The organism is Aeromonas sp. Lyrl_2, from assembly GCF_051948815.1.
GTDB lineage: Bacteria > Pseudomonadota > Gammaproteobacteria > Enterobacterales > Aeromonadaceae > Aeromonas > Aeromonas veronii.
The window spans coordinates 1-56,964 of sequence record NZ_JAYJLJ010000012.1 but is presented as its reverse complement, the minus strand read 5'-3'; the positions used below and the strand labels follow the sequence as shown (position 1 = coordinate 56,964).

General features: G+C 61.1%; 52 protein-coding genes (1 of these 52 only partly in view). 30 read left to right on the top strand and 22 right to left on the bottom strand.

All coding sequences use genetic code 11. The features are described 5' to 3' along the window. The 3 genes from VF684_RS12250 to VF684_RS12240 form a co-directional block, all read left to right on the top strand. Positions 1-357, top strand: partial view of a cation:proton antiporter gene (locus VF684_RS12250; RefSeq protein ID WP_201998084.1) — the 3' portion only. 1,431 nt of this gene lie to the left of the window's left edge; 357 of the gene's 1,788 nt are visible here — the last part of the coding sequence; its start codon lies off the left edge, out of view; it ends in the stop codon at positions 355-357. Next, a complete protein-coding gene (locus VF684_RS12245) occupies positions 354-926 on the top strand; it encodes a DNA-J related domain-containing protein (RefSeq protein WP_139730627.1) in 573 nt (190 codons plus the stop codon). Before VF684_RS12250 ends, VF684_RS12245 begins: the two co-directional genes overlap by 4 nt. A 64-nt stretch (positions 927-990) precedes the next feature. Further along, the gene (locus VF684_RS12240) at positions 991-1,239 is read left to right on the top strand and encodes a hypothetical protein (protein ID WP_139730626.1); all 249 of its coding nucleotides are present in this window, start codon (positions 991-993) and stop codon (positions 1,237-1,239) included. Positions 1,240-1,300: 61 nt separating this feature from the next. Here VF684_RS12240 and VF684_RS12235 read toward each other — a convergent pair whose 3' ends face one another. Continuing rightward, positions 1,301-1,813: a mechanosensitive ion channel domain-containing protein gene (locus tag VF684_RS12235; RefSeq protein WP_005354921.1), complete on the bottom strand. Its 513-nt coding sequence runs from the start codon at positions 1,811-1,813 to the stop codon at positions 1,301-1,303. 13 nt (positions 1,814-1,826) lie between these two features. Beyond that, positions 1,827-2,792: a zinc transporter ZntB gene (gene zntB, locus VF684_RS12230; protein ID WP_005341467.1), complete on the bottom strand. Its 966-nt coding sequence runs from the start codon at positions 2,790-2,792 to the stop codon at positions 1,827-1,829. A 140-nt stretch (positions 2,793-2,932) separates the two neighbouring features. Here zntB and VF684_RS12225 point away from each other — a divergent pair, with 140 nt between their 5' ends. Then, complete coding sequence (locus VF684_RS12225) at positions 2,933-3,382, top strand: YaiI/YqxD family protein (RefSeq protein ID WP_005335916.1); 450 nt, start codon at positions 2,933-2,935, stop codon at positions 3,380-3,382. A 125-nt stretch (positions 3,383-3,507) separates the two neighbouring features. Further along, entirely contained in the window at positions 3,508-4,008 is a 501-nt protein-coding gene (locus VF684_RS12220) for a metal-dependent hydrolase (protein ID WP_139730676.1), read from the top strand. A gap of 64 nt (positions 4,009-4,072) precedes the next feature. On the opposite strand, the gene VF684_RS12215 is transcribed toward VF684_RS12220, so the two are convergent. After that, a complete protein-coding gene (locus VF684_RS12215) occupies positions 4,073-5,278 on the bottom strand; it encodes a NupC/NupG family nucleoside CNT transporter (protein ID WP_005363118.1) in 1,206 nt (401 codons plus the stop codon). A 542-nt stretch (positions 5,279-5,820) separates the two neighbouring features. On the opposite strand from VF684_RS12215, the gene dbpA reads away from it, so the two are divergent. Together dbpA and VF684_RS12205 are read left to right on the top strand one after the other, a co-directional pair. Next, positions 5,821-7,200: an ATP-dependent RNA helicase DbpA gene (gene dbpA, locus VF684_RS12210; RefSeq protein WP_040067082.1), complete on the top strand. Its 1,380-nt coding sequence runs from the start codon at positions 5,821-5,823 to the stop codon at positions 7,198-7,200. Between the two features lie 89 nt (positions 7,201-7,289). Further along, positions 7,290-7,580 (top strand): YkgJ family cysteine cluster protein, encoded by a 291-nt coding sequence (locus VF684_RS12205; RefSeq protein WP_005341481.1) that lies wholly within the window; start codon positions 7,290-7,292, stop codon positions 7,578-7,580. Between the two features lie 21 nt (positions 7,581-7,601). Here the strand turns inward: VF684_RS12205 and VF684_RS12200 are convergent, their stop codons facing one another. After that, positions 7,602-8,009: a hypothetical protein gene (locus VF684_RS12200; RefSeq protein ID WP_159144399.1), complete on the bottom strand. Its 408-nt coding sequence runs from the start codon at positions 8,007-8,009 to the stop codon at positions 7,602-7,604. Between the two features lie 268 nt (positions 8,010-8,277). Between VF684_RS12200 and VF684_RS12195 the strand changes: the two genes are divergently transcribed. Continuing rightward, complete coding sequence (locus VF684_RS12195) at positions 8,278-9,672, top strand: PepSY-associated TM helix domain-containing protein (protein WP_201998083.1); 1,395 nt, start codon at positions 8,278-8,280, stop codon at positions 9,670-9,672. A gap of 75 nt (positions 9,673-9,747) precedes the next feature. On the opposite strand, the gene VF684_RS12190 is transcribed toward VF684_RS12195, so the two are convergent. Next, positions 9,748-10,653 carry a 1,4-dihydroxy-2-naphthoate polyprenyltransferase gene (locus VF684_RS12190; protein ID WP_201998082.1) on the bottom strand — a complete coding sequence of 302 codons (906 nt, stop codon included), beginning with the start codon at positions 10,651-10,653 and terminating at the stop codon, positions 9,748-9,750. A 208-nt stretch (positions 10,654-10,861) separates the two neighbouring features. Between VF684_RS12190 and VF684_RS12185 the strand changes: the two genes are divergently transcribed. From VF684_RS12185 to VF684_RS12150, 8 genes are all read left to right on the top strand, one after another. Next, positions 10,862-12,184 carry an isochorismate synthase gene (locus VF684_RS12185; protein ID WP_201998081.1) on the top strand — a complete coding sequence of 441 codons (1,323 nt, stop codon included), beginning with the start codon at positions 10,862-10,864 and terminating at the stop codon, positions 12,182-12,184. 32 nt (positions 12,185-12,216) lie between these two features. Continuing rightward, a complete protein-coding gene (gene menD, locus VF684_RS12180; RefSeq protein WP_201998080.1) occupies positions 12,217-13,977 on the top strand; it encodes a 2-succinyl-5-enolpyruvyl-6-hydroxy-3-cyclohexene-1-carboxylic-acid synthase in 1,761 nt (586 codons plus the stop codon). Continuing rightward, positions 13,937-14,734 carry a 2-succinyl-6-hydroxy-2,4-cyclohexadiene-1-carboxylate synthase gene (gene menH, locus VF684_RS12175; RefSeq protein ID WP_139440912.1) on the top strand — a complete coding sequence of 266 codons (798 nt, stop codon included), beginning with the start codon at positions 13,937-13,939 and terminating at the stop codon, positions 14,732-14,734. The genes menD and menH overlap by 41 nt, the downstream gene beginning before the upstream one ends. A gap of 110 nt (positions 14,735-14,844) precedes the next feature. After that, positions 14,845-15,705 (top strand): 1,4-dihydroxy-2-naphthoyl-CoA synthase, encoded by an 861-nt coding sequence (menB, locus tag VF684_RS12170; protein ID WP_005354934.1) that lies wholly within the window; start codon positions 14,845-14,847, stop codon positions 15,703-15,705. Continuing rightward, complete coding sequence (gene menC, locus VF684_RS12165) at positions 15,705-16,634, top strand: o-succinylbenzoate synthase (protein WP_139440911.1); 930 nt, start codon at positions 15,705-15,707, stop codon at positions 16,632-16,634. Before menB ends, menC begins: the two co-directional genes overlap by 1 nt. After that, positions 16,627-18,054, top strand: coding sequence for an o-succinylbenzoate--CoA ligase (gene menE / locus VF684_RS12160; RefSeq protein ID WP_139440910.1), 1,428 nt, complete (start codon positions 16,627-16,629; stop codon positions 18,052-18,054). The genes menC and menE overlap by 8 nt, the downstream gene beginning before the upstream one ends. 218 nt (positions 18,055-18,272) lie before the next feature. Beyond that, entirely contained in the window at positions 18,273-21,032 is a 2,760-nt protein-coding gene (locus tag VF684_RS12155; protein WP_139440909.1) for a collagenase, read from the top strand. Positions 21,033-21,217: 185 nt separating this feature from the next. Next, entirely contained in the window at positions 21,218-22,165 is a 948-nt protein-coding gene (locus tag VF684_RS12150; RefSeq protein WP_139440908.1) for a SanA/YdcF family protein, read from the top strand. An 84-nt stretch (positions 22,166-22,249) separates the two neighbouring features. On the opposite strand, the gene VF684_RS12145 is transcribed toward VF684_RS12150, so the two are convergent. The 3 genes from VF684_RS12145 to VF684_RS12135 all read right to left on the bottom strand — a co-directional run bounded on the left by VF684_RS12145 (position 22,250) and on the right by VF684_RS12135 (position 24,553). After that, positions 22,250-22,864, bottom strand: a complete 615-nt coding sequence (locus VF684_RS12145; RefSeq protein ID WP_139440907.1) for a superoxide dismutase — start codon at positions 22,862-22,864, stop codon at positions 22,250-22,252. A gap of 17 nt (positions 22,865-22,881) precedes the next feature. Continuing rightward, positions 22,882-23,361, bottom strand: coding sequence for a hypothetical protein (locus VF684_RS12140; protein WP_005354955.1), 480 nt, complete (start codon positions 23,359-23,361; stop codon positions 22,882-22,884). Positions 23,362-23,536: 175 nt separating this feature from the next. Next, entirely contained in the window at positions 23,537-24,553 is a 1,017-nt protein-coding gene (locus tag VF684_RS12135; protein WP_005335957.1) for a chemotaxis protein, read from the bottom strand. A gap of 201 nt (positions 24,554-24,754) precedes the next feature. Between VF684_RS12135 and VF684_RS12130 the strand changes: the two genes are divergently transcribed. Further along, positions 24,755-25,474, top strand: a complete 720-nt coding sequence (locus tag VF684_RS12130) for an SDR family NAD(P)-dependent oxidoreductase (protein ID WP_440174275.1) — start codon at positions 24,755-24,757, stop codon at positions 25,472-25,474. On the opposite strand, the gene VF684_RS12125 is transcribed toward VF684_RS12130, so the two are convergent. Both VF684_RS12125 and VF684_RS12120 read right to left on the bottom strand, forming a co-directional pair. Further along, complete coding sequence (locus VF684_RS12125; protein ID WP_201998078.1) at positions 25,461-27,527, bottom strand: tRNA(Met) cytidine acetyltransferase TmcA; 2,067 nt, start codon at positions 27,525-27,527, stop codon at positions 25,461-25,463. The genes VF684_RS12130 and VF684_RS12125 overlap by 14 nt on opposite strands. Beyond that, positions 27,524-27,835 carry an HlyU family transcriptional regulator gene (locus VF684_RS12120; RefSeq protein ID WP_005335963.1) on the bottom strand — a complete coding sequence of 104 codons (312 nt, stop codon included), beginning with the start codon at positions 27,833-27,835 and terminating at the stop codon, positions 27,524-27,526. Before VF684_RS12120 ends, VF684_RS12125 begins: the two co-directional genes overlap by 4 nt. 136 nt (positions 27,836-27,971) lie before the next feature. Here VF684_RS12120 and VF684_RS12115 point away from each other — a divergent pair, with 136 nt between their 5' ends. From VF684_RS12115 to VF684_RS12100, 4 genes are all read left to right on the top strand, one after another. Further along, positions 27,972-28,178 carry a bacterioferritin-associated ferredoxin gene (locus tag VF684_RS12115; protein ID WP_139730616.1) on the top strand — a complete coding sequence of 69 codons (207 nt, stop codon included), beginning with the start codon at positions 27,972-27,974 and terminating at the stop codon, positions 28,176-28,178. Positions 28,179-28,322: 144 nt separating this feature from the next. Further along, the gene (gene bfr / locus VF684_RS12110) at positions 28,323-28,802 is read left to right on the top strand and encodes a bacterioferritin (RefSeq protein ID WP_440174272.1); all 480 of its coding nucleotides are present in this window, start codon (positions 28,323-28,325) and stop codon (positions 28,800-28,802) included. A 202-nt stretch (positions 28,803-29,004) separates the two neighbouring features. Continuing rightward, positions 29,005-31,116, top strand: a complete 2,112-nt coding sequence (locus VF684_RS12105) for a DUF885 domain-containing protein (RefSeq protein WP_139440903.1) — start codon at positions 29,005-29,007, stop codon at positions 31,114-31,116. Between the two features lie 88 nt (positions 31,117-31,204). Then, a complete protein-coding gene (locus tag VF684_RS12100) occupies positions 31,205-31,663 on the top strand; it encodes a methylglyoxal synthase (protein ID WP_005363178.1) in 459 nt (152 codons plus the stop codon). Positions 31,664-31,752: 89 nt separating this feature from the next. On the opposite strand, the gene VF684_RS12095 is transcribed toward VF684_RS12100, so the two are convergent. After that, complete coding sequence (locus VF684_RS12095) at positions 31,753-32,904, bottom strand: iron-containing alcohol dehydrogenase (RefSeq protein ID WP_440174271.1); 1,152 nt, start codon at positions 32,902-32,904, stop codon at positions 31,753-31,755. A gap of 143 nt (positions 32,905-33,047) precedes the next feature. After that, positions 33,048-33,503, bottom strand: a complete 456-nt coding sequence (locus tag VF684_RS12090) for a hypothetical protein (RefSeq protein ID WP_440174269.1) — start codon at positions 33,501-33,503, stop codon at positions 33,048-33,050. A 473-nt stretch (positions 33,504-33,976) separates the two neighbouring features. On the opposite strand from VF684_RS12090, the gene VF684_RS12085 reads away from it, so the two are divergent. Next, positions 33,977-35,449 carry a C69 family dipeptidase gene (locus tag VF684_RS12085; RefSeq protein ID WP_440174267.1) on the top strand — a complete coding sequence of 491 codons (1,473 nt, stop codon included), beginning with the start codon at positions 33,977-33,979 and terminating at the stop codon, positions 35,447-35,449. A gap of 60 nt (positions 35,450-35,509) precedes the next feature. Here the strand turns inward: VF684_RS12085 and VF684_RS12080 are convergent, their stop codons facing one another. The 3 genes from VF684_RS12080 to VF684_RS12070 are packed head-to-tail and all read right to left on the bottom strand — an operon-like array spanning position 35,510 to position 37,111. Beyond that, the gene (locus tag VF684_RS12080; RefSeq protein ID WP_440174265.1) at positions 35,510-36,256 is read right to left on the bottom strand and encodes an SDR family oxidoreductase; all 747 of its coding nucleotides are present in this window, start codon (positions 36,254-36,256) and stop codon (positions 35,510-35,512) included. A 56-nt stretch (positions 36,257-36,312) separates the two neighbouring features. Further along, a complete protein-coding gene (locus VF684_RS12075) occupies positions 36,313-36,558 on the bottom strand; it encodes a DUF3624 family protein (protein WP_040067114.1) in 246 nt (81 codons plus the stop codon). Between the two features lie 31 nt (positions 36,559-36,589). After that, positions 36,590-37,111 carry an N-acetyltransferase family protein gene (locus VF684_RS12070; RefSeq protein WP_440174264.1) on the bottom strand — a complete coding sequence of 174 codons (522 nt, stop codon included), beginning with the start codon at positions 37,109-37,111 and terminating at the stop codon, positions 36,590-36,592. A gap of 186 nt (positions 37,112-37,297) precedes the next feature. On the opposite strand from VF684_RS12070, the gene VF684_RS12065 reads away from it, so the two are divergent. Continuing rightward, positions 37,298-38,737 (top strand): RimK family protein, encoded by a 1,440-nt coding sequence (locus VF684_RS12065; RefSeq protein WP_064341595.1) that lies wholly within the window; start codon positions 37,298-37,300, stop codon positions 38,735-38,737. Positions 38,738-38,820: 83 nt separating this feature from the next. Here VF684_RS12065 and VF684_RS12060 read toward each other — a convergent pair whose 3' ends face one another. Beyond that, positions 38,821-40,449, bottom strand: a complete 1,629-nt coding sequence (locus VF684_RS12060; RefSeq protein ID WP_440174262.1) for an alpha-amylase family glycosyl hydrolase — start codon at positions 40,447-40,449, stop codon at positions 38,821-38,823. A 109-nt stretch (positions 40,450-40,558) separates the two neighbouring features. Further along, entirely contained in the window at positions 40,559-42,526 is a 1,968-nt protein-coding gene (locus tag VF684_RS12055) for a TonB-dependent copper receptor (RefSeq protein ID WP_201911872.1), read from the bottom strand. Between VF684_RS12055 and VF684_RS12050 the strand changes: the two genes are divergently transcribed. After that, positions 42,515-42,775 (top strand): hypothetical protein, encoded by a 261-nt coding sequence (locus VF684_RS12050; protein ID WP_124928440.1) that lies wholly within the window; start codon positions 42,515-42,517, stop codon positions 42,773-42,775. The genes VF684_RS12055 and VF684_RS12050 overlap by 12 nt on opposite strands. On the opposite strand, the gene VF684_RS12045 is transcribed toward VF684_RS12050, so the two are convergent. Continuing rightward, positions 42,772-43,029 (bottom strand): DUF2442 domain-containing protein, encoded by a 258-nt coding sequence (locus VF684_RS12045; protein ID WP_139730612.1) that lies wholly within the window; start codon positions 43,027-43,029, stop codon positions 42,772-42,774. The two genes, VF684_RS12050 and VF684_RS12045, sit on opposite strands and share 4 nt — an antisense overlap. A gap of 258 nt (positions 43,030-43,287) precedes the next feature. Between VF684_RS12045 and VF684_RS12040 the strand changes: the two genes are divergently transcribed. Continuing rightward, the gene (locus VF684_RS12040) at positions 43,288-45,252 is read left to right on the top strand and encodes an LTA synthase family protein (protein WP_139730611.1); all 1,965 of its coding nucleotides are present in this window, start codon (positions 43,288-43,290) and stop codon (positions 45,250-45,252) included. A 91-nt stretch (positions 45,253-45,343) separates the two neighbouring features. On the opposite strand, the gene VF684_RS12035 is transcribed toward VF684_RS12040, so the two are convergent. Further along, the gene (locus VF684_RS12035) at positions 45,344-45,814 is read right to left on the bottom strand and encodes an Lrp/AsnC family transcriptional regulator (RefSeq protein ID WP_005336001.1); all 471 of its coding nucleotides are present in this window, start codon (positions 45,812-45,814) and stop codon (positions 45,344-45,346) included. A gap of 143 nt (positions 45,815-45,957) precedes the next feature. Between VF684_RS12035 and VF684_RS12030 the strand changes: the two genes are divergently transcribed. Beyond that, positions 45,958-46,476 (top strand): cyclin-dependent kinase inhibitor 3 family protein, encoded by a 519-nt coding sequence (locus VF684_RS12030; protein ID WP_040067125.1) that lies wholly within the window; start codon positions 45,958-45,960, stop codon positions 46,474-46,476. Here the strand turns inward: VF684_RS12030 and metA are convergent, their stop codons facing one another. Continuing rightward, positions 46,477-47,424 (bottom strand): homoserine O-acetyltransferase MetA, encoded by a 948-nt coding sequence (metA, locus tag VF684_RS12025; RefSeq protein ID WP_042053667.1) that lies wholly within the window; start codon positions 47,422-47,424, stop codon positions 46,477-46,479. It abuts the gene before it with no gap. Between the two features lie 144 nt (positions 47,425-47,568). Between metA and VF684_RS12020 the strand changes: the two genes are divergently transcribed. The 4 genes from VF684_RS12020 to yidA all read left to right on the top strand — a co-directional run bounded on the left by VF684_RS12020 (position 47,569) and on the right by yidA (position 52,853). Continuing rightward, a complete protein-coding gene (locus tag VF684_RS12020; RefSeq protein WP_058057906.1) occupies positions 47,569-48,807 on the top strand; it encodes an HD-GYP domain-containing protein in 1,239 nt (412 codons plus the stop codon). Positions 48,808-48,860: 53 nt separating this feature from the next. Beyond that, positions 48,861-50,009 (top strand): CinA family nicotinamide mononucleotide deamidase-related protein, encoded by a 1,149-nt coding sequence (locus tag VF684_RS12015; RefSeq protein WP_139440894.1) that lies wholly within the window; start codon positions 48,861-48,863, stop codon positions 50,007-50,009. A gap of 252 nt (positions 50,010-50,261) precedes the next feature. Continuing rightward, positions 50,262-51,929 carry a DUF342 domain-containing protein gene (locus VF684_RS12010; protein ID WP_193558147.1) on the top strand — a complete coding sequence of 556 codons (1,668 nt, stop codon included), beginning with the start codon at positions 50,262-50,264 and terminating at the stop codon, positions 51,927-51,929. A 114-nt stretch (positions 51,930-52,043) separates the two neighbouring features. After that, positions 52,044-52,853 carry a sugar-phosphatase gene (gene yidA, locus VF684_RS12005; protein ID WP_440174259.1) on the top strand — a complete coding sequence of 270 codons (810 nt, stop codon included), beginning with the start codon at positions 52,044-52,046 and terminating at the stop codon, positions 52,851-52,853. A gap of 111 nt (positions 52,854-52,964) precedes the next feature. Here the strand turns inward: yidA and VF684_RS12000 are convergent, their stop codons facing one another. Then, positions 52,965-56,048, bottom strand: coding sequence for a transglycosylase domain-containing protein (locus tag VF684_RS12000; RefSeq protein WP_047436640.1), 3,084 nt, complete (start codon positions 56,046-56,048; stop codon positions 52,965-52,967). 208 nt (positions 56,049-56,256) lie between these two features. Beyond that, the gene (gene tmaR / locus VF684_RS11995) at positions 56,257-56,574 is read right to left on the bottom strand and encodes a PTS system regulator TmaR (RefSeq protein ID WP_005336024.1); all 318 of its coding nucleotides are present in this window, start codon (positions 56,572-56,574) and stop codon (positions 56,257-56,259) included. Positions 56,575-56,964 lie beyond the last annotated feature (390 nt).

Here is a 56,964-nt window from a genome sequence, read left to right as displayed (position 1 = left end):
GTGCTGCACTTTGCCCACCTCTACGGCGAGGAGCAGGTCTACTCCCTGCGCTCCAGCGAGCAGCACGGCAAGGCCAACCGGGAGAGCGCCACCTTTCGCGCTCGCCAGAACCTGTTCGGCCCCGACATCAACTATGCCCGGCTGAGCGGCCTGTTGAGCCGAGGTGGCCAGATCAAGGCGACCCGCCTGAGCGAGGCGTTCGACTGGGCCCAGTATCAGACCGCCAATCCCGGCGCCATCCCGCTCTTCATCATAGATGGCAAGGGCAAGCCCCAGATCGTTACCGGCCCCGTCACCCCGCAGGCGGGTGAGCTGCTGATCGCCCTGCAACCGCCCAGAGAACAGGGCGCCGAATGAGCGAAGCCAACCACAATCCGCTGATCGCCCCTCTGCTGGTGCTATTGCAACAGGCGGCGGGCAGCTACAAGGTGCATGAACTGATGGCTGATCTGCGCCAGCAGGGGGCAATTCCGGTACTGGCCGACGATGAGCAACTGCAGCTGTTTCGGGTCAACTTCCTGATCATGAACGCCCTCTACCAGTTGCAGGCCGAGCTCTGGCAAGAGGGATGGTGGCTGGTGATCAGCACCCTGGATATCCGGCTCGAACCGCTGGCCGGGAATCAGGAGGCCAACCACGGCTTTGCTGTTGGCGAAAATCTGCGTAGCTACTATCTCGACTGGCAGGTGTTCTGGCAGACCGACCGTGCTGAAGTTGAGGCCCTGCTCAACCGCTTCTGGCGCGCTTATGACGGGGAGGGGCACAAAGCCGAGGCGCTGGCCCTGTTCGAGTTGAATGAAGGAACGAGTCAGGAGGCGATCCGCCGCCGCTGGCGGGAGCTGGCATTACAGCACCATCCGGATCGGGGCGGCAATGCAGAGACCTTTATCCGCATCCGCTGGGCATGGGAGGTCCTGCGGGGATGATCCCGTTGCCGCATATAAAGGGCAGGCATAGACTGGAGCTGGATATTCCCCACAGGAGAGCATCATGACAGTCAGTGAACTTCGTAAGCTCTATCAGCAACAGATCCTGCACGAGGCCGAAATCCTCCACGACGTGGCCATTCCCGGCTGGCTCATCGAATTCAGAGGCAAGGATGGCGTCCTCTACGAGCTGACCGACACCCTCGGCTGCCCGGTCAGTTTCGGCACCGTCGAGCAGGCCCGCGAACATCTGCATCAGGTTGCCGACTGCCCTGTTCAGGTGGAGCACCTCTACCGATTCTTCGAACGCTAGCGCCATCCACAGCACACTAAAAAGGCTCCCGAGGGAGCCTTTTTGTTATTCCGGTTGCTTTCTATTCCGGTTGTAGCGGTTCCGCCACCTTGCCCTCCAGCTTTCTGACCGGCTTTTGCAGGATCAGGTTGGCCGGATAGGTGACCAGATCGCCGTTGTCATCACGCACCCGCACGTAGAAGAGGCCGATCTCGGTGATGACGCCGGTGACAGAATCATCCTTGTCGAGGATACGGATCCGGTCGCCAATCTTGTAGGGGAAGGCAAAGAAGATGGTGATGCTGGCGGTGATGTTGGAGAGGATCGACCACTGGGCCACCATGGCGACCCCCAGTACCGCAAAGAAGGAGGACGCGAGCACTACCAGTCGGGAGAAGTCGAGCCCCCACACCCCGGCCAGCACCAGCAAGGTGGCGCAGCCGAGCAGGAAGTGGAACACATGGGCCACGTAGAGCACCCGGTTCTCGCTCACCTGCCTGCTCTGGCCGAGCGCCAGCAGGCTCTTGTGAATAAGCCGCCGGATCAGGGTATGCCCCAGCAACAGCAGCAGGGTCAGGCCAATTGATTGCCACATGGGTTATGCCTCCTTACCACCAGCGCCGATGTTTGAGCCAGATAGCCAGCCCGCTGGCCAGCGCCACCAGCGAACCACAGAAGACCCAGAAGGCGGTCGGATTCTCGGCCCCGGGGATACCACCGAGGTTGATGCCAAACAGACCGGTCAGGAAGCTGGCAGGCAAAAAGAGTAGCGCCATCACCGACATCTGGTAGGCGCGGCGGTTGGTCGCCTCTGCCATCAGATTGTTGATCTCGTCTGCCAGCACGGCGGTGCGAGCCACCCCGGCATCGAGGTCATCGAGCCAGCGCCGCAGCCGGTCGGCGATATCGAGCAGACGACGGCGATCATCCTCATCCAGCCAGCTGATCTTCTCGTTGGCCAGCCGCGCCACCAGATCCCGCTGCGGCGAGAGGTAGCGGCGGATCATGATGAGCTGCTTGCGGATCAGCGCCAGCCGTCCATTGGCGGGCATATCGCGCATCAGCACCATCTCCTCCAGATCGAGGATCTTGTCGTGCAGCTCCTCGACAAACTCCCCCGCCCGATCGGTCAGGGCATCGCAGATCTCCACCAACCAGTCGGCCGGGGTATCGGCGCCGCCACCCAGCTTGAGCTGGTTGAAGACATCCTGCTCGGAGAGCAGCGGACGACGACGGCTGCTGATGATGAGATCCGGGGTGATGAAGATGCGCAGCGCCACCATCTCTTCGGGCCTGTGATCCTTGTTGTGGTTGATGCCGCGCAGGATCAGCAGCACCGTCTCCCCCATCCGCACCAGCTTGGGACGATTGCTCTGGCCGAGCAGCGACTCCCTGGCCGCCTCGCTGAGCAAGGGGGTCTGCAACAGCCAGCGTGCCGAATCGGGATTGCCGTAATCCAGATGCAGCCAGCCGGGATGTGCCGCCGGGACTTCGCTTCCCGCCGTCAGCGGCGCCATGCCACCCTTGCCATCCAGGGTCAGGGCATAAATCACTTCACCGGGCACCCGATCCATCTCGTCTCCTTCTCGTTTCATGTGCTGGCCCCAGCTTACACCAAAGGTTGGGCCGACTCAGCCCCGCGCCGGGAAGGGAAGGCCTGTGCTAACATGACCACTCTCGTTTTCCATCCGCTTTCACTACAGGAAACCATGCCATGCCCATCTGGGTTGATGCCGATGCCTGCCCCATTCCGGTCAAGGAGATCCTCTACCGCGCCGCCCACCGCGCCCAGGTCGTCACTACCCTGGTGGCCAATCAGGGATTGCGGGTGCCCCCCTCGCCCTTCATCAAAACCCAGCAGGTGGAGAAGGGATTCGATGTGGCAGATCATGTCATCGCCCAGCAGGTTCAGCCCGGCGATCTGGTGATCACCGGCGACATCCCCCTCGCCTCCTGGGTGATCGATGCCGGTGGCGAGGCGCTCAACCCCCGTGGCGAGATCTACACCCGCGAGACCATCAAGGCGCGGCTCGGCATGCGCAACTTTATGGAAGAGCTGCGCTCGGCTGGCGTGCAGACCGGCGGCCCGGCCCCCTTCAATGCCGCCGACAAGCAGCGCTTCGCCAATGCCCTCGACAAGTGGCTGGTCAAAGGCAAGCTGTAAAGAGACCCTAAAGGCGCCCAACATGGGCGCTTTTTCGCCGTAACATCCTGATTTTTAAAATAAGAGCTGACCACAACCGTCAGGCTGGTAAGATGCGCCGCCATCTTGTCCACGCCGTAATCATCATGACCGCCCAAGGGCACCTGCTCTTCTCCGTTACCTGCACCCTGATCGCCCACAAACTGCAGCTCACTCCGGCACTGGCCGATTCCAGCCTGTGGCAGACCATCCCTGCCGCGCTGGCCAGCGCCCTGTTGCCCGACCTCGACCACCCCAAATCGGTGCTGGGGCAGCGCCTGCCGTGGATCTCGAAACCTCTGTCGCGACTGTTCGGCCATCGCGGCTTCACCCACAGTCTGCTGGCAGTCGCCGCCGCTGTCTGGGGGCTGAACCAGAGCCTGCCGCCGGACACCCTGCCCATGGGGGTCAAGGATGCGCTTATCGTCGGCTACCTCAGCCATCTGCTGGGGGACTGGCTCACCCCGGCGGGCATTCCGCTCTTCTGGCCCATCAAACGCCGCTTCCGGCTGCCGGGCTGGCCGCTGCGCAGCGGCGGCGCCATCGAAACCGGCTTTTGCACTCTAACCTTGCTGGTCGCTGGCTGGTGGTGCGGCTGGCGGCTGTAAGCCAGAAATAAAAAAACCCCTGACAAGGTCAGGGGCCCAAGCAGTGGTGCGAACCACTAGAGGATCAGATCATGATGCCTGCGATAACAGCAGAGAGCAGGCTGACCAGGGTAGAACCGTAGACCAGCTTCAGACCGAAGCGGGAAACCATGTTGCCCTTCTCTTCGTTCAGCGCTTTTACCGCACCGGCGATGATGCCGATGGAGCTGAAGTTGGCGAAAGAGACCATGAAGATGGAGAGGATGCCGACGGTGCGCGGAGAGAGCTCGGCAGCCACCTTGCCCAGATCCATCATCGCCACGAACTCGTTGGTCACCAGCTTGGTCGCCATAATGGAGCCCGCTTGCAGCGCTTCACCACTCGGGATACCCAGGATCCAGGCGATCGGGTAGAAGAGGTAACCCATGACGAACTGGAAGTTCACGCCAAATGCCATCTCGAACAGGTAGTTGATCAGGGCAATCAGCGCGATGAAGCCCACCAGCATGGCACCCACGATAACGGCAACGGTGAAACCGGCCATGATGTACTCACCCAGCATCTCGAAGAAGTTCTCTTTCTTCGGGGTGTGGTGCTCGTCACCTTCGGCAATGGCCTTGATGTCGGTCACGGAGTTATCCGGCTCGTAGGGGTTAATCAGCGACAGCACCACGAAGGTACTGAACATGTTGAGCACCAGCGCGGCAACCACGTAGCGCGGCTCGATCAGCTGCATGTAGGCACCGACGATGGACATGGAGACGGTAGACATGGCCGTCGCAGCCAGGGTGTACATCTGCTTCTCGTTCAGGTGCGGCAGGATGTTCTTGAGGGCGATGAAGTTCTCGGACTGGCCGACGATCATCGAGCTGATGGCGTTGAAAGACTCCAGCTTGCCCATGCCGTTGATCTTGGCCAGCACGGTACCGATACCGCGGATCACCAGCGGCAGCAGGCGGATGTACTGCAGAATACCGATCAGCACGGAGATGAAGACGATGGGCATCAGCACCATCAGGAAGAAGGAGAAGGCCCCTTCGTTGACCAGGCCACCGAACACGAAGTCGGTACCCTGTTTGGCAAACTCCATCAACTTGGTGAAGCCAGCCGCGAAGCCACCCACCACCGCCAGACCCACTTCGGAGTTCAGCATGAACCAGGCCAGCGCCAGTTCGACCACCAGCAGTTGGCCGATATAACGCAGCTTGATTTGTTTCCAGTTGTGGCGGTTAGCCAGCAGAGAGAGAGCGAGGACCATCACCAGTCCGAGCACAAAGTGAACGTATTCCATACCTGTAGCACCTGAGTAAATTGTAATTTTTGACCGGCGCCATCATAGACATTTGCACATTTAAAAATCAGATAGCCATCACAATCCCGCGCAATATTATGGAGGCAGGATAATACAAACGTTTTTAAATTAATTGTGCAATGAACTGATATTAATCGCGCAACACAGATAACATAAATCCTTTTAAAACATAATCTTGAGTAGTTGTGGCGCCGTTTTCATATTCTTTGAAAATATTTAATCAGCATTTTCGCAACATTCCTTGTGGCGCAGTAACTACTCGCAGAATATTTTCCAACCATTATATTAAAATACTGAAAATAGAAAACGTTTATCCGCGATAAATAATTAGATGTGTGTTTGAAAAATAGTCCTTATTACATTGTCAGTGCTCGCCCGCGATCGGTTTGGCAACAAATGAACCTTTCATGGCCCCTCGTGACCAGCCGTTCAAAAATCCGCCACATCCGGTGCCACATTCTGGTATGATGCGCGGCCTTAGCGCTCGCGCATCCCCGTTTTCTCCGAAATAGAGTCCTTTTGTGAACAACAGCGAATTTAGCAGCCTCAATCTCTCCCCCGCCCTGCAAGAGAACCTCACCAGCCTGGGTTACCTGCAGATGACCCCGATCCAGGCCCAGAGCCTGCCCCTGGTACTCGATGGCAAAGACCTGATCGCCAAGGCAAAAACCGGCAGCGGCAAGACCGCCGCCTTCGGCCTCGGCCTGCTGGCCAAGCTCAACGTCAACCGCCTCGAAGTGCAGGCGCTGGTGCTCTGCCCGACCCGCGAACTGGCGGATCAGGTGGCTCAGGAGATCCGTCGTCTGGCGCGCGCCCTGCCCAACGTCAAGCTGGTGACCCTGTGCGGCGGCACCCCGACCGCACCGCAGTCCGCCACCCTGAGCTTTGGTGCCCACATTGCCGTCGGCACCCCGGGTCGTATTCTCAAGCATCTGGAGCAAGGCACGCTGGAGCTATCCGGCCTCAAGACGCTGGTGCTGGATGAAGCGGATCGCATGCTGGACATGGGCTTTGGCGAAGATATCAACCGGGTCATCAGCTATGCCCCCCAACAGCGCCAAACCCTGCTCTTCTCCGCGACCTATCCGGAAGGGATCGCCCAGATGAGCCGTGGCGTGCAGCGCAATCCGGTCGAGGTGAGCGTGGAGTCCCTGCACGAGGGGAGCGCCATCGAACAGAAGCTCTACGAAGTGCCTGCCGGTCAGCGCCTCGACGCCCTCACCTGGCTGCTGAGCTACTACCAGCCCAGCTCCTGCGTGGTGTTCTGCAACACCAAGCGCGCCTGTAACGACGTAGCCGACCATCTGGCCGCCAAGGGCTTCTCGGCGCTGGCGCTGAACGGCGATCTGGAACAGCGCGAGCGGGATCAGGTGCTGGTGCGCTTTGCCAACGGCAGTGCCACCATTCTGGTGGCCACCGATGTGGCGGCCCGCGGCCTCGACATCAAGGAGCTGGGCGCCGTCATCAACTACGAGCTGACCTATGATCCGGAAGTGCACGTGCACCGCATCGGTCGTACCGGTCGTGCCGGCCAGCAGGGTCTGGCTCTGAGTCTCTATCAGCCGAACGAGGCCCAGCGCGTCAACTTTATCGAAGAGTACCAGCAGGCTCCGATGCCGCTGGGTGATCTCGACAGCATCGGCCGCGACATCAAGCCGATCGCCCCGCAGATGGTGACCCTCTCCATCGATGCAGGTCGCAAGACCAAGGTGCGGGCCGGTGACATTCTGGGTGCCCTGACCGGTGAAGGCGGCATTGCCGGCGCCGACGTGGGCAAGATCCAGATCTCCGAGCAGTACTCCTACGTCGCCGTGAAGCGCAGCGTGGCGAGCGCCGCTCTCAAGCGGTTGCAGGAAGGCAAGATCAAGGGTCGCAGCTACCGCGCCCGCAAACTGGGCTAAGGTTCTTTGCAAGCCGTTAGCCAGACCACAGGCGCCTGACAGGCGCCTGTTTCATATCTCCGATGCCGCCATGCGGCAAGACAGGCACCATGACCCAAGCAATCCAAACCGATGTGAGCTGCCAGAACTGCGAAGCCTGCTGCTGCCGCCTCGAAGTGATGCTCTTTACCGATACCGGCGTGCCGGACCGTTATGTACTGGAACGGGATGGCGAGATACCGGTCATGCGCCGGCTCGACGATGGCTGGTGCGCCGCCCTCGACCGCAACACCATGATGTGCCGTATCTACGAGGTGCGGCCGCTGATCTGCCGCGAATTCGAGATGGGTGAACCCGACTGCGTTGACGAGCGGGACAAGTGGTTTATCAAGCTGGATTGAGCCAAGGCCAGATACGGGTGGTCAAGCGCTCGCAGGTTCACAGGGAGCGGTGCTGAGCTGCTCTCCCAGCCACTGTATAGCCTCTGCCTCTTGCTCGAAGTAACGTACCGCACGAAAGGGTAATCCCTTGAAGATGTTATCCGCCAGATAGCGCTTGAAGCCCCCCACGAAGACCACCGCCAGAAACTGACAGCCACTCTCGGCACACCAGCCAAACTGGCGACGAAAACGGGCCAGCACCTCGGGCCCGGCCGCTTCAAACTCGGTCGCGACCTCGACAATCCCCCAGGGGCCATCCATCAATCCGGCCAGTTCGTGACGAAAGCGCGCCTCATAGGCCATGGCACCTGCCAGATTGAAGGGGCCACTAGGGCGGCAGATCAGCATCTGGCCCCTGCGCTCCATGTCGAATTGCCCATGTGGCTGCATGACTGCTCCCATTCCGTTACCACCACCATCGCCTGCAAATTGTTACCACAAGGTAATAATTTATAAGGAAAAGTCCAGCAGCAAACAGGCTTTCCCCAAAGCGGGCTCATCCTATCCAGCAAGCCGTCGGCACCTTATGTTACCGACATCCCGCACTGAATCGATCTCAAGATGTGCGATTGCAGTTAACGAAACGTTACTGCTATTATCCGCGCCGCCACAAACATTCCACCTGCCGAAAGGTTTAGCGCCCCAACAAGGATGTGCAATGAAAAACAGGGACTCGAGTCATTACCAACGGATCTGGCGCTGGCACTTCTACGCCGGTCTCTTTGTCGCCCCTTTCCTGATCCTGCTGTCACTGACCGGGATCGTCTATCTGTTCAAACCCCAGCTCGACAACCTGATGTACCCCGAGCTGATGAAGGTCGCCCCCGCCAGCCAGACCCTGAGTGCCGACCAACTGCTGGCCAAGGCGATGATGACCATGCCCGATGCCAGCCTGCGTAAATACCTGCCGCCTGCCGCACCCGACCAGAGCGCCCAGTTCATCGTCAATCAGGGGGATCGCGAGCTGACCCTGTTTATGGACCCCGCCAGCGGCGCCCTGCTCGGCACCATGGACAACAAGTGGAATCTGCAATCGGTAGCCCGCGCCCTGCACGCCGACCTGCTGCTCGGCACCACCGGAGATCGGCTGATCGAACTGGCTGCAGGCTGGGGGCTGGTACTGCTGCTGAGCGGCCTCTACCTCTGGTGGCCACGCAAGGGGCCCGGGGTGGGCGGCATCCTCTGGCCCAGAGTGAGCCAGCGCGGACGTCTCTGGTGGCGGGATCTGCACGCTGTGGTCGGCTTCTGGGGAGCCGGTTTCCTGCTGCTATTGCTCTTGAGCGGCATGACCTGGACCGGCTTCTGGGGTGACCAATTTGCCGCGGTCTGGAACCGCTTCCCCGCCGCCATGTGGAACGAGGTGCCCAAATCGGCACCGCTGGCCCGCAGCCTGAATCAGGCCCATGAGCAGACCGTCCCCTGGGCGGTGGAGAACACCCCTATGCCCAGCTCGCAGCCGGTCGATGAGGGGCACGATCACGGCGCCATGAACCACGGCGAGCATGAGGGAGTGGTGATGGCCAGCCAGCGCATTGCGCTGCAACAGGTGGTCGAGATCGCCCATGAGCGGGGAGTCCAACCGGGTTACAGCATCACCCCGCCGGTCGGCGCCACCGGCGTCTACACCATTGCCCTGTTTGCCGACGATCCGCGCAACGACGCCACCCTGCATATCGATCAATACAGCGGCAAGGTGCTGGCCGACGTGCGCTGGCAGGATTACGGCCCGGTCGCCAAAACGGTGGAGAGCGGCGTCATGCTGCACATGGGCAAGCTCTACGGCTGGCCCCATCAGCTCGCCATGCTGCTCATCTGCCTGATGGTGCTGGCCAGCGCCGTGAGTGGTCTGTGGATCTGGTGGTGCCGTCGTCCGCAGGGCCGTCTCGCCGCGCCGCCGCTACCTGCCAAACTCCCGCCGATGCGAGGTGCCATCACCCTGCTTATCCTGCTGGGGATCGCCTTCCCGCTGGTGGGCGCCTCCATGGTCGCCATCTGGCTGCTGGATACCCTGATTTTCTCCCGCCTCCCCCTCAGGGTGGTGCGCGCCAGCTAAACCCGCCAAAACCAAAAAGGGCTCCCATCTCGGGAGCCCTTTTTATTGTTCGCCTTGGCGAGCTGCGACCAGCTGTCAGGAGAGCGCCAACCCGATGGAGAGCAGCAGGCTGAACAGAAAGGCGCTGATGGCGGTCTTCTTGAGGGAACCGGTCAGCACCTCGCCATCGTAGCTTTCGCGCAAGGTGCGGGCCGCATCGCTGAGAGGCTTCATGGCGGGCAGGAAGATCCACGGCCAGAAACTGGCGGGCTGGGTCAGGATAAAGGCGATGGTCGCCAGCAGCGCAGCCCCCAGCAACACCCAGTGATAAGCGATGGCACGGTTGCGGCCAAGGCGCACCGCCAGGGTGATCTTGCCGCTGGCGGCATCGGTCTCGATGTCGCGCACATTGTTGATATTGAGCACGGCGGTTGCCAGCAGGCCACAGGCGGTGGCGGGCAGCAGCAGATCCCACTCCAGACTCTTGGTGAAAAGGTAGTAGGAGCCGAGCACCCCCAGCAGGCCGAAGAAGAGGAACACCGAGATATCGCCAAACCCGCGATAGCCGTAAGGGGTCTTGCCCACGGTGTAGGTCACCGCCGCGACAATGGCCGCGCCACCCAGTACTACAAATGCCAAAATCTGCAGCCACTGGCCACCGAAGGCACAGCCCAGCAGCAGCAGGCCACTGGCCACCGCCGCCAGCGCGGTCAGCCCCATCGCCACGCACATCTGCTTTTTGGTGATAAGGCCGGAGACCACGGCCCGCTGCGGGCCGATCCGCTCACCGTTGTCAGCGCCGGAGACCGCATCGCCGTAATCGTTGGCCAGATTAGAGAGGATCTGCAGCAAGATGGCGGTCAGCAGGGAGAGCGCCATGATGGTGCCATCGAAGGCACCACGACTGGCAGCCAGCCCCGAGCCCAGCAGGATGGAAGAGCAGGCGAGCGGCAGTGTTCGCAAACGCGCCGCCAGCAACCAAACAGAGAAGGTATTTGTCATTTTGTGATGGCCAAACAATCGGATATTGATCGTGTTAAGGGTTATCGAACCGGATTTGGGTATACTTGGCCCCGGAGAGTGAAGCTCCCGCGGGCGATTTACATGGACGAATGGGCAGATAATATATAGGAAATCATCGCCCTTTGGCATAAACCTACGGCATCCAGCTACCGGATCGCTCGTTACTACCCGGCTCAGAAAAGAATCCATGTTGGCTCAGACCCATATCAAGCAACAACTGGACGCCCTGCGTCACAGCAACGTCAGCGGCTTCGTACGGTTGCGAGTGGCGATCGAAATCCGCTCCTTTCTGGGCTGGCTCGCGGCGCAAACCCTCTATCCCCGCATCTACTGGCAGGCCCGTGGAGAGGCTCGTCCCGAGTATGTCGCGCTGGGCGCCATCCATGAACTGACCGAGCCGCACGCCATCAAGCAGGTGTGCACTAACACAGCCAACCAGCATCATGACGACAGCCCCCGCTACTATGGCGGACTGGCGTTTGATCCGGCCCAATCCGGCTGGCAAGGGTTTGGCCCCTGCCGTTTCGTGCTGCCCCGCATCGAGCTGGTGCGCCGTGGCGAGTGCGTCAGTCTCTGCCTCAACCTCTGGCTGGATGCAAACAATCTCGAGGCCGAACTGCAGGCGGCCGACACCGCCCTCGATGCCCTGCGCCCGGAAGCCCCGCTGCCCGCCCTGCAAAAGCAGCCCTGGCAGCGACAGGATTGCCCCGGCCCCGCCCAGTGGCAGACGCTGGTGGAGCGCGTCACCGCCCCCGATTTTCAGGCCCACACCCCCAAGGTGGTGCTGTCGCGGGAGAGCGTGCTGACCAGTCCGAACCATGATGCAGACATCAATCCCTGGGCCATGCTCGACCAGTGGGCCCGCCACGCCCAGGACTGTTTCCACTTCGGTTTTCAATTCTCCCCCGAGCAGGCCTTTATCGCCTGCTCCCCCGAGCGGCTCTATCGCCGGGAAGATCGCCACCTCTTTACCGAGGCGCTGGCGGGCACCATTCGCCGCTCCGGCGATGAAGAGGTGGATGCCCAACTGGCTGCCGAGCTGCTGGCCGACAGCAAGAACCGGCTGGAGAACCGGCTGGTACACGCCGACATCCTGAGCCGTCTGGCGCCACTGACCCACGATGCCACCCTGACCGAGCCGCGCATTCTCAAACTGCGGCTGCTGCAGCATCTCAAGTGCGATATCGAAGCAGAGCTCAAGCCCGGCGTCTGCGACTGGCAGTTGCTCGATGCCCTCCACCCGACGCCGGCGGTGGGCGGCGCCCCGCGCGAGGCGGCGCTCGCCTTTATCCGCGAGTTCGAGCCCTATGATCGGGGCTGGTACGCCGGAGCCTGCGGCATGCTGAGTCGGGAGACCTCGGAGTTCTCGGTCGCCATTCGCAGCGCCCGCATTCAGCCGGGCAGCGTCACCCTGTTTGCCGGTGCCGGCATTGTCGCCGGTTCCGAGCCTGTCGCCGAGTGGGCCGAACTCGACAACAAGATCGCCAATGTGCTCTCCCTGCTGGGATAGTCATTCACCCTTTTCACGCTACGAGAGCCCCTATGCCCACCCGTAAAGAGCCTGCCAGCGAAGAGTTTGCCTGCCCCCCGTTTTCGAGCCAGCACGCCACCTTCAACCACGTCTGGTCCTCCCTCTTGCTGGAGGAGCTCTTTCGCCTCGGGGTGCGCGACATCGCGCTGGCCCCCGGCTCCCGCTCCGCGCCGCTGACCATGGCAGCCGCGGCCCATCAGGGCTTTCGTCGTCACTTGCACTTTGACGAGCGCGGCCTCGGCTTTATGGCGCTGGGTCTGGCCAAGGGGAGCAACCGGCCGGTGGCGGTGATCATGACTTCGGGCACCGCGGTAGCCAACCTCTGGCCCGCCGTGGCTGAGGCCCAGCTCACCGGCGTGCCGCTGATTATTCTCTCCGCCGATCGCCCTCACGAGCTTATCGACAACGGCGCCAATCAGGCGATCGACCAGCAGGGGATCTTCGGCCGCTACCCCGTCTATCAACAGAACCTGCCGAGCCCCACCCCGACCATTCCGGCGGCGTTTGTGCTGAGCTCGGTGGACCAAGCCTTGGCCAAACAGGCGCTCACTCCCGGAGTGGTGCACTTCAACTGCATGTACCCCGAGCCCCTCTACCCGGGCGAGCACTATCAGGATTTCTCCGACTATCTGGCCCCCCTCGGTGACTGGCTCGGCTCACACAAGCCCTGGAGCCCGTGGCAGCAAAACGAGCCGACCTGCCCACCTCAGGCGGAGTGGGAAACCTTTCGGCAACAGCGCGGCATCGTTGTAGCTGGCCGCATTACCGACCCGAAGCAGGCACAGGCCGCCGCCGCGCTGGCGGAGCAACTCGGCTGGCCGCTGCTGGCAGATCTGCAGAGCCAGATCCGCTTCGACAGCCGCAACCTCATCCACATGGATATGGCGCTCAACGACCCTGAATTCATCGCCGAGCTGGGCCGCGCCGAGGTGCTGCTGCAATTTGGTGCGCGGCTTGTCTCCAAGCGGCTTGGCCAGTTCATCAAACACCATTCATGGCAGGATTACTGGCTGGTGGATCCGCAACCGGCGCGGCTCGATCCCGACTACCGGCTGCGCAACCGGCTGCTCTGCAGTGCCAGCACCTTTGCTGCGGCCCATCCGGTCACCACAGCGCAGGCTCCCTGGCACCGGCTGGCCGAGCTGCAACACAACACCAGCCAGCAGATCACCGCTGCCTGCGAGCACTTCTCCGAACTCGGGGTCTGCCATCGACTCAATTCCCTTATCGAAGGGCAACTGTTTGTCGGCAACAGCATGCCGGCCCGACTGATGGACATGCTAGGCGAAACGGGCAAGGGGCCGAGCCGGGTGATGACCAACCGTGGCGCCTCCGGCATCGATGGCCTGCTCGCCACCGCCTACGGGTTTGCCCAATCGATCGAGCAGGACAGTGATGAGCCCACCACCCTGCTGCTTGGGGATCTCAGCGCCCTGCACGATCTCAATAGCCTCGCCCTGCTCAGCAAGGCGAGCCGACCGCTGGTGGTGATCCTGCTCAACAACGATGGCGGCAGCATCTTCCGTATGTTGCCGGTGCCCACCGAAGGGGAGCTGCTGGAGAGCTACTACCGGCTGCCCCACGGCCTCAGTTTTGAACATGCTGCCGCCATGTTTGGCCTCGCCTATCGGGCGCCGACCACCCTGTCCGAGTTCGAGCACGATTACCGCGCCGCCCTCCAACATGGCGTTACCTTGATCGAGATCCGAGTACCGAGCGAGCAGGTGGCCGATGATCTCAAGGCGCTGGGGGCCGCCATCCGTGGCAAATAAAGATGCCAATGTGCCGCTGGTGCTGCTGCACGGCCTGCTGGGGGATGGCGGCGACTGGCAACCGGTGATCGACCGGCTGCCCGCCATCCGCTGCATCGCCCTCGATCTGCCGGGTCACGGCCAGCATAGCGCTCTCACCGTCAGCGACTTTGAGCAGAGCCACCAGTGGCTGGTCGCCGAGCTGGCAAGCCGCAACATTGAACGCTATCTGCTGGCGGGTTATTCGCTGGGGGGGCGACTGGCCCTCTATCACGCCAGCCGCGAGCCCACCGGGCTGCGGGGGCTGCTGCTGGAGAACTGCAACCCGGGGTTACCGACCAGTGAGCGGGCCGCCCGCATCCAGCACGATGAACAGTGGGCGCAGCGCTTCGAGCGTGAGCCCCTGGCTGACGTGCTGGCAGATTGGTACCGGCAAGGGGTGTTTGCCGATCTCGATGATGCGGCCCGGGCCAGCCAGATCGCCCGCCGCCTTGGCAACGACGGTCAGGGCATCGCCACCATGCTACGCGCCACCTCGCTAGGCAAGCAGCCGGATCTCGCCCCCTGGCTCATTGCATGCCCGCTGCCGGTTACTTATGTGAGTGGCAAGCGGGATCACAAATTCCATCAGCTGGCTTGCCAGCTGGCGAACCAAAATCGCAGAATCAACCACTTGGTGCTGGATGGCGGCCATAATCTGCACGCCCATCAGCCTGATAACTTTGCCCGACTCCTCGCGGAGTGGGTCAACCAACAAGAAGAGACGAGTCATGATTGAAGCAATGACGGAAGCTGAACTGTATGCACCTGTTCAACATGCCAGGATTGCTCAACTCAGAGTTCAACTCGGTGCTCAACTGCACTCTCCCAGATCAGAAGGAAAAAACCATGATTGAAGCAATGACGGAAGCGGAACTGTACGCTCCGGTTGAGTGGCAGGATTGCTCCGCCGGTTACGAGGACATCCTCTATCACAAGTCCAACGATGGCATTGCCAAGATCACCATCAACCGTCCCCAGGTGCGCAACGCCTTCCGCCCCCGCACAGTCAAAGAGATGCTGCAGGCGCTGGCCGATGCCCGTTATGACGATCAGATCGGCACCATCATCCTGACCGGTTTTGGCGAGAAAGCCTTCTGCGCCGGCGGCGACCAGAAGATCCGTGGCGACTACGGTGGATACCGGGATGACGAGGGGACTCACCACCTCAACGTGCTCGACTTCCAGCGCGACATCCGCACCTGCCCGAAACCTGTGGTTGCCATGGTAGCGGGCTACGCAGTCGGGGGCGGCCACGTGCTGCACATGATGTGTGACCTGACCATCGCCGCCGACAACGCCCAGTTTGGCCAGACCGGCCCGAAAGTGGGCTCCTTCGATGGCGGTTGGGGTGCTTCCTACATGGCTCGCATCGTCGGCCAGAAAAAGGCCCGCGAAATCTGGTTCCTCTGCCGCATGTACGATGCTCAGCAAGCCCTCGACATGGGTCTGGTCAACACTGTCGTGCCGCTGGCGGAACTGGAGCGCGAAACCGTGCGCTGGTGCCGTGAAATGCTGCAAAACAGCCCGATGGCGCTGCGTTGCCTGAAAGCGGCACTCAACGCTGACTGTGATGGTCAGGCGGGCTTGCAGGAGCTGGCTGGCAATGCCACCATGCTGTTCTACATGACCGAAGAGGGTCAGGAAGGCCGCAACGCCTTCAACGAAAAGCGTCGCCCCGACTTCTCCAAATACAAGCGGAACCCCTGATGACACTCGCCCTGTATCGCTATCAACTGCCTTTTACCCAGCCACTGACCTTTCACGGCAAGGTGGAGGTGGCGCGAGAGGGGCTGTTGGTGCGCGTCAACGACGGCTGGGGGGAAATCGCCCCCCTGCCCGGCTTCTCGAAAGAGAGCCTGCAACAGGCAGAGGCGGAAGCCCTTGCCACGCTGGCGGCCTTGGCCGCCGGCGATACCCCGAACCCCGTGCTGCCGTCGGTGCAATTTGGCCTCGACTGCGCGCGCCGGACATGGCCCGAGCAGCGCAACCCGCTGCCGGAACCCTATCCCCTCATTCAAGGCTCCCCCCAGGAGCTGCTGCGCAACTGGAAAGAGTGGCTGCACCGCACGCCCGGCAAGGCCAAGCTGAAGGTGGCGCGCTACCCGATGCGTGACGAGCTTGCACTGATCCGCCTGCTGTGCGATCGCCTCCCCTCCCTCAAGCTGGTGCTGGACGCCAACCAGGGCTGGACTCGCGAGGAGGCGTGGACCTTCTGCGGCCACCTCGACCCGAATCGCATCGAGTATCTGGAAGACCCCTGTGCCGATTTTGCCGACATCGCCTTTGTCGCCAACCGCACCGGCATGCCGGTGGCGCTGGACGAGCTGCTGGCGCAAGGCAAGCCGTGGGAGCCGATCCCGCAACTGCGCGCGCTGGTGCTCAAGCCTACCCTGCTCGGTTCACTCGCCAACTGCGAAGCGCTGATCGCCCGCGCCCGCGAACTGCGGCTCAAGGTGATCATCTCCTCCTGTTTCGAATCGGATCTGGGCCTGAACCAGCTCTTTCATCTGGCGAGCGAATGGGCTCCCGAACAGGCGCCGGGTCTGGATACCCGCCGCTGGATGGCGGGCAACCTGCTGGGGGAAGATGGCAAACCGGATCTGAGCCGACTGGAGCAACTGTATTACCGTGATTGAACCCACACGTTCACCCGAACAGACACCTTGCCCGGTACGCCACCGGGCAATCACAGCCCCGAACCGCATTGCCATCCACACAGCCTCGCCCCTCAGTTATCGCCAGCTCGATGCCCGCCTTAACAGCCTGTGCCAACAGTTGGAACAAGCCGGAGTGCGCCGTGGCGCTCATCTGGCGGCGGTGGTGCGCGGTGCGCTGGAAGATGTGCTGCTGGCGTGGGCCTGCGTACGCAGCGGCGTGGTGTTCTGCCCGCTCAACCCCGCCTTCCCCCTAGAAAAGCAGCGCGAGCTGGCGGTGCAACTCGATGCCGATGCCTTCTGGTCGGCAGGGGAGATCCCGGCAGACAACTGGCAGCCCTTGCAGCTCGACTTCACGCGCGAACTGCCGGCAAGCGAGGAAGCGTGGCCGCTGGAATCGACCCAGCTCAACAACATGATCCTCACCTCGGGCTCCAGCGGCACGCCGAAAGCTGTGGTGCATCGGCTCTGCAACCATCTTGCCTCGGCACGCGGCTCTGCCAGCCTCATTCCCCTCGATGAGGCCTGCGGCTGGCTGCTCTCCCTGCCGCTGTTTCATGCCGGCGGCTATGCCATCCTGTTTCGGGTCTTTCTGGCGGGCGCCACGTTGGTGCTGGACGATCGCAGTCAGCCGCTCAAGGCGCGGCTTGAACAGCAACCCATTACCCATCTCTCGCTGGTGCCAACCCAGCTCTGGCGCCTGCTCGCAGAGGGTTTTGACCCTGCTCGCACCCGATTGCGTGAACTGCTGCTCGGTGGAGCCGCCATCCCGCAGCCGCTGGTGAGCCGCCTCTGCGCCATGGGGCTCGAACCCAAGGTGAGTTATGGTCTCTCCGAGATGGGGAGCCAGGTCTGCACCGCTATCCCCGGCGATGCAGGCGTAGTTGGCAAACCGCTACCGGGACGGGAAGTGTGCATCAGGGAGCAGGAGATCTGCGTGCGCGGCGCCACCCTGTTTGCCGGTTACTACCGAGATGGCGAGCTGGAACGACCCCTCGATGACGAGGGCTGGTTTCATACCCGCGACAAGGGGAGGTTCACTGCGGCAGGGGAACTGCTGGTAGAGGGGCGGCTCGATAACCTCTTTATCTCGGGTGGCGAAAACATCCAGCCCGAAACCATCGAGCAGCGACTGGTAGATCATCCCGCTGTCGCCCAGGCGCTGGTGGTGCCGGTGCCGAGCGACGAGTGGGGGCAACGCCCCGCCGCCTTTATCGACTGGCACGGCGAACCTGTTCCCGACTCGGAACTGGCAGCCTGGATCCGCAGCGCCCTGCCCGGCTTTATGGTGCCCGACCACTGGCTCCCCTGGCCCGATCTTGGCGGCAATCTCAAGCCTTCTCGCCAACTGCTGGGCAAGGTAGCCCGACAACAGACCACTCGGGCACGACAAGCTGAATGAGATCGGACTCACAATTTCCCGATCTTCTTTGAAAACAAAAAAGAAACATGTGAGTCCTCACTGCGGCGCCAACCCACGATAATTCGATCAGACTCAAAAAGCCACCATCTTATTGATTTATCTGATTTTTAATTGGCAATTGATATCCCTTTGGAACTGTTTAAATTGCCTTGCGATTACTCGCAAGACAATACACAAACAAGAACAAAGGGATAAAAATGAACCGTTCAGGTACCGGGTGGCTGCTGCTGGCAGGCCCCCTGCTTTTGGCTACATCCTCGGCGCAAGCCAACTACTCCCCCAATGACTGGCGACAGTATCAGCTGACTGGCGAATCGAGCCGGCAACTGGCCGCTCGCATCACCGAGATCACCTACGAGCTCAAGGCGCGCAGCAGCAATGCTCCTTACCAGCAGCTCAGGGTCTACCGTCGCTTCGACTGGCAGAGCAGCGATCTCGCGGCCCTCGCCGAACAGCAGTGTGGCGAGCCGCAGCTCAAGGTAGATGCGGGCTGGCAGATCCGCTTCATGCGCTGTGAAGATCGGATTCCGGCGGGCAAGCTCATTCCCGCCAGCAGTTATGACTTTGGTTATGGCCTCAAGCAGGGTCGCTGGGAGCAGCTGGCGGGCACGCCGACCGCCCAGCGGCAGGATCGTCTGCCGCTGCCACAAGCCATCATCCTGGGTCAGAGCGAAAGGGAGCTGGATCGCTGCGAACTCAACGCACAGGGCCGCTGCGCCGAGTCGGAGTGGCACTATCAGCCGCAGGATTGGCAGCAGTTGCAGGTACTTGAAGAGACCCCGAGTGAACGGGATGGCCGGTTGGAGCAGATCTTCTTCCGTCTGCAACCGGTGGCAGGCAGTCAGGCTGCCGCTCAGGTCAGCGAGCTCCATGTCTGGCGCCGCTATCAGTGGCAGCTGGATCAGCTCACTCCTCAGCAGGAGTGTGATGAGCCGCAGGAGCGCAAGGAGGGGAGCAACACCATCCGCTATCGCATCTGCCGTCAGGTGATCCCCGCTGGCAACGAGGTTCAGGTAACGTTGCAAGATAGCGGCTACCAATACCCGGTCGCCGGCGGCGAGTGGCAACCCCTGCCAGAGAGCAAAGAGTGGCAGGAGAGTCGGGTGCTCAATCGCCCCATCGTGCTGGCCAGCAAGGAGGAGCAGCTGGAGTGCCGCCGCGCCAACGGTCGTCTCTGCTCCGAGCCAGAGCAGCCCGATGTGGATCTGCTCGACAGCGATGCCGCCAAACTGGTGGCCGACGTGAGCGGCCAGAACAGCCCTGCCTGGCAGGCGGATTACGGCCACGATGACGCCAAGCTGATGGCGGTGGTTCGCGGCATGCGTGCCCTGCTGGCGGCCAACCAGCCGACCCATCCGGCAATGGACAAGCTGCTCTACTATGTGCGCGCCCATAACTACCATGGCGGCGTTGGCAAAGAGAGTGATCAGGCCGCCCGGGCTCTGGCCGGGGTAATGATTGATCTGCTCAACCACCCCCTGCTGCTGGGTGCCGAACCACAGGATCAGGCTGGCACAGTGCTGGAAGCCTGGAGCGTAGCGGCGCAGGGACAACTTGGCCAAGCCGCCTTCCGCCAGAGTGCCGCCCCCATGCTGGCCCAGCTCAACCAGGCGCTCGGCTATGCGGTGCAACATGCGGAACAGATCAATGGCCACAAACCCTGGGCCGATGGCCTGTTCGAGCTGCTCAATCTGGTCGATCAGAGCGCCTCTTACGGTCAGCAGGCTGACTTCAGCGCAGCAGTGCTGCAACAGGAGGCGACATTGCGCCAGAGCCTGCTGCAACTGGGCCTGAGCGAGCTGGCCCTCTGGAAACAGCGCGATGGCTCACGGGATCTGTTTATCTTCAACAACATCCTCGATGCCCACAGCCGCCTCTACCAGATGATGCGCTACCTCCATCACACCAGCCCGGATAAGGCGATCGCCTATCGCCAGCAGCTGGATCGCGATGTCATCGCTATCATGCGCCAGCAGGGGCTGGTCCCGGGTGGCCTGCATCCGGCTGCCATGCTGGAAGAGGTCTCCCTGACCCTCTCCAGCTACTACCTCACCTACACGGATCGCACCAGCGAAGCCTGTATCAGTGGCGAGTTCGCCGGGCTCTGTACCCCGATCCGCATGGAAGATATTCTGCCGTTCGAGCACACCTGCTCGCCCACCCTGCGTCTGCGCGCCCAGGATCTGACCCAGGCTCAGGCCGAAGGGATCTGCCGCGAGCTGGGTGATGAAGAGCTGCGCTTCCATCAGCAGATGGAGACTGGCTGGCAACCGGTGGCCGATGATCACAACGAAGCGCTGGAGCTGGTGATCTTCAACTCCTCCGCCGACTGGGGCCGCTACGGCAGCGCGCTGTTTGGCGTCTCCACCGACAATGGCGGCATCTATATCGAGGGGGATCCGGCTCGCCCCGGCAATCAGGCCCGCTTCTTCGCCTATGAGGCGGAGTGGAAACGCCCTGCCTTCCAGGTGTGGAACCTGCGCCACGAGTACGTTCACTATCTGGATGGCCGCTTCAACCAGTACGGCAGCTTCGGCCACTATCCACTCAACCGCACCACCTGGTGGGCCGAGGGGATTGCAGAGTACATTGCCCACGGCCAGTGCTTTGCCCGGGGTCTGGATAACGTGGCAAACCGCCCCGCCAACCAGCGCCCGACACTGGCGGCGATCCTCCACCTTGACTACGACCAGGGTGGCGAGATGGTCTACTCCTGGTCCTATACCGTGCACCGTTTCCTCAACGATACCGGTCGCGGCGCCAGCTGGCTGGCGCTGGCACAGGCGCTGCGCAATCCGGATCGACAGCAGGCGATGAGCGACTTCGAAGGGGAGCTGGACCGCCTGATCGCCAACGACAGCGACGCCTATCAGGCGTGGCTCGCCCGGGATCTGCTGCCCTGGTGGCAAGCCAACAAGGAGTCAGACGCCTGCAAGGGTAACGACTCCGCCCACTGATAGACATCCAACACAAAGAGGGGCAGCCACCGCAGCCCCTCGCTTTTTCCCCCGCACTCCCTCTTCTGCTGCGACAACCTCTGCCCGAATGAGGTGCCCGCCCGTTATCAAGCCTGACGCCAGCGGCCGAGTTGTAATAGAATGCCGATAGCCACTCCCAACTTCAGACCCTGACCGCACCGCGCATGAAGAAGTTTGCCAAGATCCTCCTCGCCTGCCTCGTTTTGCTGCTGGCCCTGATTGCCATGCTGCTGGGCTACAGCGAGTGGATCGTCTCGGATGCCCGTCACTACACCTACGATCGGGTGGACAAGGTGCCCTACAACCGGGTTGCGGTGGTGCTGGGTACCTCCAAATATCTCTCCGGTGGCGGCCCCAACCACTACTTCAAATACCGTATCAAGGCGGCGGCCGAGCTCTATAACAATGCCAAGGTGGACTTCATCATCGTCTCCGGTGACAACGCCACCGTGCAGTACAACGAGCCACGCCAGATGCGCCGCGCCCTGATCAAGGCGGGCATCCCCGCCTCTGCCATCTATATGGATTTCGCCGGATTCCGCACCCTCGACTCTGTGGTTCGCGCCAAGGAGGTGTTCGGCCAGGAGCGCTTTACCGTGGTCTCCCAAGGCTTTCATAACGAGCGGGCCATTTTCATCGCTCGCCATTTCGGTATCGATGCGGTCGGCTTCAATGCCGAGGATCCCAGCGCCTATCAGGGGATCCGCACCCGGGTGCGGGAAGTCTTTGCCCGCCTGATGGGGCTGCTCGACCTCTATGTACTGGACAAGGGGCCCAAGTTCCTCGGGGCACCGGTCCCCATCGGTCTGCCTGTACCTTGCCAGTCACTGAGCACCATCGGCAGCCTGCAACCCTGCCTAAAACAACCCAAACCGGCGGTGGATGAGGCCAAGCCAGCGGCAGTCTCTGTCGCGGTTACCACCGAGTCGGCTACTCCATCTGCCTCGGCCGCGACAGCACAACTCAACCCTGCTGTATCCGCTGCGGCAGCCACTGAGCCGGTCACTCCCGCCAAATCCGCGGCAGAAACCGCCGCCGAGATGCCCAGCGCGGCCTTGCCCACATTGCCGATGACCCCTTCAGCCGCCAGCGTCAGCACTGCCACACCATAAACAGACGACCCGCCAACTGGCGGGTCTTGTTATTACAGCGCGGGTTGTGGCGGCTGTACTGCAAACCAATTCACAGCGACCAAGTCAGCCTCGCGCCGCCTGATAGCGGCGGACTACTTCGGCCCAATCCACCACCTGATAAAAGGCTGCGATATAGTCAGGACGCTTGTTCTGGTACTTGAGATAGTAGGCGTGCTCCCACACATCCAGCCCCAGGATCGGGGTATGGCCATGCATCAGGGGGCTATCCTGATTGGCACTGCTCTCCACCTGCAATCTGCCCGCCTTGTCCACCACCAGCCAGGCCCAGCCGCTGCCAAAGCGGCTCAGGGCAGCCTGAGTGAAAGCCTGCTTGAAGGCATCAAATCCCCCCAATTCCCGCTCGATGGCCAGAGCCAGCTCACCACCCGGCTCACCGCCCCCCTGCGGGCTCATCACCAGCCAGAACAGGGAGTGGTTGGCATGGCCGCCACCATGGTTGCGGACCGCCCCTTGCAGGGCGGCTGGCAGGGTGTCGAAGCGGCGCAGCAGATCCTCAACCGGCAGTGCGGCCAGCTCTGGCGCCCCTTCCAGTGCGGCGTTGAGGTTGTTGATATAGGTCTGGTGATGACGGCTGTGGTGGATCTCCATGGTCAGGGCATCGATATGGGGTTCCAGTGCGTCGTAGGCATAGTTCAGGGCAGGCAGGGTATGGCTCATGATGACCTCTGTTCGGATTAATGGAGCCGGGATGAGGGCTCGCTCTGACACAGGCAGTGACCGAGCGAACGCATGATCCCGGCGTGGCTGCCGTGGCGCTGTACGAACGTCAGCAACTCGGCACGGGTTGTGCGGGTATGGCGCAACGCGGCTTCTCGCAGGCGAGAGGAGCAAGCGGGGGAGTGACAGGTCGCCAGCAGGCAGTCGTGCACATAGCAGAGCAGGTCGGCGGCGCGATCGGGCAGAGTCATGGCCACCAGCAGATCCGCCAGATTGTGGTGAGCCACAACCAGCGCCGCCACCGCCTCATCGGCGTCATGCCACTGCACCAATTGCTGACGAGCCAGCCAGAGCGCCTGCTGATAATGAGCTAGCGCCTGATGATACTCGCCGCAGTCAAACAGCCGGTTGCCCTCTCTGGTCTGCTGTTTCCAGTGACTCATGCTGCTGCCACCTTCGGTCGACTCGACCCACCCCTTCACCCAAGTTGCTGTCATATGCTCCACACCAACAAATGATAATAATTATCATTGCACGAATCATATCCGGGAGACAAGGGGCGTCGGGATCGCAGCAAACAGCCAAAACAGCGCGGCCACTCCTTGGCAAGGAGTGGCCGCTTGAGGCAACCGGTCAGTGGATTCGACCGGACAATTGGAAGTTAACGGCAGGTCAGATGTTGTTGGCGGGCGAAGGCGGGGCGATCCCCAGCAGCATGTGATCCATCATCCCCACCATGCGCCCTATCTCGGGCTTGGTGATGGTATCGTTGGCCCCCAGTTGCAGTGCTTTCTGGCGGTTATCATCGCTCATCAGGGAGGAGAACATCACGATGGGCATCTCCTTGTAGGAGGGGGTATCCCGCAGCCGCTTGAGCAGGTGCATGCCATCCATGCGCGGCATCTCCACATCGGTGATCACCGCATTGACGAAGCCGGTCACCGGCATTCTCTCCTCCTGGGCCAGACGATCGAAATCCGTCATCATCTCCAGCCCCTCTCCCCCGTCCTTGGCCGTGATCACGTTGTAACCGGCGGTGCGCAGGGTGGTTTCGATCATCTTGCGGATAAAGGCCGAGTCATCCACCACCAGGATGGTTTTGCCCTGGCGCAGCGCCATCATGCGATCGTCGATGAGCACCTTGCGGTCCTGAGTGACGTCGTACTTCTCCATGCTGAGTTCGGGATTGATGTCGGCGATGATCTTCTCGAAATCGAGGATCATGATGAGGTTACCATCGCGCCTGACCACAGCCACCACGCAGTCGTTCTCCCCCGCTTCCAGAAACTGGCTGGGGGACTCCACATCCTCCCAAGAGACCCGGTGGATCCTGCTGACACTGTCGATCAGAAAACCGTTGGCCATCTTGTTGAAGTCAGTGACGATCACCACCTTGTGGCTGGGGTCCGGGTTGGTCTTGATGCCGAGCCAGCCCGCCAGATCCACCAGCGGGATCAGCCGATCCCGCAGGGAGAAGACCCCCACCATATGGCGCTGGGCATTGGGGTAATCTGTGGTCTCCGGCACCCGGATCACCTCGCGCACCTTGGCGACGTTTATCCCGTAATAAGCGGTTTTTTCACGGCCGTCCGGTAGCTGCTTCTTGAGGTGAAACTCGATGATCTCAAGCTCGTTGGTGCCACTTTCGGTCAGGATAGATTTACGCTCTTCCCCATCTTTGGACATCATGGTGACTCTCATTCTGGTTGCGCGGGCAGCAGACCGCTGCGGTTTTCCCTCAGTATAGGAATGGAATTCACCCAACGGCTCGGATCTCGGCAAGATTGCAGCGTTAACCGCTTGATCCCGCAGGCTGGCACGATCGTATCTGCCAATCAGGACAACATTGGCAGATGGAGAAATCCATCATGTACTCACAAGGAGCCTGAGATGAGTGAAGGCATCGTCGTGATTGGCGCTTCTGGCGGGATCGGGGCGGCTCTGGTGACACACTGGTTGGCGGCGGGTGTCGGGCCAGTGATTGCCATCAGCCGTCAGCCCGCACCTGCTGGCCTCTCATCGCCGGGTCTGCACTGGCTATGTTGTGATTACAGCGATGAGAAGATGGCAACTGCGGTAGCCCGCATCGCGGAGTTGGCACCGAGACCGCATCGGGTGGTGATCTGCAACGGCATCCTGCATCAGGGGGAAATCCAGCCAGAGAAGCGACTCGAAACAATCAATCTCGATGCCATGGCCCGCCTCTACCAGACCAACGCACTGCTGCCGCTGCGCTGGATCAGCCAGTTGTTACCGCTGTTTGGCCGCGAGCCTTGCACTCTGGCCGTTCTCAGCGCTCGGGTCGGCAGCATTGGCGACAACCGAGCGGGCGGCTGGTATGGCTATCGCGCATCCAAGGCCGCCCTTAACATGCTGCTCAAGTGTGCCGCCATCGAGCTGGCCCGGCGGGCCCCCGGCGTCAAATTGCTAGCCTTCCATCCCGGCACAGTGGATACCCAACTCTCTCGCCCGTTTCACGCCAATGTACCGCCAGGAAATGTGCAGAGTCCCGAGCTGGTAGCCGACCATCTGATTAACCTGATGAACCGGCTGCAACCGGATGGTGAACTGAGCTTTCTCGACTGGCAGGGCAATCCTATCGAGTGGTAGGGGAACCCAAGAGACGTGCCAGCAGTGCCCGCAGCGCCTTGATAACTGCTGGCTTACCCGCCAACTGCAACCTCGCAGCCAACGCCCCCCACTCTGCGTATTGCCAGATGGGGGCAATCAGCAGAGAACGTTCGTCAGGAGTCAGTGAAGCCAGCACTGCCAGATTGCGCGCCAGCCACAACTGCAAGCTCGACTGGCTCAGTTCGAACGGCTTGTGATGCAGGGCAAAGCACTCAACCTCATCGCGCTCGTACTCGCCAAGCTCCGGCGCGGTGACGGTGCGGCCTTGCAGGCATTGCCATACCAACTCGGGATCCAATCCTTTCAGCTCGACTGCCAGCAGGGTCGGCAACTGGCGAATGAAACGCTGCTGCCACTGATCCAACTCGGGCTCATGTTCGGGTTTCAGCGCCTTTAGCAGCAGGGCTGCGTGGCAGCCGCTGGCGGCATCCCGTTGCAGACCAATGCGCAGCACCGTCAGTCCTGCCTTGCGCCAGAAGGGGAGCAGGGCGGCGCTGGCCGAAAAGGCAGAACCGAGGTAATCGATCCCCACCTGACGATAATGCACTTCAAGCCTGCCAAGCAACAGCGAACCCAGTCCGTGCCGGTGCAGCTTGGGATGGATGGCGATACGCATCACCCGGGCGTAGCTGCGCCCCCCCGCCGTTTTGAAACCGGCGTGGGCCAGCAGCGACTGGGGCAGCAGATGGCCGCGCGGACGGCGGCGACCGGCCCAGATCGCCTCGGCCAGCTCGGGCTCTATCTCCCCTTCCCGCGCCACCAGCGCCACTCCCAGCAGGCTCGCATCCTGCTCCAGCAGATGGATGTCGAGATCCGGACTCTCAAGCAGGGACCTGAGATCGCTCGGCGTAGTCTGGTAGTGAGCCAGCACCAACAGGCCGAACAGCTGGTTGAGCAACTCCTCGTCGCTCGCCAGCGCCTCTTGACTGACCAGACGCCAGCTCGGGCTGGTCGGCGGCAAGGGAGTTGCCACTTCGGCATTGAGGCCGAGCAGGCGGAAAATCAGCGGCTCCAGCGGATCGCGCTTACTCCAGCGAATGGGCTCAGAGAGGTGGATCTCCTGCCACTCCGGGGTCTGGCTATCGAGCACCCGCTTGAAACGCAGGTGAAAACCGCGCCCCGTCCCTTCGTAACCGTGCTCGGTGGTGGCAAACACGATGCGACTGTGGCGGGCCAGCATAGCCTCAAGCAGCGGGGTCGGAATGGCAGCCGCTTCATCCACCAGCAGCAGATCGGGATTCATCGCCTCGTGCACCAGCCGATCCGGCGAGCAGTAGCTCAGTCCGGTCAGCTGTTCAGGCGTGGTATCTAGCCCGCGAGCTGCGTGGGCAAACAGGGTCGCTACCGTTGCCTGCGAGGGGGCCGTCACCACTATGTTCAGCGCGGGTTGCTGGCGCAGCAGCTCGGCGGCAGCCAGCCCCAGCAGCGCACTCTTGCCACGACCGCGGTCGGCACTTAGCACCAGCGGCCGACGACGATGGCCGTGCAACACCTTGTGTATAGCGGGCAGTGCCCGTGTCTGATCGCTGCTCAGCCTGCGCTCCGGCCCAATCGGTTGCCACGGCTGCGAGCAAACCGGCGGATCCAGAGAGAGGGCAGGATCACCTTCCAGCAACCGTACCAACCGGGCGATAAAGCCGTGGCCGGCCCGGCCCGCCTCCTCCGGCTGGGCCACCAGCCGGATCCGGTCAGGATCCGGCCATGAAGGCCACTCTACTCTGGGCGGCGTCAGCAGCAACAGCAAGCCACCGGCGCATAGAGTGCCCGCCAGCGCCCCGAAGGCGTCGGGATGAAAGCCGCTGAAGGCGTTGAACACCAGCGTGTCGCACTCCTGACCGAGCCGCTGCAGCGCCTTGGCGGCGGGTTGCGGGGCATAACTCTCGGGCCCGGCACCCAGCCAGAAGACGGTCTCGCCGAGCAGGGATTGGGCGCGGGCAATGCACTCGGCCTCCTCCCCCTCCAGCCAGATCATGCGCCGCTCACCGGCGCGGGCCAGCGCCTCGCGCAGCAGGGTGACCTCTTGCTGTGTCATGAAGCTTGGCTGTCAGCCGGTTTGCGGGGCTCGAACATGCGATCTCCCATCTGATCGATAAAGGTGTGAGCCTTCTGCACCATGAAACGCTCGGCATCGGCCGGATTGACAAACAGATCGGAGCGGATGAAACGGTGAGTTTGCAACACGCCGTCCAGCTCCTTGGTGATCCGCCCTGCCAGTCGGTACTGGCCACCTTCGGCCATGGGTTCCGGATAGATGAGATAGCCGGCATATTCGGTGGGAGTGACTTCCGGCGCCTTGGTCGGCTCGCCCCCGAACAGGGCGCTGAACAGTTTCTTGAGCATGGTGATCTCCTCTGGTTGCCAGCATTGTCCCCAAGGGGTTACACAGTGGCAAGCAGGGGATCTTATTACCAATGGCCATTTGCACTACGAACCATTCTCATTTAGATTTCATCTCATTCCACAAGAGGTGACCATCATGTACGTCTGTTTGTGCCGCGGCATCACAGATTCCCAGATCCGCAAAGCGGTGCAGTCAGGTAAAAGCGAATTCCGCCAGCTCAAGCAGTCGCTCGAGGTGGGCGCCCAGTGTGGCAAATGCGTACGCATGACCATGGAGATCATCGCCGCCGAACTCGACAAGATGGAGCAGGAGCAACCCGTGCTCTACTACGAAGTGGCCTGATCCGGACACCTCTTTTCTGATGCGACCCGCCAACAGGGTCACCCCTTTTCTCAGGCGAGCTGGCTCGCCAGACCTCTTATTGTCACTTTTCTGGACTAAGCTCTAACGATCGGAGCCTCAGGCACGAACCAAGGAGCACAGTCGATGAAAGGAGATCCCAAGATCATTGCCCACCTCAACAAGGTGCTGGCCAATGAGCTGATTGCCATCAACCAATACTTCCTGCATGCCCGCATCTACGATGACTGGGGCCTCAAGGCGCTCGGGCACAAGGAGTATCACGAGTCTATCGATGAGATGAAACACGCCGACGAGCTGGTCAAGCGCGTGCTGTTTCTCGAAGGGCTGCCCAATTTGCAGGATCTGGGCAAGCTGCGTATCGGTGAAACGGTGGAAGAGATGCTGCGCTGCGACCTCTCGCTGGAGATGGATGCCATCCCCGACCTCAAGGTAGCCATCGCCTATGCCGAGTCGGTGCAGGACTACATCAGCCGCGGCCTGTTCCAGGAGATCCTGGAGGATGAGGAGGAGCACGTGGACTGGCTGGAGACCCAGCTAGACCTTATCGATCGCATCGGGCTGGAGAACTACCAGCAGTCGCAACTGCACCACGGTTCATCATGAATAGTTATGGCATGAAAAAATGATTAAAAAACCCGCTCAGGCGGGTTTTTTAATGTCTAGCTGCATAGCTTTTCACACCACTTATCAGCATGAAAAATAAGCGTATTTTTGCTATTCAGATCGCAAAAACAGACGCTTGGGAGTTGCACTATTGGGGCCCCTCACAGGGACATACAATAACAACATGTGAAAGGACTACATCATGCACTTCCTACCCAACAAGCTCGCGCTAGCCTGCGCCATTGCCCTGTCTCTTGCCGCCTGCAATAACAACAGCTCGAACGCACCTGCAGATCCCGCAGCCACCAAAGCATCCCTGATGCAGACCATGGATGAAGCCCTGCGCGAGAGCCAGTCGCTCGACCCCTACGGTTTTGCCATCGATGCCACCAGCATCGCCAAGCGCAAAACACTCGACAGTTCACTGATCCAACGACTGAATGCTCTGGATCCTACGGTGCTAAGTGAGCGGGATCGGCTGTTCTACGACATGATCCGCTGGGACTTGCAGATCAATCTTGAAGGATACGATTTACCCCAATCCCAGATCCCGATCCATCACTTCCGCAACCGCGTGGTGGATCTGGCAGATGACGTCGGAGCAGCCCCTACCAGCGGCAAAGCGGCTCGCACCGTCAGCGGTGAATTCGACTATTTCGAGCACAGCTCGGCCGACAGGGTCACGCCGGGTGATGGCGCATGGCGACGGGATCTCGACCGCACAGACACAGCTCCGGCACCTGCAATGGCAACTCGAGCAAAGACAACAATGACCCCGCTGGCCTGGTATCAGGAACACCTCACCTGGCTCAAGGCCTATGATGTCTATCTTGCCGAGGTGAAACACCAATTCGAGCTGGCCAGTGTTCAGGGCAACACCTTGCCTGATGAGCTGGTAGACCGGCTGCTGGCCCAGCTCAACAGCAAGCTGGATGGGGAGGCGATCGCCGGCTCCTACCTCGGCTGGCAGCAGTTGCCAGGGGATGCAGATGCCACACTGCGAGCAGACTACAAAGCCGTGTTGGACAGCATCAACAGCCGTTATCTGGCGCTGCGCGACTATCTGGATTACCAGCATGGCGGCGCCTATGCAGTGCGCTTGGGTAGTGGCGAGTGTGACGACGGTTTCTGTGGCATGACCAACGGGCGAGACTGGTATCGCTGGCTGCTGAAGAAGCACACCACCACCAATATGACACCCGAGCAGGTACATGAGCTGGGATTGAGCGAGGTAGAGCGGATCTTCGCTGCCATGGTCAAGGTATGCCATTCCGTCGGCAAGTGTGACAGCGACGACGTGAGCCAGAGCAAGCAGAGCGGCCAGATCTACGCCTTCTTCCGCTATCTGAACGAGCCGGCCTTCTTCTATCAGAACCCGCTAGAGGTCTGGTCCGCCGGCCTCAACCCAGACAATGCAGCCGAGGCGACGTTGAGCGGGCCACAGCAGCAGGCGCTGGCCGAACACGAGCGGGCACTGCAGGAGTACAACGTCTTCAAGAGCAAAGCAGCACTGGTGCTGCCAGACTTCTTCGATGCCGAACGTACCATTCCCAAACTGGATTACGAGGTGGTCCCCGTCTCCTATGAAGATGCGCCATACGGCGGGGTAGCCTGGTATCAGGACGGCAACCCGCAGACCGGCCGCAAGGGGCAGTTCTTCCTCAACACATACTACCCCTATGGTCTGCAGAGCTGGAACATCAGCACCCTGCTGGCCCACGAGGCGGCGCCGGGTCACCACTTCCAGATCACCATCGCCCAGGAGCTAGCCGCCAAGGATCCCGACTTCCCGCAGTACGTGGCTAACGCCTCCTACACCTCCTATGCGGAGGGCTGGGCGCTCTACACCGAGTACCTGGCGGATCACGACATGGGGCTCTATCAGGGACGGGGCCTCTATAATCCGGCGGTAGGAGACGTGAAGGTCGAGGGATCATCCGCCTTCAACAACCAGTTGCAATACTTTGGCCGCCTCAACGAGGAGATGCTCAGGGCGATGAGGCTGGTAGTGGATACCGGTATCCACTGGTATGGCTGGAGCCACGATCAGGCTGTCAACTACATGAAGGAGAACTCGGCGCTGGGGGCGGGGGACATCAGCTCCGAGGTGCCGCGCTACATGGCCTACACCGGTCAGGCGACCTCCTACAAGGCGGGCCAGCTGGCGCTGATCCGGATGCGGGAGTCGGCCGAGCAGGCACTGGGCGGAGGCTTTGACCTCAAGGCGTTCCACCACCATGTGCTGGAATACGGCATGTTGCCCATCTCGGTGCTGGAGCAGAAGAACAAGCAGTGGATTGAACAGTCGAAGTGATCACAGTTACGGCGCCCGGCAAGGCAACGGGCGCCGCTTTCGATTAGGATACGACTCTCTTCCAATAACAATGCTACGGACGATTTCCATGGAACAGATTGCACGCGAGATGGCACCCCACAAACGGGTGGCACTGGTGGCTCACGACAACATGAAGACCCCTCTGCTGAACTGGGTGATGCGCCGCAAGGAGGAGCTCAAGCTCCACCATCTCTATGCGACCGGCACCACCGGCACCATGCTCGGCAAGAAGGCACAACTGCCCATCACCTGCCTCTTCTCCGGCCCCATGGGGGGCGACCAGCAGCTTGGCGCCCTGATCGCCGAAGGGAAGATCGACGTGCTGATCTTCTTCTGGGATCCCCTCAATGCGGTGCCCCACGATCCGGACGTGAAGGCGTTGCTGCGGCTGGCTGCGGTGTGGAATATCCCGGTTGCCACCAACGAAGCGACCGCCGACTTCATCATGGACAGCCCCCATATGCGGCAAGCGTTCAGCGTACAGATCCCGGACTACGCCGGTTATCTCAAGGCGCGCACCGAGTGATCGGCTAACCCGTCATGCAAGAGGGCCGCAAAAAGCGGCCCTCTTTAATTGGGAAAATGCATCAGCCAAGGAAACAAACCGACACCGGCTTATAGCGCCCGGGCGAGAATGCGCGCCACCCGATCCGGGTCGATATCCTGCTGCTCACCGAGCGCGGTGCGCCCCACCCGCTTGAGATTGGAACAGACCGCCGGAATGCAACTTTCGCTGAGGCCATAGTCAGCCAGCCGAGTCCCCAATCCCATCTTCTGGAAGAACTGCTCGGTACGGATGATCGCCTCCTCGATGCGCAGGGCCTTGTCCTCGCGGGTCGAATGCCACACCCGCTCGGCAAACTGGGCCAGCTTGTCCTGCTTCTGGCTCGCCCGCTCACGCAACAGTGAGGGGAGCACCACCGCCAGACTCTGGCCATGATCCAGCCCGTAGAGCGCCGTCAGCTGATGGCCGATGGCGTGAGAGGCCCAATCCTGCGGCACTCCGCAACCGATAAGCCCGTTGAGCGCCAGACTGGCCGCCCACATCAGATTGGCCCGCACCTGATAGTTGGTCGGCTCCGCCAGCGCCTTGGGGCCGTTCTCCACCAGCACCTGCAGCAAACCTTCCGCCAGCCTATCTTGCACCTCGCCGCCGACCGGAAAGGTGAGGTACTGCTCGGCAATATGGACGAAGGCATCCACCACTCCATTACCGGTCTGGCACGGCGGCAGGCTGTAGGTGGTGGTCGGGTCGAGCACCGCAAATTGCGGCTGCACCAGCGAGCTTCTGAAGGAGATCTTCACATCCCCGCGGCTCACCACCGAGGTGGGATTGCTCTCGGAGCCGGTGGCTGGCAGGGTCAGCACACAGCCCATCGGCAGCGCCTTGTGCACACTCGCCTGTTTACCGCAGATATCCCAGGGATCATCCCCCTCATAGCAGGCGGCCGCCGCGACAAACTTGGTGCCATCCACTACCGAGCCGCCACCGACCGCCAGCAGGAAGTCGATGCGCTCGCGCTTCACCTGCGCCACCGCCTCCATCAACAGCTCGAATCTGGGGTTGGCGCCGATGCCGGAGAACTCCTGCCACGTCACCCCTTCCAGCGCCCGGGTCAGCTGCTCATAGACGCCGTTTTGCTTGATGCTGCCGCCACCGTAGAGCACCAGCAGCCGGCTGCCGGACGGGATCAGTTCGGGCAGGCTGGCGATCTGCCCCTCGCCGAAACAGATGCGGGTCGGATTGGCATATTGGAAGTTGTACACAGCGGACTCCTCGACTGGCTCAATGCGCGGACATTGTGCGCCTGTGGGGAGGTGAGGTCAAAAGAGGTGGCAGAAGCTTGCCCATCGGCGGTCGACACTGGCCCATCGGTGCCGACCGGGTAGAGCTCAGAACAACGGCAGGATCAGGCGGTTTTGACCTCATCTTTGGATGAGCTCTTCTTGCCGGTCAGGCGATCCATCGCCTCCTTGAGCATCGCCTCTCGCTGTTCGTTGAGCGGCTTGCTCTGCTCCGCACGCTCTTCCGGCGTCAGCTTCTTGTTATCGGCGATGGTCTTGAGCTTCTCTTCGATCTCGTTGAACTTCTTGCGATCGAAACCGAGCGCCTTGTCCACCAGCTGCTGCACCACGCCCCCCTTGTCGGAGCTCATATCCAGCGCCGGTGGCAACTTGTTGTTCTTGGCCAGATGTTCGTAGGTCAGCACCTGCTGGGCCTGGCCGGTCATGCGCTGGGTGGAGAGGCTGACCATCTCCTCCCAGCCACCACCCTGACCGCCGCCACTGGCACTGTTGAGGGTGGCGAGGGCGCGGTTGTTGGAGGCGCTCTGGGCAAGCTGCTGGCTGTAGGGTTTGATATCCATGGGGGCTCCAATTCGGTGCGCATCTGCGGCAATGGGCACAGGCTGATCCGGTCACATGGGGCGTCAGGCCCCACCATTATCAATTAAACCAGCAAGTTACAGGCCAACTTGTCAGATAGTGCGAGATCCAGAGATATGGCGGATCTCACCACGTCCCCCACGCAAACTGGCGTCAGAATCATGACTCATCTGCTGCCGGTTCACGCTGTTTTGGCACACTTCGCCGTCCGCGTACCACGACGCCAGAGAAAAGTCAGGAACCGCAGCTCGATCACAAAATAAACAACCACTCGGGAATACAATTTTGGCGCACATCACAACCAGCCAGCCGTGTCATGGATGATCTGTTCGAAAAACCAATAACAGGCAGACCAATCTGCCGTGCTCACTCCGCTGCCAGTTCGGAGTTGCAGCCTCCCCACACCTCATCCCCTCGTCTGACTCTCACTCACCACAACCCTTCGGGTACACCTATGAAAAAACACACCTTGAGTCTTCTCTCCGCCACCCTGCTCACCCTGCTTGGCACCAGTGCCGACGCCTGTACCGGCCTTATCGTCGGCAAGGGGGCCAGCGCCGACGGCAGCGTAATGATCGCCAGAAACGAGGATTTTGGCGTCAACAACTGGAACAAGTTCCTCGCCTTCCGGCCCGCGCAGCAGAACGAGGGCAAAGTCTGGAAACTGGGCAACGGGCTGGAAGTGCCGATGCCCAAAGCATTTTTCGCCTACTCCGCCATTCACGACTGGGATGCCACCACCAGCGATCCGGCAGGCAAATATTATGAAGAGCGCGGCATCAACGAGTTCAACGTCGCCATCTCGGCCACCACCAGTGCCGAGGTCAACGACAAGGCCCGGAAAGCCGACCCGCTGATCGAGAAGGGGGTCATCGAGGCCATCATCCCGACCCTGATCCTGCCGCAGGTCAAAACAGCCAAAGAGGGGGTCGAGCTGCTTGGACGCTATGTGGAGCAATATGGCGCCGGTGAGGGCAACAGCCTCTATCTGGCAGATGTGAACGAAGCCTGGCTGATGGAAATTGGCTCCGGCCACCACTGGATTGCGGTGCGGGTCCCGGACGACAGCTACGCCATGGTGGCCAACGGTCTGCGGATCCACGGCGTCAATCTCGACAGCGCCGATGTGCTGCACTCGCCCAAGCTGCTGGAGTTCGTGCGCGAGCACAAACTGCTGGATAACGCCGACCCGAAAGATTTCAACTTCGCCAAGGCGTTCGGAGTGATTGCCGATCCCTACAACGTGGATCGGGAGTGGCTCGGCCAGAACATGCTGACGGCCTCCCACAAACAGGCGACCCGGCAGGCGCAATATCCGCTCTTTATGAAGCCGGATGCCCCCATCGCCGTGCCGGACGTAGCCAGGGTGCTGAGCGCCACCTATGACAGCACACCGCTGGCCGGCAAGGCGGAGCGGCCGATCCGCGTCGATCGCCAGCTGGAATCCCACGTCATCCAGCTGCGCAAGGAGATGCCCAAAGAGCTGCAGGGGCTCATCTGGCAGAGCTATGGCGTGCTGGCCGAATCGGTGATGGTGCCGCTCTACAACACCCTGGAAAACTATCCCCTGCCCTATCGCACCGGCAGCGACAGCTACTCCGATGATTCCGCCTACTGGCAGTTCCGCAGCCTGACCGCGCTGGCCAGCGCCGATCCGGACAAGTACCTGCCGCTGCTGCGCGGCGTCTGGAGCAAGGAGAGCAACAAGCTCTATAAGGAGGTCGCCATCCTCGACAAGAGCCTGAAGCAGGCCTACGCCAGCGACAAGGCTACCGCCATCGGGCTGGCCGCCGACTACTCCTATGGCCAGTTGGAGCAGGCCTATCAGATGGCCAAAACGCTGCGCTACAAGCTGATGACGGATCTGACCAAGCGCAGCGAGAAGAAGTATTCGCCGGAGGAGTTCAAGAAGATCATGAGCCTCTAATCGGCTCGCCAATGCAAAGAGGCTCCCACGGGAGCCTCTTTGTTTCAACCAATGCAGCGATCAGCGACGGCTGATATTGAGCGGGCCGAAAGTCTGCGCCACCGGCATGATCTCGATGCTGTTGATGTTGACGTGGGCCGGTTGCTGGCTCACCCAGAGCACGGTATTGGCGATATCTTCCGGCTGGATCGCCTCCACCCCCTGATAGACGGAGGCCGCCTTGGCATCGTCACCGTGGAAGCGCACGTTGGAGAACTCGGTGCCGCCGCACAGGCCCGGCTCCACATTGGTGACGCGAATGGCGGTGCCCGCCAGATCGGCACGTAGGTTGAGGCTGAACTGCTTCACAAACGCCTTGGTGGCGCCGTAGACGTTGCCGCCCGGATAGGGGTAGGTGCCCGCGATGGAGCCGATATTGATGATGTGGCCGCGATTGCGCGCCACCATGCCCGGCAGCAGCAGGCGGGTAAGCAGGGTCAGACCGCTGATGTTGGTGGCAATCATCTGCTCCCAATCTTCCAGATCCGCCTTGTGGGCCGGCTCCAGCCCCAGCGCCAGACCGGCGTTGTTGACCAGCAGATCCACCTCGCTCCACTCGGCTGGCAGTCCGGCGATGGCGGCGCGGGTGGCCGCCTTGTCCTGCACGTCGAACGCCAGCGGCAGGAACTGCTCGCCCAGCTCGTCAGCCAGCGCAGCCAGCCGCTCGGCACGGCGACCGGTGCCGATCACCTTGTAGCCCGCCTGCACCAGCTGGCGGCTGATGGCTTCACCAAACCCGGACGAGGCGCCCGTTACCATTGCAATCATCTGAACCTCCATATCTACACCGATATTGTTATTTATCTGTTTGAATCTATTCAGATTCATTCATCGCTCAATTCACGTCCGGTCGCCTTGCGCCAGACAAATACCACCAGATGGAGCAGCAACAGGCCCGAGCCACCCAGCGCAAACAGCAGGCCGGTGAGGGCGTTGACCGAGGTATCAGCGCCGCACCACCACCAGACCAGCCAGCCACTCAGACCGATGACAAAGGTCTGGATGGCACAGACCGGGCAGCGCCCCAGCTTGGCCCTGATGGCGGTGGCAAGGCAGTTGTCACAGCTCATCCTGCTCCTCGATTCTGCTCGTTCAACATGATCAGTTGGCCCGTGAAGAGGGCTTGCGAGCCTGAGTGCGAGCCACTCTGCGCCGCTCACGCTCATCGTCGCTCACCAGCGGCAGCACCAGTCGGTGGGCGTGCTGGTCGCGGCCATAGTAGTCCGCCAGCCGCTGCTGGGGACGAAATCCCAATCCCTGATAGAGCGCCAGCGCCTCTGCGTTGGCATCCGCCACTTCGAGGCGAATCGCCCCCCAGCCAGCGGCCTTGCCCTCGCAGATCACCTGCTCCAGCAGGCGGCGGGCCCAGCCCAGACGGCGCACTGTCCAGCGGATGGCCAGCGCCTGAATGACCAGCCGATCCCAGCCTCTGTGCTCCAGCAGGCAGAGATAGCCCATCAGCTGATGTTTCTCGTCCAGCAGCAACAGGGTACGCCCCTTGGCGTGGGCCAGCAGATAGTGCCAGCGGCTGCGGCCAAAGGCGACTTCGGGAGGAAAACAGTAGCGTTCCAGATTAATGATGGCGCCCAGATCATCGGTTCGGGCCGCACGTACGGTCAACACGGGGAGTCCTTGTTCGGTTATTTATCCTCAGCACCAAAAATGCGACTTGTATCACAAGTTACCAAGGCGTCATATTAGGCACTGTAACCTCTTGTTTCCCCTCGCGCCATTGTCGTGCTTGTCGGTGCATCGAAGCCCACTGGGGATCCTGCCTGTTCAGGCAGTCTGATCTGTGGAGCCGAAAATATGAGTACCTATGTCATCGTCGAAGAGCTGGGCGACTGGCCTTGCCATGCCGATTATCTGCTGACCGCCCGCACCTATCTGCAACATGGCGTGCCGACCACCGGCGGCCGACCCCGCATCATCAACCTCTGCCGCAATCTGGAGCACCTGAGCGCAGGCTACTACTGCTCGCTACTGGCCCAGGCCCGCGGCCACCACTGCCTGCCTGGTCTGCAAGCCATCAGCCGACTGCAACCCCAGCAGCCACCGGCCAAGCTGTGGCGCAAGGCGCAGGGATGGCTGGCCCAGCAGAGCGAGGATCGGATTAGAGTGCGCGCCATCTTCGGCCAGTGTGAACAGAGCGAGCTGGCGGGGCTGGCCCGCTACTACTATGGCCTGAGCCAGCTACCGCTGCAGGAACTGACCCTCAAGCGCGGCCGCCACGGCTGGTCGGTACGCCAGCAGCAGAGCCTGTCGCCGCTGGAGCTGAGCCCAAGCGAGAAAGAGTTGATGCTGCACCACGCTCAGGCACTGGTGGGGACCGGTGACGAGGAGCAGGCGGCGCCGCTCTATCAGCTCGCCATTCTGGTCGACCCCGATGATGGCCGTGCCAGCAGTGACGGGCTGGCGCTGGAGCGCTTTATCCGGGCTGCCGCCGCACAGGGGATCCGGGCCGAGATCCTGCCACCGTCGGCCATCGAGCGGCTGCCGGAGTTCGACACCCTCTGGCTGCGTGCCGAAACCGCAGTCGGCCACTACACCTTCGAATTTGCCCACCGTGCCGAGCAGCTCAAGATGCCGGTGATCGACAGCTCCCGCGCCATCCTCGCCTGCAGCAACAAACTCTATCTCTACGAGCTGATGGTGCGCAGCGGCGTGCCCATGCCGCCCACCATGGTGGTGACCCGCCGCGGCCGCCACCATGTGGACGAGCTGGTACAGCGGCTCGGCCTGCCGCTGATGGTGAAGGTACCCGACGGGGCACAGGGGCGCGATCTCGCCATGGCCAGCGACGAGCAACAGCTGGCCCGCCTGCTGGACGAGGGGCTGGGCCGCTCCGCCCTGCTGCTGGTGCAGAGCCGGATCCCCGCCGAGTTCGACTGGCGCATCGGTTTTCTCGACGGCTCGCCGCTGTTTGCCTGTCGCCGCTACCGGCCCGAACCGGGCAACCGCATCCGCCGGCGCAAGCACCCTCTCGACATGAGCCGCATCGAGGCGTTACCGCTCAACGAGGTGCCGGAGCGGGTACTGCAGACCGCCCGCCGCGCAGTGCATCAGCTCGGCAATGGCCTCTACGGGCTCGATTTGCGCCAGCAAGGGCGTGACTGTGTGCTGCTGGAGATCGTCGACAACCCCTGGATCCGGGGTGATATCGAAGACAAGGAGGCGCAGGATCTCTACGAGCGACTGGCCCGTGCCTTCCGCCAGCGGCTGGAAAACCGGGGCCAGACCACCGTATAACCGGTCCTGACCTTGTCGCCGCCAATGACAGAGAGGGCCCCGCGAAGGGGCCCTCTCTCATATCAAAGTGTGCTGCGGCTGTCTTATTGCAGACGCAGGAAACGCCCGCTCAAGGGCGGTATCTCCACCGTTACGCTGCTGCCGCCGATGGCCAGACTCTCGCCGCTTTGCAGATCCACCAGCGCGCTGCCGCTGCGCAGTTTGCCCGTCGGCAAGTTGTAGCTGAGCGCCGTGGTGGAGAGGTTGAGCAGGTAGACTATCTGTTCGCCTGCCGTCTGCTTGATGTCACCATAGAGGCTGCCATCGGCCACCAGTTTGACTCGCTCTCCCTGATAGAGAGCGGGATGCGCGGCACGCATCGCCAGCAGCTGGGCCAGCCACTCTTTCAGCTCGGCCTGTTCGCTACCCGGCACAAAACCGGTGACAGCGGGCACCTTGCCGTCGCTGCGGGCCACATGGTCGTCGCACAAGCCCTGCGCTGCGCAGTCACCACCGACCTTGGCGGCAAAGCCCGGCACCTCGTCGCCAAACTCCTCGCCATAGTAGAAGGTGATGGGGCCTGAGCGGGCCGCCATAAAGCTGAAGGCTGCCTTGTGGCGCTGCCAGTACTCGGTCGACGTGAAATTGCCACGCTCCAGCAGATCACCAAAACGCACCAGATCATGGTTGCCCAGCATCAGGTTCGGCATGGCGTGATTCGGGTAGTTCTCCACCTTGTTCCAGCTGGCATCGAGCACGCTGGCCCCCTGCCCGCCCTTGCCGGACTCCTCCACCGCCAGCGCCTGCACGATGCCGTAGCGCAACGGGAAGTCAAAGGCCGAGGAGAGCGCCGGATTGTCGCTGCTGCCATAAGCCTGAGCGCGAATATCGTCAGCCCCCTTCCACACCTCGCCCACCATATAGCCGAGGGTGCCCCACTGCTGCCCTGCCGCTTTGCGCGCTGCGCTGGCCTGCTCCACCTCGCTGCGAATGGCGCGCCAATCATCCAGCCCAAGCTGATAGGCCTGATCGAGGCGCCAGCCGTCGATACCGTACTGCTCGACCCAATAGCGGGCCACCTCCTTGAAGTAGGCGAGGCTCTCCGGCTTGCTGTAATCCACCAGCTGGCCGGGATAACCCGCACCGCCGCTGGTGAGGGCTGGCAGACGCCCCTCTGGCGAGGGCTTGCTCACCCCCACCTTGTTGACGTGGCCAAACACCCCGTCGAGGAAGACATAGAGGCCGCGCTGGTGCGCCCCGTCCACCAGCTGTTTGAGCTTGGCATTGCTGCCAAAGTTGGGATCCACTGTGAAAAAGTCGCAGGCGAAGTAGCCGGTGGCATCGAGCCTGTTATCACCGCCTTGCCCCGCGCAGGAGTCGAACACCGGGGTGAGCCAGATAGCGTTGACGTTGAGACTCTTGATGTGGTCGAGACTGTCGATGATCCCCTGCAGATCGCCGTTGTGCTGGGAGGGGCCATAGCCGACGCCATAGTTGGCACTGCCGTCACCATCGGCAAACGACTCCACCATCACCTGATAGATGCGCAGGTTGCAGGCGGGTTGATCGTCGCCATAGCAGGCACGACTGGCCGTGGCGACCGGAGGATGAGTGACCGGCGGATTGACGACGGGGGGAGAGCTCTCCCCGCCTGAACTACCGCTGCCGCCGCAAGCCGCAAGTAACAGGGCGGCCCCGAGCAGACCGCCATAGCGTAACGTTCCCTGTTTCATTGTTATGTTCCCGCTGTGAGAGCAGGCGTCTGATACGCCTGTTTTTCACCATGATAGCGATGCTCACACAGCGGTGTCTGTGACTGAAAACGTTATCTGACTCAACTGGTTAGAGCACCCCTGCCGAGGCAAAACGGTAGTTGAGCGAGAGCCAGTAGGAGCGACCCGGCTCGGGGATGCGGCCGCTCTGCTCGTAGCCCAGCCCAGCCTGACTGCTGTGCACCGACTTGGAGAGGTGCTCGTAGTAGAAGGTGTCGAACAGGTTGTCTACCCCGGCCGAGAGCTGCCACCCCTTGGCAAACTGCCAGGCGCCGCTCAGGTTCATGGTGAAGAAGCCCGGGGTCTCCCCCTGATCCTGACCTGCAACGGTACCGGACCAGAGATCTACCCGATCCTGCGCCGCCACCGCGCGCCCCAGCAGGGTGAAGTTCAGCGCCTCATTTGGCTGCCAACCAAGGGCCAGCTTGCCATCAAGCGGCGGCATCTGGGCCAGCGGCTTGTTGTCGCTCTGGTTTTCGCCGTAGACCACCGCCAAACCACCATCGAGACGCCACTGCTCGGCAAACTGCCAGCGCCCCTCCAGCTCGCCACCCCGGGTCTGGGCATCGATATTGCGCACCTGGTTCGACTTGCTGTTGTAGAGCAGGTAGTCCTTGATGTCGGCGCTAAAGAGGGAGAGGGTCAGGTCCAGCTCGCGGCTGCGCAAAGCCAGCCCCGCATCCCACTGACGGCTGCGCTCCGGGTTGAGGGTAAACGGGGTGCTGTCCTTGCTGCGCTCCCAGTAGTCCGGCGCCCGCTCCGCCTGCCCCCAGGCCAGATAGCTGGACCAGCGGGGCGACCACTGGTACTCGTAGCGGCCAAACCCGCTGTTAAGACTCAGGGTATCGCTGTAGAGGGTCTGTTCACCGGCGCCATAGCGGGTGGTCTCTACCCTATCCTGACGGTAACCGCCCTTGTAGCTGTGAGCCCCCTGCTGACGACCCAGTTCGGCGAAGCCGCCCTGCTGCTCGAAACGCAGGGTGCGCTGGCGATCCTTGGTGGCATAGTCGACCCCACTCCGGCTGCGGTGCTGGTCCCGGTTGCTGTCGAGCCCGGCGGTCAGCAGCCAGTCTGCTGGCAAGGCGATGTCGTTGGCCCAGCGACCGCCGGTGTTGCGGCGATCCGGGTTGGAGAGCATCTTCATGCCGCTGTTTGGCCGCAGACTGAAGTTGTCCATGATGTGGTCGATGTAGTTGTCCCACAGGGTCAGCTCGCTGCGCTGCCAGTGAGTGGTGATCTGCTCCTGCTTGAGCTTCAGCCCGAAGGATTCGCGATCAAACATGGGGCCATCCATGGTGCGGTCCGCATAGGCGGCGCGGGCATTGCTGCGCTCGGCGGTCAGTTCCAGCCAGGTGTGCTCCCTCGGCGTCCAGCCCAGCTGGGCGGTGCCGTTCTCGCGGCGATAGAAAGATCGCACCTTGTTACCGTGACCATCGCGGTAATCGTCGCTATCGGAGTGGGTGAACTGACCGCGCAGATAGCCGTCGGTCGAGCCCGCCGTCATATCCACCATCTGATCATCACGGCCAAAGCTGCCATAGAGGGCCGAGGCATCGGCCTTGAGGCCCGGTGCGGTGAACTCGGGCCTGTCCCGCTCGAACAGCACAGTTCCCGCCAGGGTGGCACCCTGCTCCAGGGATTGCGGCCCCTTCAGCACCCGGATCCGATCAAAGGATTGGGGGAACACATAGGCCGTGGGCGGGTCCATCCGGCCACCACACCCACCGGCCAGCATGCCGCCATCCATCTGCACGTTGAGGCGGGACATCCCCATCCCCCGCAGCACAGGGTCGCCACCGAGCCCCCCTTTGCGCACCATGCTCATGCCGGTGACATTCTTCAGATAACCGGCGCCGTCGGCAGCAGGCATGGGGGAACCGGGCTTCTTGGGATCCAGTGTCACCTCCAGGGTGCTGGCGGGGCGGGTTGCCACCACCACCATGGGATCCAGCTGTTGCACCGGTTCCTGACCGGCAGCGCCGTGACAGGCGAGTCCACCAACCAGCAGGGCAAGGGGTGTGCGCATATGACAAGCCATACATTTTCCTTATGTATTTGTTTGTTTTGTTATTTTCATTCAACCAATCAAACCTTTCAGCAAGGGAAAGGTTTGCCGTCAGGCCGCAAAAAAGGCCTGCGGCGCGAAAGCGGCAAGCCTCTGTCAGGTGAAGCGAAGGCAAGTTGGCAAAATGTTGCGCAGGTTTTACCCAAGTTGGCTCAGAAAGGCAAACGGGCAAACATTCCAGTAACAGGAATCTGGCGTTGGCTCACAAAAAATGGGGATTAGCTGAAGGCCTCCCGCTCATCGATGGGAGAGATGAGGTGATAGACCTCATGAGCGGATAGCGTGCAGCCAACAGGCCACTCCAGCTGGTGGTGACGGTTGATGAAGACCCGGGCGCAGTGACGCTCCGTCTCCAGCTTTGCAAACAGCGGCTGGGTTCGCCAGGGGGTCAGATCCAGCACACCCGTGGTGCCATCCGATAACACCAGAAACAGGCGCCATCCCCGCACATACTCGACATCGATAAAGACCGGCATCCCTTCGGCTCCGATTGAGATAATTCGCGGCAATTATAAACACCCATCCCCCATCCATACGCGCTGTGGCTCACATTTTATCCAGCAGGTTATGCTGTGCTCATTAAGCGCGCGACATCACATTTTTAAATGATAAATGTGTTAATTCCGGCTTTTAACAAAATTGAATGCAACCTTAACCAGTTCGATCTGTCATAACCTCACAACAAGTAAAAAACGTCTGTGGACAGGCGCTTACAGTCTCATTCAGGAACAAAAATGACAGATCTAAAACAGCGACTCGGCCCGTTCTGGCCCTTCGCCATCTTCTGCGCGCTCGCGCTTTTCTCTCTCTCTTTCAGCCGAATCGCACTCGGTATATGGCAACTGGAACGAGTGGATGCCGTGGCCGGCTGGCAGGAGATGCTGCTGCAAGGGATCCGGGTCGACTTTGCGACCCTCTGCTGGGTCTGGGGTGTCCCCGCCATGCTCACTCTGCTGCTGGCAGGCCCCCACGCCATCGGCCGGGGTTGGCTGCAACTGATGCGCGTCTGGCTGACCGTCGGGCTCTGGCTGATGCTGTTCCTCGAGATCTCCACCCCCTCGTTTGTCACCGAGTATGGCGTGCGCCCCAACCGCCTCTATGTGGAGTACCTCATCTATCCGAAGGAGGTGCTCTCCATGTTGTGGGCGGGCCGCAAAGCCGAGCTGCTGCTGGCGGTACTCTTTAGTGGCGCCGTGCTGGCTGGTGGCTGGTGGCTGAGCGGCCGTCTGGTGCGTGGCCTCAGCTTCCCCCGCTGGTATCTGCGTCCGGCCTTCGCCCTGCTCATTCTGGCAATCGGTTTTCTCGGGGCCCGCTCCAGTATCGGCCACCGCGCCCTGAACCCGGCCATGGTCGCCTTTGCCGAGGATCCGCTGGTCAACGCCCTGACCGTCAACTCTGCCTACTCCCTCTTCTTTGCCATCAAACAGATGGGCGCCGAGGAGGATGCCGGCCAGTTTTACGGCGAGATGACGGAGCAGAAGGTGCTCGAGGTCATGCGCAAGGAGAGTGGCCGTCCGGCCAGTGATTTCAACTCCGAGCTGCTGCCCAGCCAGACCTTCAATGAGGCGAGTTTCCAGGGTAAACCGAAGAATCTGGTGATCCTGCTGCAGGAGAGCCTGGGCGCCCAGTTTGTCGGCTCCCTCGGCGGCCTGCCGCTTACCCCCAACATCGATGCCCTGTCGCAGCAGGGCTGGGCCTTCGAGCAGCTCTACGCCACCGGCACCCGCTCGGTGCGCGGTATCGAGGCAGTACTGACCGGCTTCACGCCTACCCCGGCACAGGCGGTGGTCAAACTCGGCAAGAGCCAGACCAACTTCTTCACCATCGCGGACCTGCTCAAACAGCGGGGTTACGACACCAGCTTTATTTATGGCGGCGAGAGTCACTTCGACAACATGCGCAGCTTCTTCCTCGGCAACGGCTTCACCACCATCGTCGAACAGAAGGATTTCGACAATCCGGTGTTCAAAGGCTCCTGGGGAGCTTCCGACGAGGATCTGATGGCCAAGGCCGACGAGACCTTCAAGGCGCTGCACAAGGAGGGCAAGCCCTTCTTCAGTCTGGTGTTCAGCTCCAGCAATCACGATCCGTTTGAATTCCCGGACAACCGCATCGAACTGTTCGAGCAACCCAAGCAGACCCGCAACAACGCGGCCAAGTATGCGGATTACGCCATCGGCGAGTTCTTCAAGAGGGCGAAACAGTCCGAATACTGGAAGGATACCCTGTTCCTGGTCATCGCCGACCACGACAGCCGGGTCGGTGGCGCCAGTCTGGTGCCAATTCCCCGCTTCCATATCCCCGGCGTCATTGTGGGTGACGGCATTGCACCGAAGAGGGATCCGCGCATCGTCAGCCAGATCGACATGGCGCCGACCCTGCTCTCACTGATGGGGATCAGTGCCGACTACCCTATGCTCGGCAAGGATCTGACCCGCATGCCCGCCGACTGGCCGGGGCGCGCCATCATGCAGTACGACAAGAACTTCGCCCTGATGCGCGGCAAGGATGTGGTGATCCTGCAACCGGAACGGGCGGCAGAGGGCTATGTCTACGATGATGCCAGCGAGAAGCTGACCCTGGCGGCGCAGCCGGACGCCTTGAAGGAGGATGCCCTTGGTCTTGCCCTGTGGGGCAGCATGGCCTATCAGAAGAGTCTCTATCAGACGGCCAAGGATGCACGCACCGCCGCCAATTGAGCCGCCCGTGCAAATTCAGCCGATAGCAGAATGGAAAAAACCGCCAGCTGGCGGTTTTTTCTATCTATTCATACTGTCAGCCCGCAGGCCGTTATGGCTGGGGAAAGCAGGGCAGGGAGCGGCTGAACTTGTGCTCGAATACCAGCGAGGTTTCGAGGTGCACCACCTCCTCGCGGGAGGTGAAGTGATCGAAGACGAAGTTGCGCAGGTGCTCGGTATCGGAGACACACAGGTGCACCAGAAAATCATCCTTGCCCCCCATGTGGAACAGGCTGATCACTTCGGGCAGCGCCAGAATGGCATCGCGGAAAGCATCGATGATCTGGCGGCTGTGGCGGGCCAGCTGCAGGGAGACCATGGCCTGAATGTGGCCACCGAGGGCCTGATAATCCACTTCGCAGTGCGCTCCCTTGAGCACGCCATCCTGCTGCAACTTGCGCACCCGCTCCAGACAGGTGGAGGGGGCAACGCCCACCAGCGCGGCCAGATCCTTGTTGGTCATGCCCGCATCCCGAAACAGATGGGCCAGGATATCCAAATCCAGTTGATCCAGGTTTCTCATCTTAACTCCTTGAACCGCTCAATTTTTTAGACTCTGCCCGTAAACCGGGGCAAACACAACGGCCATTGACATCCCCCCTGCCCCGCCTATCCTTGGCGCCATTCACCGGTCGCAGCCCTGCGACCACCACGCGAGGATCCGCCATGCACCCGTATCACCCTTTCTGGAGCCTTGAGGTTCCCCGTGTCGACGGTCAGCTGCTGCTGACCCCCTGCCCCGGCACCCAGCAGGTGCCGCTGACCCTGGCGCTCGATCAACTGCGGTTGGCCGGTGCCCACGGAGTGGTGACCCTGATGACAAGCGCCGAGTTAATCCGACTCGAACTGGCGCAGCTCGGCCAGCAGGTCGAGCACGAAGGGATGCGCTGGTTCCATCTGCCCATCGAGGATGATCTGGCCCCCGACACCGACTTCGAGGCTGCTTGGCAACAGGCGCTGCCGCAGCTGCGCGAGCTGCTGGGGGATGGCAAACATCTGGTCATCCACTGCAAAGGGGGCAGCGGTCGTACCGGTCTGGTCGCCGCCGCACTGCTGATGACCCTCGGCCAGCCACAGCAAGAGGCGATGGCCGCCATCAAGGCCCACAGACCCAAGGCATTTACCCTGGCCTGCCACCGCCAGTGGCTCGACCAGCTGGCCGAGCGGCTGGCGCAGGGCGACTGACTACTTGCCCCCCTGGTCGTAGGTAAAGACCTTGCCGATATCTTCCACCCGATAGCTGGTGAGCTGATAAACGTAGTAGTTGAGCCAGTTGGCAAACAGCAGATGACCGTGGCTGCGCCAGCTGGCGCGCGGCGTCCGGCTCGGATCGTTATTCGGGTAGTAGTTGACCGGAATGGCCGGGTCGAGCCCCGCCGCCAGATCCCGCTGATACTCCCCGTCCAGCGTCAGGGCATCGTACTCCGGGTGCCCGGTGACAAACACCTGACGACAATCCTTGGTCGCCGCCAGATAGACCCCCGCCTCTTCTGACTCGGCAAAAATCTGCAAGTCGGTCTGGGCGCGGATCAGATCGCCATCAAATGCCGCATAGCGGGAGTGGGGCGCCACAAACTCGTCATCAAAACCGCGCAGCAGCGGCTCGTGCTCATCGAGGCGATGGTGGCGATAAACCCCGGAGAGCTTCTCGCCGTGGGTCTGCTTCTCCATACCATACAAGGCTTTCAGCGCCGCCTGCACCGCCCAGCAGAGGAACAGGGTGGAGGTGACATGCTGATGGGACCACTCGATGATCTCGACGATGCGCGGCCAGTAGACCACCTCTTCGAACTCCACCAGCCCGAGCGGCGCCCCTGTGATGATCATGCCGTCGTAGTTATTGCCACGCACCTGCTCGAAGTCGTGATAGAAGTTCTCCAGATGGGCCTGCGGCGTGTTCTTTGACTCCCTGTCATCGATGCGCAGCAGATCCACATCCACCTGCAGCGGCGAGTTGGAGAGCATCCGCATCAGCTGGATCTCGGTCTCAATCTTCTTTGGCATCAGGTTGAGGATGAGCACCCGCAGCGGGCGGATGTTCTGGGTGACGGCCCGGGATTCCGTCATCACGAAGATGTTCTCCTGCCCCAGCACTTCGGCGGCGGGTAACTGATCCGGGATCTTGATCGGCATGCTTACTCCCTGTACTGCATCGGTAAATATGTCTGGACATCCAGAAGCCTATAATAAAGCTCCAGCCCTGTCATCAGATACCTTTTGTATTCACCCCCGCCTTTGACTAGCATACGGCTCAGTGTGTCTCCTGCTTCCAAGATAATGACCGGTATCAAGATTTCCGTAGATCGACTGCAAGTCGGCAACTATGTCTCCCTGCCACTGGGGTGGCGCGAACACCCGTTCCTGTTTTCCAGCTTCAAAATCAAAAGTGAAGAAGAGATCGAGCTGATCCGCCGTCTCGGCCTGAAACTGGTCACCATCATTCCCGACAAGAGCGACGTTCCGCCCAAGCCTCTCAATCAGGTACAGCCTCAGCAACAAGAGAGCGCAGACGCCGCCCAGCGTCAGGCCCGGATGCAGCAGGAGAAGGATCGCCGCATCGAGCAGTTACAACTCTATCGCCGCAACCTGCAGCAGTGCGAGAAGCAGTTCCAGCAGTCGCTGGCGCAGGTGCGCAGCGTGATGAGCAAGATCCAGTCACGCCCCCTCAATGCCATCGGCGAGGCGCAGGAGCTGGTCAACGCCATGACCGAACAGCTGCTCTCGGTGGACGAGATGGTGCTCCATCTGGTCTCCGACAGCGAGGATGGCAACAACCTCTACTTCCACTCCCTCAATGTGAGCGTGCTCAGCATGCTGCTGGCCAAGGAGTGCTGCATGACGGCCGACGAGATCCGTCAGGTCGGCATGGGGGCGCTGTTCCACGATATCGGCAAGCTGAAGATCCCGAGCCAGATCCTGCGCAAGACCGAGCCGCTAACCAAGCCGGAGCAGAACCTGATGGCCCAGCACCCGCGCTACGGGCTGGATCTGCTCAATCTGGCCAAGGATTTCCCGGCCGAGGCGAAGGGGATCGTGCTCCATCACCACGAATATCTCGATGGCAGTGGGCCGGAAGGGCTCAAGGGTGGCCAGCTCGATCCGCTGACTCAGATGGTGTCACTGATCAACGAGTACGATAACCTCTGCCACATGCAGGCCAAGGTGCCCTACTCGGCCCTGAGCGGCCTCTACAAGCAGCGCAAGGCGCAGTTCAATCCGGAGTACCTCAGCATGCTGATCCGGCTGATGGGGATCTATCCCCCCGGCAGCGTGGTGCAACTCTCCAATGGTCAGGTGGGGCTGGTGATGTCGGTCAACGCTTCCCGCCTGCTCTACCCCTCGGTGCTGGTCTACGATCCGCGCATTCCCCGTCAGGAAGCCGCCATCATCGACCTGCAGCAAGCCGAACTGTCGATCGCCAAGGTGATCCATCCCAAGCGGTTGCCGCCGGCGGTGTTCGAGTACCTCAACCCGCGTACCCGGATCAGCTACTACTTCGAGCACAACAAAGCCTGATTGTGTTGGCCCAAGACCAACCGTTGCCACCCGTTTAATCCAAGGAGCCTGCCATGCGTATCGAGATCATCAGTACCGGAGACGAGATAGTGACGGGTCTGGTGGTGGATACCAATGCGGCCTGGCTCAGCGCTCTGCTGCTGGAGCAGGGGTGGCAGGTGCGCCGTCGCCTGACGGTGGGTGACAACCTCGCGGACCTGAAAACGGTGCTGCAAGAGAGTGCCAGCCGCGCCGAGGTGGTGCTGGTGTGTGGCGGGCTCGGGCCCACCGCCGACGACCTCACTGCTCAGGCCGCCGCTGAAGCCTTTGAACAACCGCTCACCCTCTTCCCCGAATGGCTCGCTACCATCGAAGCGCGCTACGCCAGCCGTGGCCGCCCCATGGCACAAAGCAATGCCAAACAGGCATGGCTGCCACAGGGGTGCGAGATCCTCGACAACCCGGTCGGCACCGCCTGCGGCTTTGTGGTGCGAAGTGGCCAGAGCCAGCTCTTCTTCACCCCGGGCGTGCCGTTCGAATTCAAGCAGATGGTACGCGAGCAAATTCTGCCGCGCCTCAAACAGCTGGCCGGTGCGCAGATCGATACCGAGCTGCGTCGCTTTTACACCTTCGGCGTCTCGGAGTCGGCACTCAGCGATATGCTGGATGGCTACCCCTGGCCAGCTGGTATTGAGCTGGGTTACCGCTCCTCCATGCCCCTTATCGAGCTGAAACTGATCGGCCACGGCGCCAGTGCCGCTGATATGGATAGTGCCGAGCGCCGACTGCTGGATACGATCCGCCCCTGGCTGGTTGGCAGCGGAGATACGGAACCGGCGCAGCAGATCCTGGCGCTGCTGCAAGGCAAACCGCTGGCTCTGCTGGAGGGAGAGAGTGGCGGCGCCCTGCTGGCGCTTTGTCACGGCTATCCCCGGCTGGAGGCCAACTTCAGTACGCAACTGGCCGATGAGCTGGCACAACTGCCGACCGCCGATGCGGGCCTGCAACTGACCATAGGGCGAGAGGGGACAGAGGGGGTGCCACTGCTGCTCAGCGCCGATGGCATGCACATCGGTCAGACGGTCAAGGTCAGCCATCCCGACCCGGAGAGCCGCCGCAAGATCCTCGCCTTTGCCGCCCTCGACATGCTGCGCCGCCATATGCTGGGTAAGCCGGTGCTCGGCGATTACCTCACCCTGGCCAGAACAGCCCAACGCAGCTGATAACCACCTCCCCCCTGCCAGCGACCCTATGTCGCTGGCGCTGCGATCCGTCTTTTCACTTAGTTTCCAAACAGCGCCCACATTTATCTGGCCGCCATCACCGATTTGACTTCAATTCATTGACCATTCAGAGGAAATATCTGAATACTGCCCACTCTCAGGGTTGGCGACTCGCTTTATTAATCATTGAGAGATTAAATGACAGTAAAGGAGCGAGCCGATCGCTCCGTTTTCATCCAGCAAGGAGATGCGGTGTTAAGCAAAGAGTGGTTGCTGCTATCAAGCGATATGGAACTGGTCTGCCTGCGGATTGCCGCCGGTCTCACCAAACCTGTCACGGAACAGGATGTGCAGGCTCTGCTGCTCGCTTCCAACTGTCGCCGCTATCAGCCGCTGCCCGAGGGGATCAAACAGGCCATCAGCCTGCTTAATACCCTGCTCACCAACCCTGCCGCCCCCGTCCCCGCCAACCCCATCCCTGTCGGCAAGCGTCAGGATGCCCGACTCGCCGTAATCGTGGAGAAGGATCGCATGAGCGCCATCGCCCAGATCACTGCCGACTGGGGTGGCAAGTATGTGACGCTGGAACAGTTGAAAGAGGCGATCGCCATCAGCGAAATCAAACAGGGGGTGAGTGAGCAACTGCTCACCGCTGCCATCCAGTCAGCTAAGGAGGCCGCCCCCGGCAGTCAGCTCAAGCTGGTGATTGCCAACGGCCAGCCTGCCGTCAATGGTCAGGACACTCGCTATGAGCGGCTGGTGGAGACCCCGGCCGAACGGATCCTCAAACCGCAGGAGCTGGGGCATGGCAAGGTCGACCTGCGGGATCTCGGCTCCATCGTCACCGTCAAGGCCGGCGCTCCGCTGATGCGCCGTCATCCGGCCACCGTCGGGGTGCCCGGTTTTACCGTGACCGGTCAGGACCTGCCCGCCAAGGATGGCAAAGACAGTCCGATGAGTGCTGGCGAGGGCACCTTTATCTCCCCCGACGATCCCGACCTGCTGATTGCAGGTCGGGCGGGCCTGCCCTGTCAGGAGAAAGCGGGCATGAAGGTGGACGAGGTGCTCAGCGTCAAGCAGGTGGATGCCCGCCACGGTCACATTGATTTTGAAGGGGGATTAATCGTCAGCGGCGACGTCAACCCGGGCATGAAGATCCGGGTCAGCGGTGACATCGTCATCGGCGGCTTTATCGAAGGGGGCTGGATCGAGGCGGGGGGCAGCATCACGGTACGCCACGGCATCATTGGCCGCCGCAACGAGCAGGGAGAGTACCTTTGCCAGCTCAATGCACAAGGGGAAATCCACGCCAGCTACGCCCAGTATGCCCAGCTCGAAGCGGGGGGGGATATCCAGATCCAGAGCCAGCTCAGCCACTGCTACTCCCGCAGCGGACAAGATATCAAGGTAGGCGATAGCAACATGCGCAAAGGCACTCTGCTGGGGGGCACCAGCATTGCCAATCGCCTGATCATGGCCCCCAGCCTGGGGGCCGAGGCCGCCAACCATACCCGGCTGCAGATCCTTGGCGGCTACTTCACCCACAAGGAGCAGGAACACCAGCTCAAGCTGCGCCAGCAGGCGTGTCAGACCCAGCTGGATAAAATCAAGGAGCTGGTCATGAAGTTGCTGCAACTGCCCGGCGACAAGCGCAATCCGGATACCCTGCGCAAGCTCAAACCGATCCGGGACCATCAGCTGGCCGAACTGGCCCAGCTCGATGAGCAGCTCACCGCCAACCAGGAGGAGCTGCGAAACTTGATGGCTCAGATGGAGGTCATTGCCACCCAACACCTCTACTCCGGCATCGAGGTCGAGATGGCCAGCTTCAAACGCAAGGTTACCATCACCCGAGGCCCTACCCGCCTGACCATCCATGATGAAACCCTGGAGATGACCCCTTACGAGGGACACAAATAGCTCAACCGGCACAGCCCCATCGCTGAACCGGCCGTGATCCCGCCGCCGATTTTCGCTACACTCGCCACTTCCTTGGCCCCACCGGGCGGGCCACCCAGACTCAGGTAGTGAGAGATGTACAAGCTGATCGCATTGGATATGGATGGCACCCTGCTCAACCCGCAGGGCCAGATTACTCCCCGCACCCACGCCGCCATCAGCGCCGCGCGCGCCAAAGGGGTAACCGTTGTGCTGGCCTCCGGCCGCCCGCAGGAAGGGATGAGCCGCTATCTGGAAGAGCTCGGCCTCACCACAGAGCATGACTACGTCATCTGCTACAACGGCGCTCTGGTGCAACAGGTGGCCGATCAGCGCATCATCCGCAGCCAGCTGCTGACCGGCAGTGACGCCAGCGCCGTCGCCAAACTGGCTGACGAGCTGGAAGTTAACGTCCACGGTTTCTCAGTCACCCGTGGCCTGATCAGTCCCCGTGTCAGTACCTACACCGAGCACGAATCTCGCCTTATCGGCATGCCGATCAATCTGATCGACTTCGCCACCCTGCCTGCCGACGAGCAGGTCATGAAGGTGATGATGATCGACGAGCCGCCCCAGCTCTCCCGCGCCATCGAGCGACTGCCTGCAGAGCTCTATGAGCGCTATACCGTGGTACAGAGTGCCCCCTTCTTCCTCGAGTTCATGAACAAGCAGAGCAACAAGGGAACCGGCGTGGCCGCACTGGCCGAGCACCTTGGTCTGACCGCCGATCAGGTGATCTGCGTCGGGGATGCGGGCAACGACCGCCACATGATCGAATACGCAGGCCTCGGGGTTGCGATGGGCAATGCCACCGACGAGATCAAGGCTCTCGCCCAGCACACCACCGCCCGCAACGATGAAGATGGTGTAGCTCAGGTGATCGAGCAGTTCGTACTGAACGCCTGATCGCAATCGAACGCCGCTCCGCCCGATAAGGAAATAAAAACGGGGAGGCTGTCAGCCTCCCCGTTTTTTCTCTGATTAGTTATCTGCGTGATGAGCGGTAATTCGCTCGCATCACTGGTTCGCCAGACACTGGGTATGGGAGCCCGGTTGCAAGTAAGGCGTCAGCAGAGGAGCCATCCCCTTGAGCACCTGCACCGGCAGTGCCGAGGTGAAACGGAACTTGTCAGACTGGCTACCCGGTACATAGGCGGTCAGGGTACCGAAGTGATCCTCACCCAGATAGAAAACGAAGGTCGCAGTGCGGTTGCGCGCCAGCGAGCTGGTCACGTTGCCATAACGGCCCACGGTTTCAATCCGGTTATCCCCGGTTCCGGTCTTGCCCCCCATCTGCAGCACAGTGCCATCCGGCAGGGTAAAGGCACCGGCGATACGTCTTGCCGTGCCCCCTTCAACGACCTTGGAGAGCGCACTGCGCAGGGCTGCCGCCACCTCTGCTGGCATCACTCGGGTTCCCTCGGTGTGCTGCGGCTCAAACTCGGTCTCGAAGGGCGTCCCCTTGGCGAACGAGAGATGCTCGATACGCAAGGTTGGCGAGCGGATACCGCCATTCTGGATAATCCCCATCAGCTCGGCCAGTGCAGCCGGGCGATCGCCGGAGCTACCCAACGCGGTCGCCAGCGAAGGCACCAGATGGTCGAACGGGTAACCGAGCTTGGCCCAGCGCTGATGGATATCGAGGAAGGCTTCAACCTCCAGCATGGTGCGGATCCGGCTGTCACGGGCACTGCGATGACGGGTCTTGAACAGCCAGCTGTAGACCTCTTGCCGCTCGTCACGACTGGCCGCCACCGCGTCGGCAAAGGTGGCCTTGTCGAACTCCTTGAGATAGGCCAGCAGCCACAGCTCCAGCGGGTGAACCCGGGCAATGTAGCCCTGATCCGGCAGTGAATACTTGCCCGGACCATAGCTGACGTAGAGCTGATTAACCCGCTTGGCACTCAGCTTCTCTCTCGGCAACCGCTCCGCCAGGAAGGCAGCAAAAGCCGCTTCGCTGGCTTCCGGCATCAGGTAGCGGTGAACCGCCGCCAGACGTACCGCACTCGGCTTGAGACCGTCGAGGAAGGTATCGAGCTGCTCCTCGGGAGTCTTGCCGCGATATTTGCGCCAGAAGCGCAGCAGATAGGTCTGCCCCTCTTTGTCGGCAAATTTGGCCAGATACTCCTGACGACGGGGATCCTTGTCATCCTTCAGCAACTGGGCACGGTTGCCCTCCTTGTAGAGGCTGTAGCGCACGATATCGCGCATCAGCCGTACAAAGGGCAAGTTAATCGACTCACGCAGAGAGTCACGCAACGTCGGAATACGATTGTTATCCTCGCGGCGGAAGTTGTTGAAGGTGTGCATGCCACCACCGGTAAAGAACCCTTCGTTGGGGCTGGCGGAGTATTTGCGATCCAGCGCCGCTTCCAGCATTACAGGCAGGCTCTTGTCCTGAGCCGTCATCAGATAGGAGATAGCCCAGCGGCTGAGGTTGTCCTGAGAGACGGCGGCCAGCTTGCGCAGATTCTCGACCGGCATCCCGGCATAGTTGTCGTGCAGCTCAGCCACGATCTCCAGATAGGTGGTCAGCACCCGCAACTTGGCGGTTGAGCCCAACTCCAGCTTGGAACCTTCGTTGATATCGAACGGCTGATCGGTGTTGTCGGTCTGCACCCGCACCTTGAACCCTTCCGGCGACTTCTCGAACAGGGTGAAGCTGTAGCGCACATCGCCCGTCTTCTCCGGCGAGAGCAGGCGCTCACCAAACAGCCCTACCTGGGCGGCAAACGTCGGGTCGGCCAGCTGTTGCAGATAACGGGAGATTTCGTTCTGCAGCGGCATGTTGAGGCTGGTATCGGCCGTCAGATCCATCCGGTCGAGGTCATAGAGCTGCACCCCGAGCTGACGGCTCAGGCGAGTACGGGCAACCTGCAACCCCTTGTTATTGTTCACCCGGGTGATAGCAGGGGACTGCAGGAAGTCACGGAACGTAATCTTGGCCTTGAGCGCCGCCTCCATCAGAGGTGGCGTAATCATTCCCTCCTGCACAAACAGGCGCAGGTAGCTGTCGGTCAGGGTAGCCAGCGCCTCTCGCCCCTGAGCCAGATAGTAAGAGGGACGGCGGTGCGCAATCATCAGCGAGACCACCTGACGCAGGGCAAGCCCCTGTTCGGCCAGCGGTGCATTCTGGTTGCGGGCGGGGTCCAGCAGACGGTTCACGTCATCGACATTGGCACCAAACCAGACCCAGAGACCATCTCCCAGACCATGCACTTCACCATATCCCGGCGCAGCCGAGAGCGGTACCGAGTTGAGGTAGGCCCAGGCGACCAGTTTGCGCGCTTCGAGGGTTTCCGGCCCGAGACGATAAGCCCGCACGCTGGCAGAGGCCATCTGACGGATCTTCTCGGTCGGCGACAGGGTCAGGCCATCCGGCGAGTGGCGATACTTCTCCACCTGGGTCGCCAGGGTACTGCCACCGGCAGATTGATCCTGCATATCGAGCGCCTTGCCCACTTGAGAGAGCGCGGCCTTGGCAAAACGGGGCCAGTCGACTGCCGGGTTGGCCAGCGGCTCTTCGTTGCTCAGCAAGTCGCGGTTCTCGATAAACAGCAGCGACTGGATGACGAGCGGCGGAATGGAGTCAAAATCCGGATAGTGATGGGTCGGATACTTGAATTGATAGAAGGGCTCGGCGCGGCAATCGTGCAACGTCAGGCCAGCCTGCACCTTCTCGGTATAGGGCACGAAGAAGCCACGACTGGCGTAGTCATAGAGCGCGTCGGAGAAATGCACCTGCTTGCTGACTTCATAGCCCCGCTGCAGCAGGCGCTCCTGCATCATCGGCAGTTGCACATAGCCGAGCCGCTTGTCGAACGGGCCATCCTCAGGGAAGGCGATCTGCTTGCTCTGGCCTGGCTCGACCTGATAGGTGAGCTTGGCGGCATAGCGGGAGATCTCCTGAGATTGCAGCTTAGAGGTTTTCATCTCATAGCCAACCAGAGCGATCACCGCCCCCAGGCACAATAAAAAGAGAAAACAGAACAGCCAACGCCACCAGGGACGGCGCTTGCGCTTTGGGTTCCCGTCCGAGGTCTGGACAGATGAATCTTGAGATGCCACTTGTGTCAAATCCGTCTGTTCTGATGCGCCCATATCAGCCCCACCATGGTTGCGCAATTTATTGTGTTTCACTCAAGCTTAGTCTTTTCAAGTCAATGGCTTGAAACTATTGACCGCTTTGTGGTGATGGTAACAGGGCAATTCTAAAAAGGGGAGCCGATTGTTGCAGGAGTGGCAGAGATCCGAGCTGATAACAAAACACCGGCCAGTGGCCGGTGTCTCTTAAGCGAAAGCGCAACGCTTATTTGTGAGAGCTCATGCCCTTCAGTTTGGTGCTCAGCTCTTTACGCTCTTTGGAGAGCTCGGCGTTCTTGATGATGTGGTCATCCACGCGCTCTTCATAGTCGGCACGCATGTTGGCGATGATCGCCTGCACATCATCAATGCTCATGCCCGGCTTGATGTAATCGCTCAGGTTGTCGAGCAGCAGCACGCGCTTCTGGTTGTCACGGATCTTCTTCTCATTATCCGCAATTTCACGCTTGAGTTTGTTCTGGCGACGGGACATACGCACATATTCCAGTACATCGCTGAAGGTGGACTTGTTTACTTGTTCCATATCGATACCACTGACTTAAGGTTGATAAAAACTGGCCAAGTTACACCTGGAACCCGGCAAACTCGGCACGGGACAGGCAAACTCAAGATGCCCTTACTCTACCGAGTTATAAGCGAGATACAACCCTAATCACGCGCCATGAACAGAGTTTGGCCAAAAGTAAACCAGTTAAAATGGCCAGTAATTCATCAGATAAGGGCTTGATATAGATAGGAAATGGAGGAGATGACAGGGTTTTAGTTCTCTTCCTCTAGATAAATGCTAACACTGGCTGTTTAACACGCTAAAAACATCAAAACCCGGTCGTGAGGCCGGGCTTTGTGTTGGTTCTTGCGTACAAATTTGTGGGACTTATGGACAAAAACGCCCATAGCAAAAGGCCTTCCCATT

Excerpts from the sequence above, each read along its gene's own strand:
- VF684_RS12245 (WP_139730627.1), top strand. The coding sequence starts at position 354 with ATGAGCGAAGCCAACCACAATCCGCTGATCGCCCCTCTGCTGGTGCTA.
- VF684_RS12240 (WP_139730626.1), top strand. The coding sequence starts at position 991 with ATGACAGTCAGTGAACTTCGTAAGCTCTATCAGCAACAGATCCTGCAC.
- VF684_RS12235 (WP_005354921.1), bottom strand. The coding sequence starts at position 1,813 with ATGTGGCAATCAATTGGCCTGACCCTGCTGCTGTTGCTGGGGCATACC.
- zntB (WP_005341467.1), bottom strand. The coding sequence starts at position 2,792 with ATGGATCGGGTGCCCGGTGAAGTGATTTATGCCCTGACCCTGGATGGC.
- VF684_RS12225 (WP_005335916.1), top strand. The coding sequence starts at position 2,933 with ATGCCCATCTGGGTTGATGCCGATGCCTGCCCCATTCCGGTCAAGGAG.
- VF684_RS12220 (WP_139730676.1), top strand. The coding sequence starts at position 3,508 with ATGACCGCCCAAGGGCACCTGCTCTTCTCCGTTACCTGCACCCTGATC.
- VF684_RS12215 (WP_005363118.1), bottom strand. The coding sequence starts at position 5,278 with ATGGAATACGTTCACTTTGTGCTCGGACTGGTGATGGTCCTCGCTCTC.
- VF684_RS12205 (WP_005341481.1), top strand. The coding sequence starts at position 7,290 with ATGACCCAAGCAATCCAAACCGATGTGAGCTGCCAGAACTGCGAAGCC.
- VF684_RS12200 (WP_159144399.1), bottom strand. The coding sequence starts at position 8,009 with ATGCAGCCACATGGGCAATTCGACATGGAGCGCAGGGGCCAGATGCTG.
- VF684_RS12195 (WP_201998083.1), top strand. The coding sequence starts at position 8,278 with ATGAAAAACAGGGACTCGAGTCATTACCAACGGATCTGGCGCTGGCAC.
- VF684_RS12190 (WP_201998082.1), bottom strand. The coding sequence starts at position 10,653 with ATGACAAATACCTTCTCTGTTTGGTTGCTGGCGGCGCGTTTGCGAACA.
- VF684_RS12185 (WP_201998081.1), top strand. The coding sequence starts at position 10,862 with ATGTTGGCTCAGACCCATATCAAGCAACAACTGGACGCCCTGCGTCAC.
- menD (WP_201998080.1), top strand. The coding sequence starts at position 12,217 with ATGCCCACCCGTAAAGAGCCTGCCAGCGAAGAGTTTGCCTGCCCCCCG.
- menH (WP_139440912.1), top strand. The coding sequence starts at position 13,937 with ATGATCTCAAGGCGCTGGGGGCCGCCATCCGTGGCAAATAAAGATGCC.
- menB (WP_005354934.1), top strand. The coding sequence starts at position 14,845 with ATGATTGAAGCAATGACGGAAGCGGAACTGTACGCTCCGGTTGAGTGG.
- menC (WP_139440911.1), top strand. The coding sequence starts at position 15,705 with ATGACACTCGCCCTGTATCGCTATCAACTGCCTTTTACCCAGCCACTG.
- VF684_RS12155 (WP_139440909.1), top strand. The coding sequence starts at position 18,273 with ATGAACCGTTCAGGTACCGGGTGGCTGCTGCTGGCAGGCCCCCTGCTT.
- VF684_RS12150 (WP_139440908.1), top strand. The coding sequence starts at position 21,218 with ATGAAGAAGTTTGCCAAGATCCTCCTCGCCTGCCTCGTTTTGCTGCTG.
- VF684_RS12145 (WP_139440907.1), bottom strand. The coding sequence starts at position 22,864 with ATGAGCCATACCCTGCCTGCCCTGAACTATGCCTACGACGCACTGGAA.
- VF684_RS12140 (WP_005354955.1), bottom strand. The coding sequence starts at position 23,361 with ATGACAGCAACTTGGGTGAAGGGGTGGGTCGAGTCGACCGAAGGTGGC.
- VF684_RS12135 (WP_005335957.1), bottom strand. The coding sequence starts at position 24,553 with ATGATGTCCAAAGATGGGGAAGAGCGTAAATCTATCCTGACCGAAAGT.
- VF684_RS12130 (WP_440174275.1), top strand. The coding sequence starts at position 24,755 with ATGAGTGAAGGCATCGTCGTGATTGGCGCTTCTGGCGGGATCGGGGCG.
- VF684_RS12125 (WP_201998078.1), bottom strand. The coding sequence starts at position 27,527 with ATGACACAGCAAGAGGTCACCCTGCTGCGCGAGGCGCTGGCCCGCGCC.
- VF684_RS12120 (WP_005335963.1), bottom strand. The coding sequence starts at position 27,835 with ATGCTCAAGAAACTGTTCAGCGCCCTGTTCGGGGGCGAGCCGACCAAG.
- VF684_RS12115 (WP_139730616.1), top strand. The coding sequence starts at position 27,972 with ATGTACGTCTGTTTGTGCCGCGGCATCACAGATTCCCAGATCCGCAAA.
- bfr (WP_440174272.1), top strand. The coding sequence starts at position 28,323 with ATGAAAGGAGATCCCAAGATCATTGCCCACCTCAACAAGGTGCTGGCC.
- VF684_RS12105 (WP_139440903.1), top strand. The coding sequence starts at position 29,005 with ATGCACTTCCTACCCAACAAGCTCGCGCTAGCCTGCGCCATTGCCCTG.
- VF684_RS12100 (WP_005363178.1), top strand. The coding sequence starts at position 31,205 with ATGGAACAGATTGCACGCGAGATGGCACCCCACAAACGGGTGGCACTG.
- VF684_RS12090 (WP_440174269.1), bottom strand. The coding sequence starts at position 33,503 with ATGGATATCAAACCCTACAGCCAGCAGCTTGCCCAGAGCGCCTCCAAC.
- VF684_RS12085 (WP_440174267.1), top strand. The coding sequence starts at position 33,977 with ATGAAAAAACACACCTTGAGTCTTCTCTCCGCCACCCTGCTCACCCTG.
- VF684_RS12080 (WP_440174265.1), bottom strand. The coding sequence starts at position 36,256 with ATGATTGCAATGGTAACGGGCGCCTCGTCCGGGTTTGGTGAAGCCATC.
- VF684_RS12075 (WP_040067114.1), bottom strand. The coding sequence starts at position 36,558 with ATGAGCTGTGACAACTGCCTTGCCACCGCCATCAGGGCCAAGCTGGGG.
- VF684_RS12065 (WP_064341595.1), top strand. The coding sequence starts at position 37,298 with ATGAGTACCTATGTCATCGTCGAAGAGCTGGGCGACTGGCCTTGCCAT.
- VF684_RS12060 (WP_440174262.1), bottom strand. The coding sequence starts at position 40,449 with ATGAAACAGGGAACGTTACGCTATGGCGGTCTGCTCGGGGCCGCCCTG.
- VF684_RS12050 (WP_124928440.1), top strand. The coding sequence starts at position 42,515 with ATGACAAGCCATACATTTTCCTTATGTATTTGTTTGTTTTGTTATTTT.
- VF684_RS12055 (WP_201911872.1), bottom strand. The coding sequence starts at position 42,526 with ATGGCTTGTCATATGCGCACACCCCTTGCCCTGCTGGTTGGTGGACTC.
- VF684_RS12045 (WP_139730612.1), bottom strand. The coding sequence starts at position 43,029 with ATGCCGGTCTTTATCGATGTCGAGTATGTGCGGGGATGGCGCCTGTTT.
- VF684_RS12040 (WP_139730611.1), top strand. The coding sequence starts at position 43,288 with ATGACAGATCTAAAACAGCGACTCGGCCCGTTCTGGCCCTTCGCCATC.
- VF684_RS12035 (WP_005336001.1), bottom strand. The coding sequence starts at position 45,814 with ATGAGAAACCTGGATCAACTGGATTTGGATATCCTGGCCCATCTGTTT.
- VF684_RS12030 (WP_040067125.1), top strand. The coding sequence starts at position 45,958 with ATGCACCCGTATCACCCTTTCTGGAGCCTTGAGGTTCCCCGTGTCGAC.
- metA (WP_042053667.1), bottom strand. The coding sequence starts at position 47,424 with ATGCCGATCAAGATCCCGGATCAGTTACCCGCCGCCGAAGTGCTGGGG.
- VF684_RS12020 (WP_058057906.1), top strand. The coding sequence starts at position 47,569 with ATGACCGGTATCAAGATTTCCGTAGATCGACTGCAAGTCGGCAACTAT.
- VF684_RS12015 (WP_139440894.1), top strand. The coding sequence starts at position 48,861 with ATGCGTATCGAGATCATCAGTACCGGAGACGAGATAGTGACGGGTCTG.
- yidA (WP_440174259.1), top strand. The coding sequence starts at position 52,044 with ATGTACAAGCTGATCGCATTGGATATGGATGGCACCCTGCTCAACCCG.
- VF684_RS12000 (WP_047436640.1), bottom strand. The coding sequence starts at position 56,048 with ATGGGCGCATCAGAACAGACGGATTTGACACAAGTGGCATCTCAAGAT.
- tmaR (WP_005336024.1), bottom strand. The coding sequence starts at position 56,574 with ATGGAACAAGTAAACAAGTCCACCTTCAGCGATGTACTGGAATATGTG.